This is a genomic window from Achromobacter sp. (assembly GCF_032113835.1).
GTDB lineage: Bacteria > Pseudomonadota > Gammaproteobacteria > Burkholderiales > Burkholderiaceae_B > Achromobacter.
The window spans coordinates 1-53,795 of record NZ_DAMCTG010000030.1; the positions used below are offsets into that span (position 1 = coordinate 1).

At 64.4% G+C, this 53,795-nt stretch carries 55 protein-coding genes and 1 pseudogene; 25 read left to right on the forward strand and 31 right to left on the reverse strand.

Going from position 1 to position 53,795, the window contains the following annotated elements:
• Positions 1 to 494 precede the first annotated feature (494 nt).
• On the reverse strand, positions 495 to 710 hold the full coding sequence (locus RT697_RS12790; RefSeq protein ID WP_313699308.1) for an isoleucyl-tRNA synthetase: 216 nt from the start codon (positions 708 to 710) through the stop codon (positions 495 to 497).
• Between the two features lie 350 nt (positions 711 to 1,060).
• Here RT697_RS12790 and RT697_RS12795 point away from each other — a divergent pair, with 350 nt between their 5' ends.
• A complete protein-coding gene (locus tag RT697_RS12795) occupies positions 1,061 to 1,984 on the forward strand; it encodes a LysR substrate-binding domain-containing protein (RefSeq protein WP_313699383.1) in 924 nt (307 codons plus the stop codon).
• A 54-nt stretch (positions 1,985 to 2,038) separates the two neighbouring features.
• Here RT697_RS12795 and RT697_RS12800 read toward each other — a convergent pair whose 3' ends face one another.
• Complete coding sequence (locus tag RT697_RS12800) at positions 2,039 to 3,556, reverse strand: acetyl-CoA hydrolase/transferase family protein (RefSeq protein ID WP_313699309.1); 1,518 nt, start codon at positions 3,554 to 3,556, stop codon at positions 2,039 to 2,041.
• Between the two features lie 247 nt (positions 3,557 to 3,803).
• On the opposite strand from RT697_RS12800, the gene RT697_RS12805 reads away from it, so the two are divergent.
• Both RT697_RS12805 and RT697_RS12810 read left to right on the forward strand, forming a co-directional pair.
• Positions 3,804 to 4,730, forward strand: a complete 927-nt coding sequence (locus RT697_RS12805; protein ID WP_313699311.1) for a LysR family transcriptional regulator — start codon at positions 3,804 to 3,806, stop codon at positions 4,728 to 4,730.
• 227 nt (positions 4,731 to 4,957) lie between these two features.
• On the forward strand, positions 4,958 to 7,372 hold the full coding sequence (locus RT697_RS12810) for a DUF3772 domain-containing protein (RefSeq protein ID WP_313699312.1): 2,415 nt from the start codon (positions 4,958 to 4,960) through the stop codon (positions 7,370 to 7,372).
• A 22-nt stretch (positions 7,373 to 7,394) separates the two neighbouring features.
• Here the strand turns inward: RT697_RS12810 and RT697_RS12815 are convergent, their stop codons facing one another.
• The 3 genes from RT697_RS12815 to RT697_RS12825 form a co-directional block, all read right to left on the reverse strand.
• A complete protein-coding gene (locus RT697_RS12815) occupies positions 7,395 to 8,087 on the reverse strand; it encodes a hypothetical protein (protein ID WP_313699314.1) in 693 nt (230 codons plus the stop codon).
• 44 nt (positions 8,088 to 8,131) lie between these two features.
• Positions 8,132 to 8,608 carry a hypothetical protein gene (locus RT697_RS12820; RefSeq protein ID WP_312435760.1) on the reverse strand — a complete coding sequence of 159 codons (477 nt, stop codon included), beginning with the start codon at positions 8,606 to 8,608 and terminating at the stop codon, positions 8,132 to 8,134.
• A gap of 337 nt (positions 8,609 to 8,945) precedes the next feature.
• Complete coding sequence (locus RT697_RS12825) at positions 8,946 to 9,419, reverse strand: hypothetical protein (protein ID WP_313699315.1); 474 nt, start codon at positions 9,417 to 9,419, stop codon at positions 8,946 to 8,948.
• Here RT697_RS12825 and RT697_RS12830 point away from each other — a divergent pair.
• Positions 9,418 to 9,708 carry an antibiotic biosynthesis monooxygenase family protein gene (locus RT697_RS12830; protein ID WP_056570634.1) on the forward strand — a complete coding sequence of 97 codons (291 nt, stop codon included), beginning with the start codon at positions 9,418 to 9,420 and terminating at the stop codon, positions 9,706 to 9,708. The two genes, RT697_RS12825 and RT697_RS12830, sit on opposite strands and share 2 nt — an antisense overlap.
• Before the next feature lie 37 nt (positions 9,709 to 9,745).
• On the opposite strand, the gene RT697_RS12835 is transcribed toward RT697_RS12830, so the two are convergent.
• From RT697_RS12835 to RT697_RS12875, 9 genes are all read right to left on the reverse strand, one after another.
• The gene (locus RT697_RS12835; protein WP_312435755.1) at positions 9,746 to 10,102 is read right to left on the reverse strand and encodes a nucleotide pyrophosphohydrolase; all 357 of its coding nucleotides are present in this window, start codon (positions 10,100 to 10,102) and stop codon (positions 9,746 to 9,748) included.
• A gap of 40 nt (positions 10,103 to 10,142) precedes the next feature.
• Entirely contained in the window at positions 10,143 to 10,754 is a 612-nt protein-coding gene (locus RT697_RS12840) for a PolC-type DNA polymerase III (protein WP_409517435.1), read from the reverse strand.
• Positions 10,755 to 10,758: 4 nt separating this feature from the next.
• A complete protein-coding gene (locus RT697_RS12845) occupies positions 10,759 to 10,983 on the reverse strand; it encodes a DUF1653 domain-containing protein (RefSeq protein ID WP_313699316.1) in 225 nt (74 codons plus the stop codon).
• 108 nt (positions 10,984 to 11,091) lie between these two features.
• Positions 11,092 to 12,435, reverse strand: a complete 1,344-nt coding sequence (locus tag RT697_RS12850) for a methyl-accepting chemotaxis protein (RefSeq protein WP_313699318.1) — start codon at positions 12,433 to 12,435, stop codon at positions 11,092 to 11,094.
• 168 nt (positions 12,436 to 12,603) lie between these two features.
• On the reverse strand, positions 12,604 to 13,314 hold the full coding sequence (locus RT697_RS12855; protein WP_313699320.1) for a glutathione S-transferase: 711 nt from the start codon (positions 13,312 to 13,314) through the stop codon (positions 12,604 to 12,606).
• A 140-nt stretch (positions 13,315 to 13,454) separates the two neighbouring features.
• Positions 13,455 to 15,053, reverse strand: a complete 1,599-nt coding sequence (locus RT697_RS12860; protein WP_313699321.1) for a GMC family oxidoreductase N-terminal domain-containing protein — start codon at positions 15,051 to 15,053, stop codon at positions 13,455 to 13,457.
• A 29-nt stretch (positions 15,054 to 15,082) separates the two neighbouring features.
• Complete coding sequence (locus tag RT697_RS12865; protein WP_313699323.1) at positions 15,083 to 15,886, reverse strand: shikimate dehydrogenase; 804 nt, start codon at positions 15,884 to 15,886, stop codon at positions 15,083 to 15,085.
• Between the two features lie 13 nt (positions 15,887 to 15,899).
• Complete coding sequence (locus RT697_RS12870; RefSeq protein ID WP_313699325.1) at positions 15,900 to 16,886, reverse strand: transketolase C-terminal domain-containing protein; 987 nt, start codon at positions 16,884 to 16,886, stop codon at positions 15,900 to 15,902.
• Positions 16,887 to 17,744, reverse strand: coding sequence for a transketolase (locus tag RT697_RS12875; RefSeq protein WP_313699327.1), 858 nt, complete (start codon positions 17,742 to 17,744; stop codon positions 16,887 to 16,889).
• 124 nt (positions 17,745 to 17,868) lie between these two features.
• Here RT697_RS12875 and RT697_RS12880 point away from each other — a divergent pair, with 124 nt between their 5' ends.
• Positions 17,869 to 18,573: a GntR family transcriptional regulator gene (locus RT697_RS12880; RefSeq protein WP_105240088.1), complete on the forward strand. Its 705-nt coding sequence runs from the start codon at positions 17,869 to 17,871 to the stop codon at positions 18,571 to 18,573.
• Positions 18,574 to 18,582: 9 nt separating this feature from the next.
• Entirely contained in the window at positions 18,583 to 19,653 is a 1,071-nt protein-coding gene (locus RT697_RS12885) for a glycerol dehydrogenase (protein ID WP_313699329.1), read from the forward strand.
• A gap of 66 nt (positions 19,654 to 19,719) precedes the next feature.
• Here RT697_RS12885 and RT697_RS12890 read toward each other — a convergent pair whose 3' ends face one another.
• The 3 genes from RT697_RS12890 to RT697_RS12900 are packed head-to-tail and all read right to left on the reverse strand — an operon-like array spanning position 19,720 to position 22,383.
• Positions 19,720 to 20,655 (reverse strand): 3-keto-5-aminohexanoate cleavage protein, encoded by a 936-nt coding sequence (locus RT697_RS12890; RefSeq protein ID WP_105240090.1) that lies wholly within the window; start codon positions 20,653 to 20,655, stop codon positions 19,720 to 19,722.
• Positions 20,648 to 21,601: a 3-hydroxyacyl-CoA dehydrogenase gene (locus RT697_RS12895; protein ID WP_313699330.1), complete on the reverse strand. Its 954-nt coding sequence runs from the start codon at positions 21,599 to 21,601 to the stop codon at positions 20,648 to 20,650. Before RT697_RS12895 ends, RT697_RS12890 begins: the two co-directional genes overlap by 8 nt.
• Positions 21,601 to 22,383 carry an SDR family oxidoreductase gene (locus RT697_RS12900; RefSeq protein WP_313699332.1) on the reverse strand — a complete coding sequence of 261 codons (783 nt, stop codon included), beginning with the start codon at positions 22,381 to 22,383 and terminating at the stop codon, positions 21,601 to 21,603. Before RT697_RS12900 ends, RT697_RS12895 begins: the two co-directional genes overlap by 1 nt.
• A 331-nt stretch (positions 22,384 to 22,714) precedes the next feature.
• Between RT697_RS12900 and RT697_RS12905 the strand changes: the two genes are divergently transcribed.
• The 6 genes from RT697_RS12905 (at position 22,715) to RT697_RS12930 (ending at position 29,195) form a co-directional block, all read left to right on the forward strand.
• Positions 22,715 to 23,914 (forward strand): ABC transporter substrate-binding protein, encoded by a 1,200-nt coding sequence (locus RT697_RS12905; protein WP_313699333.1) that lies wholly within the window; start codon positions 22,715 to 22,717, stop codon positions 23,912 to 23,914.
• Positions 23,915 to 24,047: 133 nt separating this feature from the next.
• Positions 24,048 to 24,914, forward strand: a complete 867-nt coding sequence (locus tag RT697_RS12910) for a branched-chain amino acid ABC transporter permease (RefSeq protein WP_312435725.1) — start codon at positions 24,048 to 24,050, stop codon at positions 24,912 to 24,914.
• A gap of 22 nt (positions 24,915 to 24,936) precedes the next feature.
• Complete coding sequence (locus RT697_RS12915) at positions 24,937 to 26,718, forward strand: branched-chain amino acid ABC transporter ATP-binding protein/permease (RefSeq protein ID WP_313699335.1); 1,782 nt, start codon at positions 24,937 to 24,939, stop codon at positions 26,716 to 26,718.
• Complete coding sequence (locus RT697_RS12920) at positions 26,711 to 27,415, forward strand: ABC transporter ATP-binding protein (RefSeq protein ID WP_056570664.1); 705 nt, start codon at positions 26,711 to 26,713, stop codon at positions 27,413 to 27,415. The genes RT697_RS12915 and RT697_RS12920 overlap by 8 nt, the downstream gene beginning before the upstream one ends.
• A 20-nt stretch (positions 27,416 to 27,435) precedes the next feature.
• Positions 27,436 to 28,431 carry an NAD(P)H-quinone oxidoreductase gene (locus tag RT697_RS12925; protein WP_313699336.1) on the forward strand — a complete coding sequence of 332 codons (996 nt, stop codon included), beginning with the start codon at positions 27,436 to 27,438 and terminating at the stop codon, positions 28,429 to 28,431.
• Positions 28,428 to 29,195 (forward strand): SDR family NAD(P)-dependent oxidoreductase, encoded by a 768-nt coding sequence (locus RT697_RS12930; RefSeq protein WP_313699338.1) that lies wholly within the window; start codon positions 28,428 to 28,430, stop codon positions 29,193 to 29,195. The genes RT697_RS12925 and RT697_RS12930 overlap by 4 nt, the downstream gene beginning before the upstream one ends.
• 73 nt (positions 29,196 to 29,268) lie before the next feature.
• Here the strand turns inward: RT697_RS12930 and RT697_RS12935 are convergent, their stop codons facing one another.
• The gene (locus tag RT697_RS12935; protein ID WP_313699339.1) at positions 29,269 to 29,928 is read right to left on the reverse strand and encodes a thiopurine S-methyltransferase; all 660 of its coding nucleotides are present in this window, start codon (positions 29,926 to 29,928) and stop codon (positions 29,269 to 29,271) included.
• Between the two features lie 150 nt (positions 29,929 to 30,078).
• Between RT697_RS12935 and RT697_RS12940 the strand changes: the two genes are divergently transcribed.
• A complete protein-coding gene (locus tag RT697_RS12940) occupies positions 30,079 to 30,798 on the forward strand; it encodes a tetratricopeptide repeat protein (protein WP_313699341.1) in 720 nt (239 codons plus the stop codon).
• 22 nt (positions 30,799 to 30,820) lie between these two features.
• Positions 30,821 to 31,576 carry a hypothetical protein gene (locus RT697_RS12945; protein WP_313699343.1) on the forward strand — a complete coding sequence of 252 codons (756 nt, stop codon included), beginning with the start codon at positions 30,821 to 30,823 and terminating at the stop codon, positions 31,574 to 31,576.
• 31 nt (positions 31,577 to 31,607) lie between these two features.
• On the opposite strand, the pseudogene RT697_RS12950 reads toward RT697_RS12945, so the two are convergent.
• The 4 genes and pseudogenes from RT697_RS12950 to RT697_RS12965 form a co-directional block, all read right to left on the reverse strand.
• Positions 31,608 to 32,360: pseudogene (locus tag RT697_RS12950) on the reverse strand (YoaK family protein); the annotation flags it as partial.
• Between the two features lie 74 nt (positions 32,361 to 32,434).
• A complete protein-coding gene (locus RT697_RS12955) occupies positions 32,435 to 33,121 on the reverse strand; it encodes a hypothetical protein (protein WP_313699345.1) in 687 nt (228 codons plus the stop codon).
• On the reverse strand, positions 33,118 to 34,347 hold the full coding sequence (locus tag RT697_RS12960; protein ID WP_313699347.1) for an SMI1/KNR4 family protein: 1,230 nt from the start codon (positions 34,345 to 34,347) through the stop codon (positions 33,118 to 33,120). Before RT697_RS12960 ends, RT697_RS12955 begins: the two co-directional genes overlap by 4 nt.
• Positions 34,348 to 34,532: 185 nt before the next feature.
• Positions 34,533 to 35,579 carry an aldo/keto reductase gene (locus RT697_RS12965; protein ID WP_313699349.1) on the reverse strand — a complete coding sequence of 349 codons (1,047 nt, stop codon included), beginning with the start codon at positions 35,577 to 35,579 and terminating at the stop codon, positions 34,533 to 34,535.
• 318 nt (positions 35,580 to 35,897) lie between these two features.
• Between RT697_RS12965 and RT697_RS12970 the strand changes: the two genes are divergently transcribed.
• Positions 35,898 to 36,857 (forward strand): AraC family transcriptional regulator, encoded by a 960-nt coding sequence (locus tag RT697_RS12970; protein WP_313699350.1) that lies wholly within the window; start codon positions 35,898 to 35,900, stop codon positions 36,855 to 36,857.
• 34 nt (positions 36,858 to 36,891) lie between these two features.
• Here the strand turns inward: RT697_RS12970 and RT697_RS12975 are convergent, their stop codons facing one another.
• Complete coding sequence (locus RT697_RS12975; RefSeq protein WP_313699352.1) at positions 36,892 to 37,707, reverse strand: fumarylacetoacetate hydrolase family protein; 816 nt, start codon at positions 37,705 to 37,707, stop codon at positions 36,892 to 36,894.
• A 107-nt stretch (positions 37,708 to 37,814) separates the two neighbouring features.
• On the opposite strand from RT697_RS12975, the gene RT697_RS12980 reads away from it, so the two are divergent.
• Both RT697_RS12980 and ycaC read left to right on the forward strand, forming a co-directional pair.
• On the forward strand, positions 37,815 to 38,786 hold the full coding sequence (locus RT697_RS12980; protein WP_313699354.1) for a LysR substrate-binding domain-containing protein: 972 nt from the start codon (positions 37,815 to 37,817) through the stop codon (positions 38,784 to 38,786).
• A gap of 129 nt (positions 38,787 to 38,915) precedes the next feature.
• Positions 38,916 to 39,542, forward strand: a complete 627-nt coding sequence (gene ycaC / locus RT697_RS12985; RefSeq protein ID WP_056570984.1) for an isochorismate family cysteine hydrolase YcaC — start codon at positions 38,916 to 38,918, stop codon at positions 39,540 to 39,542.
• 81 nt (positions 39,543 to 39,623) lie between these two features.
• On the opposite strand, the gene RT697_RS12990 is transcribed toward ycaC, so the two are convergent.
• A complete protein-coding gene (locus RT697_RS12990) occupies positions 39,624 to 40,775 on the reverse strand; it encodes a sterol desaturase family protein (protein WP_313699355.1) in 1,152 nt (383 codons plus the stop codon).
• Positions 40,776 to 41,028: 253 nt separating this feature from the next.
• On the opposite strand from RT697_RS12990, the gene RT697_RS12995 reads away from it, so the two are divergent.
• Positions 41,029 to 41,271 (forward strand): YdcH family protein, encoded by a 243-nt coding sequence (locus tag RT697_RS12995; RefSeq protein ID WP_105240109.1) that lies wholly within the window; start codon positions 41,029 to 41,031, stop codon positions 41,269 to 41,271.
• 18 nt (positions 41,272 to 41,289) lie between these two features.
• On the opposite strand, the gene RT697_RS13000 is transcribed toward RT697_RS12995, so the two are convergent.
• The 3 genes from RT697_RS13000 to RT697_RS13010 all read right to left on the reverse strand — a co-directional run bounded on the left by RT697_RS13000 (position 41,290) and on the right by RT697_RS13010 (position 44,602).
• Positions 41,290 to 42,282, reverse strand: a complete 993-nt coding sequence (locus RT697_RS13000; RefSeq protein ID WP_313699357.1) for a tripartite tricarboxylate transporter substrate binding protein — start codon at positions 42,280 to 42,282, stop codon at positions 41,290 to 41,292.
• Positions 42,283 to 42,397: 115 nt separating this feature from the next.
• A complete protein-coding gene (locus RT697_RS13005) occupies positions 42,398 to 43,612 on the reverse strand; it encodes a CaiB/BaiF CoA-transferase family protein (RefSeq protein WP_313699359.1) in 1,215 nt (404 codons plus the stop codon).
• 33 nt (positions 43,613 to 43,645) lie between these two features.
• Positions 43,646 to 44,602, reverse strand: coding sequence for a hydroxymethylglutaryl-CoA lyase (locus RT697_RS13010; protein WP_313699361.1), 957 nt, complete (start codon positions 44,600 to 44,602; stop codon positions 43,646 to 43,648).
• Between the two features lie 113 nt (positions 44,603 to 44,715).
• Between RT697_RS13010 and RT697_RS13015 the strand changes: the two genes are divergently transcribed.
• The 3 genes from RT697_RS13015 to RT697_RS13025 all read left to right on the forward strand — a co-directional run bounded on the left by RT697_RS13015 (position 44,716) and on the right by RT697_RS13025 (position 46,816).
• Entirely contained in the window at positions 44,716 to 45,627 is a 912-nt protein-coding gene (locus RT697_RS13015) for a LysR family transcriptional regulator (RefSeq protein ID WP_313699363.1), read from the forward strand.
• A 163-nt stretch (positions 45,628 to 45,790) separates the two neighbouring features.
• Positions 45,791 to 46,393 carry a LysE/ArgO family amino acid transporter gene (locus RT697_RS13020; protein WP_313699365.1) on the forward strand — a complete coding sequence of 201 codons (603 nt, stop codon included), beginning with the start codon at positions 45,791 to 45,793 and terminating at the stop codon, positions 46,391 to 46,393.
• An 81-nt stretch (positions 46,394 to 46,474) separates the two neighbouring features.
• Positions 46,475 to 46,816, forward strand: a complete 342-nt coding sequence (locus RT697_RS13025) for a hypothetical protein (RefSeq protein WP_313699367.1) — start codon at positions 46,475 to 46,477, stop codon at positions 46,814 to 46,816.
• An 86-nt stretch (positions 46,817 to 46,902) separates the two neighbouring features.
• Here RT697_RS13025 and RT697_RS13030 read toward each other — a convergent pair whose 3' ends face one another.
• Positions 46,903 to 47,232, reverse strand: a complete 330-nt coding sequence (locus tag RT697_RS13030; RefSeq protein WP_313699369.1) for a hypothetical protein — start codon at positions 47,230 to 47,232, stop codon at positions 46,903 to 46,905.
• A 202-nt stretch (positions 47,233 to 47,434) separates the two neighbouring features.
• On the opposite strand from RT697_RS13030, the gene RT697_RS13035 reads away from it, so the two are divergent.
• The gene (locus tag RT697_RS13035) at positions 47,435 to 48,343 is read left to right on the forward strand and encodes a DNA/RNA non-specific endonuclease (protein ID WP_313699371.1); all 909 of its coding nucleotides are present in this window, start codon (positions 47,435 to 47,437) and stop codon (positions 48,341 to 48,343) included.
• Positions 48,344 to 48,418: 75 nt separating this feature from the next.
• Here the strand turns inward: RT697_RS13035 and RT697_RS13040 are convergent, their stop codons facing one another.
• Positions 48,419 to 49,501: a flavodoxin family protein gene (locus tag RT697_RS13040; protein WP_313699372.1), complete on the reverse strand. Its 1,083-nt coding sequence runs from the start codon at positions 49,499 to 49,501 to the stop codon at positions 48,419 to 48,421.
• 156 nt (positions 49,502 to 49,657) lie between these two features.
• On the opposite strand from RT697_RS13040, the gene RT697_RS13045 reads away from it, so the two are divergent.
• Entirely contained in the window at positions 49,658 to 49,924 is a 267-nt protein-coding gene (locus RT697_RS13045; protein ID WP_313699374.1) for a hypothetical protein, read from the forward strand.
• 89 nt (positions 49,925 to 50,013) lie between these two features.
• On the opposite strand, the gene RT697_RS13050 is transcribed toward RT697_RS13045, so the two are convergent.
• Together RT697_RS13050 and RT697_RS13055 are read right to left on the reverse strand one after the other, a co-directional pair.
• A complete protein-coding gene (locus RT697_RS13050; RefSeq protein ID WP_313699376.1) occupies positions 50,014 to 50,478 on the reverse strand; it encodes a hypothetical protein in 465 nt (154 codons plus the stop codon).
• Between the two features lie 140 nt (positions 50,479 to 50,618).
• Positions 50,619 to 51,512 carry a LysR family transcriptional regulator gene (locus RT697_RS13055; RefSeq protein WP_313699377.1) on the reverse strand — a complete coding sequence of 298 codons (894 nt, stop codon included), beginning with the start codon at positions 51,510 to 51,512 and terminating at the stop codon, positions 50,619 to 50,621.
• An 83-nt stretch (positions 51,513 to 51,595) separates the two neighbouring features.
• Between RT697_RS13055 and RT697_RS13060 the strand changes: the two genes are divergently transcribed.
• Both RT697_RS13060 and RT697_RS13065 read left to right on the forward strand, forming a co-directional pair.
• Entirely contained in the window at positions 51,596 to 52,546 is a 951-nt protein-coding gene (locus tag RT697_RS13060) for an esterase (protein ID WP_313699379.1), read from the forward strand.
• 32 nt (positions 52,547 to 52,578) lie between these two features.
• Positions 52,579 to 53,559 (forward strand): tripartite tricarboxylate transporter substrate binding protein, encoded by a 981-nt coding sequence (locus tag RT697_RS13065; protein ID WP_313699381.1) that lies wholly within the window; start codon positions 52,579 to 52,581, stop codon positions 53,557 to 53,559.
• Positions 53,560 to 53,795: the final 236 nt, after the last annotated feature.

Below are 53,795 nucleotides of genomic sequence, written 5' to 3' on the forward strand. Positions count from 1 at the left end.
TTTGCTTCGCTTTCTTGCGGCGACCTCTTCAGGTCTCGCCAGGACTTTCGCCCTGCCCTAGCAATTATCGAAACTTCAGGGTAAACCCTAATTTTTCAGTAACTGCCAAGCCCAAAACTATAGCACAATTTTTGCGGATCTTGCAACTGGCTTTTGCCTAATTTGCGCCGATCTTTGCAATAACCGCGGGGCGCTCATTTCTGATTGCTGTTGCGGCAGGTGATGCCGGGTTGCCCCGCTTCGCCTGTTGCACTTGCTTCGCTTCGCGTCTCAAAAACTGTGTGAGCTGCGAAGGAGCGAGACTATAGCACAGAATTTTGCGCTGTCACGTGGGTGTCGCAAATTATTGGTTTAGCCGCCGGGACGATGGGATCTTCCCGCCCGGCGCTACCGGCACGCGCTTTCACAGGACGGGAGACTTCCGTATATAGAGACGATGCGCTAACGCTCTGCTCTATATATAGGAAGGCCTCGCGCGGCGTGGCCAGTTCGGGCTACCAGCGGATGTAATCAACATGGCGAAGACGGGAAAGGTCGCGGCGTACGCTGGCTTCGTTGATCAGCCATTGGGGCGCGCCTACGTCATCGAGCATGTGCGGCTCCATGTCCTGGGCGATATTGCGCATCCGCGCCGCGTTGCGGCGGGTGCGATAGGCGTTCCAAAGGCGGGCGAGGAGGCTGCAGTCAGGCGCTTGCGCCGCTTCCAGCACGGGAACTGGTGCCGTTGGGGCAGGTGCGGTCCCGGCAGGTGCCGTCGGGGCAGATGCGGTCCCGGCAGGTGCGGTCGCGGCAGGTGCGGGCGCGGCGGGTGGAGTCACGCTGCGTGGCGTCCGCGCAAGCGCTGCCGTGGCGGGAAGAGACGGGGTGGGTCCGGCGGCGGACTTAGGATTGCGGGGTGTGCCGACCAGGGGAGACGTGGGCATGAAGGGTTGCGCGGTCATAACGGGCTCCTTGTGTTCCGTTTTGGTAAGCGTAGTCGCCCAAAGAGCCGCTGAAAATCCAATTGTTCTGGCCTCATCGGTAAGCTACGATGACCAAAAATTTTCAACATAGGTCTGCCATGCGGTTGCCGCTCAATACCCTTCCTGCATTTCGCGTTGTCGCGGAACTGCAGAACCTGCGCGCCGCCGCTGAGCGGCTGCATCTGACGCACAGCGCCGTGAGTCAACAGATCAAAGTGCTGGAGGAGCAGATTGGCTTTCCGCTTTTTGAGCGCAGCGGCCGTGGCATCGTGTTGAACTCCGCCGGCGCGGCGTTGCTGTGCAGCGTGCAAGGCGCCATGGCGCTGCTTGATGAAGGGCTGATGGCGGCGAGCGCGGCGGCAAGCGGACGCGAACAGCGGTTGCGGGTGTCGGTGCTGCCATCGTTTGCACAGCGCTGGCTGTTGCCGCGGATGGCGCGCTGGCGCGCCCGGCATCCGGAACTGGCGTTGGAGATCGAGACATCCCAGCAAGTGGTTGACCTTGCGCGGGACGGCTTTCATGCTGCACTTCGGATCGGGCAAGGGCCATGGGCCGGGGTGGAGTCGGAACCGCTATTTGATGTGCCGTTGCCGTTGATCGTGCTGGCTTCGCCCGAGACGATGGCCGCCCTGCCCGACAATTCGCCCGAAACGCTGGCGCGCCAGCCGCTGCTTGGCGAGCGTGAGCTCTGGCAGCACTGGTTTGCGGCCGCCGGGTTTCCGACGTCGGTCACACCAGTGGCTTCGTTCAATGACGCGGGGATGATGCTGCAGGCTGCCGAACAGGGACTGGGCATCACGCTTGGCCGCGAATTGCTGGCGGCGGATGCGCTCTGTGCGGGCCGGCTTGTGCAAGTGTCGCCCGTACGCGTGCATTACGAACTGGGGCAGACCTACCACCTGGTGTATCGGCCGAGCTTGCGGGATTGGGCGCCGCTGTCCGCATTCAAGCAATGGCTGCGCGACGAGCTGGAGATGTCGCGACAGACCTTGGTGACGTCGAAGCCTGTCGACGAGGCCTAGCGGGCAACGCCCAGGCGGACGCCGCGGCGGCGGCAGTCAATCTTCCATGCTGCTTCAGGCGGCCTTGCGCGCCGATGCCGCGACGGGCTGCATCGAGTCGGTTTCATTGAAGCGCTGGTGCCAGGAGAACGCCTCTTCCAGCAGATGCGGCGTCTGGCCGCCACGGGCGCACGCGCGATCAAAATAGTCTTGCAGCGCGTCGCGGTACGACGGATGCACGCAGTTCTGGATGATGGCGCGGGCGCGCTCGCGCGGCGCCAGACCGCGCAGATCCGCCAGACCGCACTCCGTGACCAGCACATCAACGTCGTGCTCCGTGTGATCGACGTGCGACACCATCGGCACCACGCTGGAGATGTCGCCGTTCTTGGCCATCGACTTGGACACGAAGATCGCAAGATGCGCATTGCGGGCGAAGTCGCCGGAGCCGCCGATGCCGTTCATCATGTGCGTGCCGCCGACGTGCGTGGAGTTCACGTTGCCGTAGATGTCGAATTCCAGTGCCGTGTTGATGGCGATGATGCCCAGGCGCCGCACGATTTCAGGCGCATTGCTGATTTCTTGCGGGCGCAGCACGATGCGTTGGCGGTAGTGCTCCATGTTGGCGAGGATCTTCTCGTACACGGGCTTGGAGACGGTGATCGACGACGCCGATGCGAATGCCAGCTTGCCCTGGTCGAGCAATTCAATAGCGCTGTCCTGCAGCACTTCGGAGTACATGACCAGGTTCTCAAAATCAGACGATTCGAACCCATGCAGGACCGCGTTGGCGATGGTGCCGATGCCTGCCTGCAACGGCAGCAACGCGTTGGTCAGGCGGCCGGCGTCTACTTCGCCGCGCAGAAACTGGTTGATATGACCCGCGATCGCGTTGGTCTCGGCATCGGGCGGCAACGCGTTGGAGGGGCTGTCGGGCTCCTGCGTGATGACGATGGCGGCGATCCGGCCGGGATCGACCTCGATGCAGGTCTGACCGATGCGCTGGTCTGCCGACACCAGACCGATGGGCTGGCGGGCGGGACGGTCGCCGGGAATGTAGATGTCGTGCAGGCCCTCGATGGCCGCGGGCACGCTCATATTCAGTTCGACGATGATCTTGTCTGCCTGCTGCACGAACGACGCGGAGTTGCCCACCGACATCGTCGGCACGATTGCGCCGGATTCGGTGATGGCGGCGGCCTCGATGATGGCCACGTTGATGGGACCGAGATGGCCCGCTCGCAGTTGTTCGACCGTCTCGGACAAATGCTGGTCGATGAAGGCGATTTCGCCTTGATTGATCTTGCGGCGCAGGGTCGTGTCGACCTGGAACGGCAGACGCCGAGCCAGCGCATTCGCCTGCGCCAGCATCTTGTCGGTGTCGTGGCCGAGCGATGCGCCCGTGATCAAGGTGATGGCCAGCGGTTCACGTTCCGCGCGGGCCGCCAACGCGGCCGGCACCGATTTACAGTCGCCTGCGCGGGTGAATCCGCTCATTCCGACGGTCATTCCGTCCTGAACCAGTAAAGCGGCCTGTTCGGCTGAAATGATCCTGGCGTGCAGGTCGGCGTTGCGGATCCGGTCGAAAGGCATGGTGTCTCCAAATTCAAAGGCTGGCGGCTTAGGGCCGGGCATGGCGACGGGGGTCTGAAGCGCCCGGACACCGTCTGACGCGGCGTTTCCCGATGTCCCGAGGGCCGTGGATACGGGCGCCGGGACGATTTTTCGGCAGTATAGGAAGCCGGGAGAAAATCTCGTAATGACTTAAAATCATCCGTTCCAGTCGTTTTTTTCATCATTTGGATTTTTCTCGCGCACGGCGCGAAGGGTTAGCGATCCCATGGACGTGCGCGCATTGCGGTATTTCGTGGAAACCGTCAGGCATGCCAGCTTCACGCAGGCGGCCAAGGCGCTGTTCGTCACGCAGTCCACGGTCAGCAAGATGATCCGGCAACTCGAAGAAGAAGCCGGCACGCCGCTTCTGATCCGCGACGGGCACACCGCCCGCCCCACCGATACCGGGCGGGTCATGTACCAGCGCGGCCTGCAGGTGCTGGAGACGATGCGCCAACTGTCGGAAGAAATGCGCCAGACTGCGGAGCTGGGACGCGGGGCTCTCGAGGTCGGCATTCCACCGATGATCAATCTGCTCTTCACGCCGGTCGTCAAGCGATTCCGCGAATTGCATCCCGGCATCCATCTGACGCTGCGCGAAGGTACGGGTCAGGCGGTGGAGAATCTGGTGGCCAGCGGCGAACTGGAGGTTGGCGCCACCATCCTCCCGGTCGCACCCGATGGCGGCCTGGCCGCGCAGGCGTTTGGCAGCTATCCGATCTGGGTAATCGGACCGCCCGACGCGCCGTGGGCCGGAAAGACCTCGCTGCCGCTAAGCGCGCTGCGCGAGGCGCGGCTGCTAATTCCGACCGACGACTTCGCGATCACCCGGCGGCTGCGCCAGGCGTTTGCAGACGCGGGACTGCAGCCCAGCATCGCGGCGCAAAGCGCGCATTGGGATTTTCTAGTGGCGATGGCCTCGGCAGGACTTGGCGTGGCCCTCTTGCCCGAACCGCTGATGCAGCGGATGAAAACGCGGGGCCTCAGCACCGCAAAACTTGCGAAGTCCGGCATTCAGTGGGAAGTCGGCCATATCTGGCTCCAGTCCGGCTATCTGTCGTTTGCCGCTCGCGCATGGCTGCAGGTCTGCGACGCCGTGCTGGGCAAGCCCCGGATTCGGGCTGCACGCACGCCCGAACGCCAGCCGAAGTGAATCCAAACGTTCGGCTGGTAAATATGGGTTGCCAGAGCCGCCACGGCTAGTCGGCCACTGGGTGCCAGCGCCCGGATCCGCCCCCCATTTCACGGCCCGCGAGCGTAGGCTAGACCGCAGGCGGCGGCCGCTGAAAATACAGGGACGCAAGGCGAGTTTTTGTTGCAACGGGCGTGCCGCCGGCTTGCTATGCTGCCGCCTCCAAGCGAGCAACTCGCCCCGAACACATGATCCCGACCACGCACCCTCTTCCCTATCGCGCCAGCCGCGTCCGCACGCCCAATCTGGTGGCGTTGCTTGCTGCGCTGCTGTTGGTGTTCTGCTTCCTGCCCGCCTTTGCTGCGCCGCCCGCCGCCCCCGCCGATACCGAAGCCGTGCTGGGTGCCGCGCGCAAGCAGATCGATGAGATCCGCAAGCGCGTCCCAGACGAAGCGGACGACGCGGTGCTGCTCAAGCAGCGCGGCGAGGCGCTGGACATCCAGTCCAAGGCAGACGCCGCAACCGAGGCGCTGACGCCGCAACTGGCCAGCGTGACCGCCCGCCTGAGCGAATTGGGCACGCCGCCGGACGGCGCGAAGGAAGCGCCGGATGTGGCGGCGCAGCGCGCGCAGCTGGAAAAGAACAGCCGCGCGCTGGACGCGCAGATCAAGCTGGCGCGGCTGCTGTCGGTGGATGCCGGCCAGACGGCCGAACAGATTTCAGCTCAGCGGCGCAAGCAATTTCAGGCGCGCCTGGGCGAACGTCGCGATTCCTTCCTGTCCGGCCAGTTCTGGACCGAATTCCGCCAGGAGTTTCCGCGGGATCTGGAGCGGCTTGAAGCGTTGCGCGACGACCTGTCCACCGCCGTGGGACAGACGCCCAAGTGGGGTTGGTTGCTGCTTGCCGTCGTGGCGGGTCTGGCGATCGCACTGCGCGTCTGGGTTGGCCGGTATCTGCTGCAGCTGACCGCGACCCGAGTGCCGCCCGGCCGGCTGCGTCGTTCGTTCCTGGCCGTGGCCTTGGTGACGCTCTCGGTCGCCACACCCGGCGTGATCGCCTTGCTGATCCAGACCGGCCTCGACTGGCGCTCGCAACTGTCCGACAGCACCGATTCGCTTCTCACCAACCTGGTGGCCACGGTCTGCTTCGGCGGTTTCGTGTCGGGGATGGGCTACGCCCTGCTGTCCACCAATCGTCCGTCCTGGCGCCTGCCGCCGGTGAGCGACATCGTGGCGAACCGGCTGCGCTGGCTTCCCGGCACGCTGGGTGTACTGGTGGTACTGATCTGGCTCGCAGAACGGTTGCCCGTCCTGCTGGACGCCAGCTTGACCACGACCATCACCCTGACTGGCATCGTCGGCGTGCTGAGCATGTCGTTGCTTGCCGCCGTGCTGTTCATCAGCCGCCGCCTGCGCCGCCAGGTGATGCAGGACAGCGAAGCGCCGATTCCGCTGTGGGTCTCGCTGATGCTGGCCGCCATCTGGACGGTCCTGATCGTCAGCTTTGCCAGCCTGCTGCTGGGTTACGTGGCGTTCGGCAGCTTCCTGGTCAAGCAGGTGTTGTGGGTGCTGATCGTGCTGGCGTCAGCCTACCTGGCCTCGACGCTGGTCGAGGACGGTTTCAGCACCTTGCTGGGGACGGCGCATCGCGAAGGCGGCGAAGGCGAAGGGCCCAGCATGCGCGATCAGGCTGCAGTGCTGCTGTCGGGCCTGGGTCGCGTGGCCATCGCGCTGCTGGCCATCATCCTGGTGCTGGCGCCGTTTGGCGAGGCGCCGATGGATCTGGTGCAGCGCTTTGACCAGCTCCGTAAGGGCCTGGCCATCGGCGAGGCGCAGATCCGGCCCGGCGCGGTGCTGCAGGCGTTGATCGTGCTGGCGCTGTCGTTGCTGGGCGTGAAGATGCTCAAGCGCTGGCTGTCCAACCGCTATCTGCCCACCACGGAACTGGATCCGGGCATGCAGCTATCCGCCGCGACGCTGTTCGGGTACGGCGGCTTCGTGCTCGCCGTGGCGTTGTCGCTGTCGGCGGCGGGAATCGGACTGGAACGGGTCGCGTGGATCGCGAGCGCGCTGTCGGTGGGTATCGGTTTCGGTCTTCAGGCGGTCGTGCAGAACTTCGTGTCGGGCCTCATCCTGCTGGCCGAGCGGCCGGTGAAGGTGGGCGACTGGGTGTCGCTGGGCGGCGTCGAAGGCGACATCCTGCGCATCAATGTGCGCGCCACCGAGATCCAGATGGGGGACCGGTCCACGGTGATCGTGCCGAACTCCGAATTCGTGACGAAAACGGTGCGTAACGTGACGCGGTCCAATCCGCTTGGACTGGTGCAGATCAAGCTGCCCATGCCCTTGTCGACGGATGCCGAGCAGGTGCGTGAACTGATGCTGCAGGCGATGGCGGATCACGAGGACGTGCTGGAGTCGCCGGCGCCCAATGTGTTCCTGGACGGGATCGACGCAGGCCATCTGATCTTCAATGCAAGGGGCTATGTGTCGTCGCCGCGGGCAGCGTACGGCGTGCGCAGCGCGCTGTTGTTCACGGTGCTCAAGCGTCTTGACGAGGCCAAGCTCGAAGTGTCGTCCCCGCCGACCATGCTGCTCGCCTCGGCGCCGGAACCCGCGCAGGCGCCTGCGCCCGTCGCGGTCCCGCCGCCCGCCACGCCCTGATTGCCGTCATGCGCGGGCTGCTTCAGCCGGGAGAGTACAGGTCGGCAAACTGTTGCCGCTCCACGCGAGGGTTGCGCAGTGGCGGCGCGGTGAACGCGGCGCTGCGGGCCGACAGCACCGGATAGCCCTGCACCACCGGCGTTGCCGCCGCTTGCGGCAGCGCGGGCGCCGTGCCTGCGGTCTGGACGGGCGTCTGCGGCGCGACCTGAGCCACGGCGCCGCTGTCGAACCGGTGATCCGCCGTCGTCAGCGCGGGATTGGTGCACAGCCCCTGCGCCACCAGCGCCGCCTTGGTGCGATCGTCGGTCTGGCACAGGATGTCGATGGCCGCGGTCTCCAAGCGCCGCGAACGATCCGCGTCCTTGGTCGACGCCGCCGCCTGCATCGTGCGCTCGAAGTTGCGGCGCAGGCTGCATTTCTGGTCCTCGATCGGAATCGCGACGTTCATGCCGAAGCCCACCACGGATCCGCCGCCGCCCGCCGACACCATGCAGCTGTCCGACGAGAACGAGCCGTAGAAGCTCTGGCCGCCGACCGGCGGCGCGCTGCGCAACGTGCTGGTCCCGCTGTTGCTCGAATTCAGTGTGATGCCCTGGTTGTTGCCCGCGTTGGTCGACCCGGACGATGCCGACGTCGTGGAACTGGACGTGCTGGTCTGCGCCCCCGCCGACATGGCGGCGAGCGACAGGGAGATGGCTAGAACTATGGTCTTCATGATGTCCCCTCGCCCGGACGGCCGAAGCCGTCCGGATAATTGGGTCAGCGATTGAACCCAACGACATGGCCCACCGGGCCGATGCCGTGTATCGACCCGAACGCACCGACATTTGCCGCGTGGAACGAGCCGGTCGCCGACGCGCTCGTATCCGTCTTGCCGAACGTTGCGCCGCCGTTGGCGATGCTGTCGCCGACCATGATCGGCGCGTTGCCCGACACATGCCCGTACGACTCGCTATTGGCGTACTGCCGCGTGCTGGTGACGACTTGCGTGCCGTCGCGGCTGAACGACCCGCCGACCTCCGCGATGCCGCCCGTGCTGCCGAACGACGTCTGGCTCGACGAGCCGTAGCCGTTGACCTGGGTGGCCACCACCGAGCTGCCGGTGGAGATGGATGACGCGGTCCCGTTGATGGCGCCGGCGTGGCCGGTTACCGATCCTCCGACCTGACCCGGGCCAGTGGCGTATGCCGATGCGGCGAACAATGACAATGCGGCGACTGCTGCGAGCTTTTTCATTTGAGCTCCTCCTGATCCGTCTGCACGGATGCACAGGTGCCGGAGACCGACCGGCGCGGACCGTTACTACCCAGGAACTGCGCCCTTGCCTTGGCAGGGCGTGGGACTTTCGTATTGGTACGGAATGATTGCGCCGTCCTAGGCAGGTCGGTATCGGTTAAACGAACGACCGGGTCTTTCTGGAGGATGGACTCGCGAATTACACAAACCTGAAAGCGGAGATGCCGGCTGCGCGCGGCCATGCGTACGGATGACGCGATGCGTCCGTCCAGCCCCGCTTGCGGCTGGCTTTCAACTCAAAGGATGGGGCCGGGCGCGTGAGGCTCACGCGTGATATCTAGCGCGCCAGGCGGAGCAGCCAGCCGGTCTCGCGACGCGCCAGCATCAGGTCAACGGCCACCAGCACAAGCAGGAAGCCGCATTCGGCCACGCACAGATTGGCAAGCACCTGATAGCTGCCCAGCAGGACAATGCCGGTGACGCCCGCAAGATATGCGGGCCAGGCGGGCGGCAATCCGGCCGCGATGCCGCGCGGGCGGCGCGACAGGCACAGCCAGGCGACAAGCGGCAAGCCCAGCATCGACAGGGGAATGTATATGGCAATGGCCGACAGCAGCACCGCAACACCGAATTGCGTATGCAGGTACAGAGACATCAAGGCAATGATGCCGACGCCGACATACCAAAGCAGGCGAAGGGAAATGAGACGAGTCAATGTGGCGGCTCGGTGATTCATGAAACGGGCTGGAATCGAGGTTTTCGGCCATACTACTCCCGCCTTGCCCACCCCATTAATCGGAGACCAAGCCATGATTCAGGAGATTGCCAGCATCCATGTCCGCGAAGGACAGGAAGCGCTGTTCGAAGCCGGTGTTACCCAGGCGAAGCCGCTATTTCTGCGCGCCAAGGGCTGCCATGGCATGGAACTGTACCGCAGCATCGAGCAGCCGCAGCGCTACACGCTGGTGGTGGACTGGGAAACGGTCGAAAACCACATGGTCGATTTCCGGGAATCGGCCGATTTCCAGGAGTGGCGCAAGCTGGTCGGCGGCTTTTTCGTTGAACCGCCTCAGGTGCACCACGAGCAGAAAGTGATCTGAACGTCCGGCGCCGGTCCAGCGGCTGCGCGGACCGGCGTCATTCTTCCGGCGGCTCGTTGTATTTGCGCGCGCTGCGCCGGAACGCATCGGCGGGATATTTGTTGGCGTTCTTCACCATCTTGCCGGCAACCGCCTGCGCAATATCGATGCCAAGCTGATCGGCCAGAGCCACCAGATACATCTGCACATCGGCGATCTCGTCGGCGGCGTCCGCAAGCCGGGCGGCGGGCAGATTGCGCGACTCGTCTTCACCCAGCCACTGGAACAGCGAGACCAGCTCACCCGTTTCCCCTGCCAGCGCCATCGCCAGATTCTTGGGCGAATGGAATTGCTGCCATTCGCGTTCAGCCGTGAACTGGCGGACGGCGAGGCGGATTGCTTCCAGGTCTGACATTGGAACTCCCAGGAAATGGCGCCTTGTTGGCGCCCTTTTTTTACGCCGTGGCCAAGCGAGCGCTGGCAGCCAAGGCGACCGCAACGGTCGTGCGCACGTCAGCCAACGCCCGGTGGGTCGGCTGCGAGGCGCCGACGTGCCGCGCCAGGATGTCGAGCTTGTGCGAGGGCAGCTCGGGCCACGCGCGGCGCGCCAGCGCCAACGTGCAGTGCGTGGCATTCGGGAAAGGCAGCCCCGTCTGCTCCGCCGCCGCGCTCAGGAAGCGCCGGTCGAACGAGGCGTTATGGAAGAACACCGGCAGGTCCCCGACGAAACTCAGGAACGACGAGAAAGCCTGTGCAACGGGAATGCCGTCGCGATCGACTTCGGCCTGCGTGATGCCGGTCAGACGGGAAATGAAGGAAGGGACGCGGCCGCACGTGCGCACGACTTGCGTGTATTCGTTCACGACCACCCCGCCCTCGCCCACCCGGACCGCCGCAAATTCAAGAATTTCGCAGCTTGCGGTCGACAGGCCGGTCGTTTCCAGGTCGGCAACGATGAAGGGGCGGCCCAACGCTTCAAGCGCGTGCGTCAAGGCCGCTTGCGCACGCGGCGCGGGACGGGCCGGCGATGCGCTGGCCGCACGCGTGCGCCGATAGAAATACGTCACGCGCTTACTCCGCTGAATGCAGGGCGGCGAACCGGGCCGAACCGTCGGCAAGCTGTCCGAAAAACAGATCGGCCGGGCGCACCCACAGGCCGCGCGCGTGGGGCCAGAGGTGTTCGTACACCACCATGGACTCTTCGGTTTCGGAGTGGCGGGCCGTGCCTATGTAGCGGTACAGGCCGCCCTTGTAATGGCGGTGCGTGGCAAGAGCGAGGGCTTCGGATTCAGTCATGGACATCGGGGGCAAAAGGCGCGGCCCGCGGCGGAAACTGCCCGCGCGGGCCACGGATGATCGGCAATGCCGTCTTTATAGCGCAATCGCGCGCTGGCGCCCTGCTTGCTAGGCGGCGCGCAATCGTCTAGCGGTCTCGACGTGGGTTTCGGTGAGGTCTTCGGTCACACCGGCCAGCTTGTCCGATTGCGCCAGCGACACTTCAACGACCTGGCCCATGATTTCGGTCACGCGGCGCGACGACGCGACGATGCCCTCCATCGTGCCGCCGGCGGACTGGACCTGCACCGCACCGCCTTCGACCTGCGCCACCGACGTCGTGATGAGAGCCTTGATTTCCTTGGCCGCCGCCGCGCTGCTTTGCGCCAGATTGCGGACCTCTGACGCCACGACGGCGAAACCCCTGCCGTGCTCACCGGCGCGCGCGGCCTCGACGGCGGCGTTCAGCGCAAGAATGTTGGTCTGGAATGCGATGCCGTCCATGACCCCGATGATCTCGGAAATGCGGCGCGAGCTACCCGTGATGGCCTCCATGGTGCTCATCACGTCGCGCATCGTGTCGCCGCCCGTTTCGGCGATGCGGCTGGCGTCCTGAGCAAGGCTGTTGGCCTGCCGCGCTCTTTCGGCGTTCTCGGTCAGCCCCTGCACGGCGACCTGAAGCGTTTGCGCCGCGGTAAAGCGCTTGGTGATGTCGGTGGCGAACTTCACTACCTTGAATGGCCGGCCCTGCGCGTCAAAAATGGGGTTGTAGCTGGCTTCGATCCAGACCTGGCGTCCGCCCTTGCCCAAGCGCATGTACTGGCCGGTGTCGTGTTCACCATTGCGCAGCCGGCGCCAGAAATCCTTGTATGCCGTGCTGCGGGCTTCTTCGGGTGCGACAAAGATGCTGTGATGCCGGCCCAGCACCTCGTCGGCGCGATACCCCACCGCACGGAGAAACAGGTCGTTGGCGCGCAGGATGGTGCCGTCGAGTTCGAACTCGATAATCGCCTGGACTTTGGAAATCGCCGCGAGCTGGCCTTCGGAATCGGCCTGGCGATTTTGCTGGTCGGTGATGTCGGTGGCGTACTTGATCACCTTCACCGGCTGTCCGCGCTTGTCAAAGATGGGGTTATAGGACGCCTGAAGCCAGACGTCCGAACCATCCTTGCGAATCCGCCGATACCGGCCGGAATCATGCGCACCCTGGCCCAGCCTTTCCCAGAAGGCTGCGTATTGCGGCGACCCGCGTTCATCGGGATCGATGAACATGCGGTGATGCCGCCCCTGGATCTCATCGAGCGAATAGCCCATGGTGTCCAGGAAATTCTGATTGGCCATCAGGATGTGGCCTTGTAAATCAAATTCAATGACCGCCTGGGATTTGTGAATGGCGTCTATTTGTCCCAGCAGGTCGGTTTTATCGGTACTGCGATATCCACGGATAAAGCGGCCAAGAGTATGCCAAAGCATGGAGACCTCCAGGGTGTGTTTGCCGGCGTGCCTGGTACACGTATTTTCTGATGTATCTAATGGAAACTACTTAATCCCAGAAATTATCACGGCACGATCTATTTTTCGGTGTCCCTTTTAAAAAGATTCCAAAGCGTCGCCGCAATGCACATTCGGGTAATTCCGGGTTCAAGCCGCGTCCAACTCGCGATACTGCCGAAATATGCCTTCGCCGAACGGCAGGCGGCGGCCGCTCGAGAAATAAGCTTGCAGCTCGGGCAGCGCCGTCACCCGCTCGTGCAGGGCAAACACATTCGGATAATGCGCGGCCACCGTGGCCATGCGTTTTGGAAACGCATACAGCAGGCCATCGACCAAGTGATACAGGGACAAATCGACATAGGTCCATTTTGGGCCGCCCGCCAGCCAGGCCTGCGAGCCATCCAGCAACCGCTCAAAGTACCCGAGAAACTTCGGAATACGCTCTTCGCGAAAAACCTTGGCGCGGCGGGCGGCTTCCTCTTTCTGGTCTTCGTAATAATCGCTGGCGGAAATGGGGTGATGGGTGTCGTGCGCTTCGGCCACCATGTCGGCAATGGTGAGTTGCAATTGGTTTACCCATAACCGGTCTTCAAGCGATTCGGGAGCAAGGCCATGCTTTTCGCCCAGGAAAAGCAGGATATTGGCCGTCTGTCCCAACGTCATTTTTCCGGCCACCAGATAAGGCGGCGCAAAAGGCGGGTGTTTGCGGGCCGATTGCATGTCATCGATCAACGCGCTTTCGTCGGCGCCCGGATCGCGGGCGCGTTCCCGGTACGGAATGCCGCCCGCCTCCAGCGCCAGGCGCACGAATTCTCCCCGCCCGGGGATGCCATCCCAATACCAAAGGTCGTAGGTCATACGGTCTCCTTTCAGTTGGCGCAGCCGAACCTGCAGTCTGCAGCCGGAACCGCACGTTAGCAAGGCGCATGCCGGGGGCCTTGAAGCGAAAAAAAGCGCGATAGCTGGTCGCCACCGCGCTTTGTTCGCTGATGCGCGACCTACGCCTGCGCCGCGTCCTCCAGAATCATTTCCGCTCCGCGTTCGGCCACCATCATGACGGCGGCCTGCGTGTTGCCGGAAACCATCTTCGGCATGACCGAGGCATCCACCACGCGCAGGCCCGTCAGCCCGTTGACACGCAGCCGCACGTCCGTGACGGCCGCGGCGTCCGTACCCATGCGGCACGTGCCGATGGGGTGATAGATGGTCTGGCCGTTGCGCCGCGCGAAATCCAGCCATTCGTCATCGCTGTCCACCTGCACACCGGGGCTGACCTCTGCCTCTACGTAGCGTTGCAAAGCGGGCCGGCCGACGATGCGACGGGCCACCTGCATCCCGCCAACCAGACTGTCGCGGTCGACCTGCGCGGACAGGAAGTTGGGCCGGATGGCTGGGCCGGCCAGCGGATCGGCCGACTTGATATGGATGGACCCGACGGACTCTGGGCGTAACTGCGCCACCCCGATCGTCATACCCGGATGCCGGTCCAGAATGCGTTCGGCGGCGTTGGCGTAGCTGGCATGCACGAAGAAGAACTGCACGTCGGGCGTGGGCAAGCCGGGCGCACTCTTCACGAAGCCGTGAACCAATCCCGTGCCCAGCGTCAGAATGCCTTTGCGGCTCATGTAGTAGCGCGCCACCTGTTGCGCCAGCCGCCAGCCGCGCGACATTTCATTCAAGGTCACGGTGTTCTTGACGCGCCAGTTCATCCGCGTGGCGAAGTGGTCGATGTAGTTTTCGCCCACCGCTGGCTGCGCGTGCACCACGCCGATGCCGTGCGAGGCCAGCAAGGCCGGATTGCCCACGCCGGACAATTCCAGCAATTGCGGAGACTGCACCGCGCCCAGGCAGACCAGCGTTTCGCGATGCGCACGCACCGTGTGCTCCTGCCCGTTCTTGCGGTAGACCACGCCCACGCAGCGCTTGCCTTCGAAGACCAGACGCGTGACATGGGCGCCGCATTCCACGGTGAGGTTACGCCGTCCGGCCGCCGGTTTCAGGTAGCCGTCCACGACGCTCCAGCGCCGGCCCCGGTGCTGGAGGACCTGGTAATAGCCCACGCCTTCCTGGTCGCCACTGTTGTAATCCGGATTGAAAGGCTGGCCGTCCTCACGGGCGGCCTGCAGGAAGGCGTCCGACACGGGAAAGCGCTCGGAGACCTCTTCGAGATGCATCGGGCCGTCCGTGCCGCGGGTCTCGCCCCCCGGTGCGTAGTTCTCGATCTTGCGATAGATGCGCTCGGCCACGTCGCTACCCCAGCCAGCAGCGCCGGCGGTCACCCAGCCGTCGTAATCCTGAGGCTGGCCGCGCACGTAGATCATGCCGTTGATCAGCGTGGATCCACCCAACCCCTTGCCGCGCGGCACGGCGATGACCCGGCCATGGACGTTGTCTTCGGGTTCGGTGGCAAAGCGCCAGTTGTATTGCGGGTCGACCAGCAGCTTGGAAAAGCCTGCCGGAATCGGAATCCACATGCTGCGCGCCTCGTGGCCGGCCTCAAGCAGCAGTACGCGATACCTGCCGTCCGCGGTAAGGCGGTTGGCCAGGATGCAGCCGGCCGTTCCGCCGCCCGCAATGATGAAATCGTAGTCGCCCATCGTTGTCTACCGAGTGTGTGCAGCGCCGCCTAGCCGGCGGACGCCACGCCCAGCGTTTCCACCATCAGTTCGATCTGGCAGGCCAGCATCGGCGCCCCGTAATGAATCTTGCAACCGCGCGCCTGCGCCGCCACGAGCAGCGCCGTGTCCTTGGGCTGCATGATGACTTCGCAAACCAGTTGGTCCGGCGTCAGGCGGCTGGCATCCAGCGGCAGCGGATCGCCTTCTTTCATGCCCAGCGACGTGCCATTGACGACCAGGTCATGGCCGGACGGGTCGGCATTGCCCACTGTGATCAGCGCGTCCGGATGCAGCGACAGGATGCGTGCCTTGAGGTCTTCGGCCTTGGAGGGCGTGCGGTTGGCGATGGTCAGGCGCGAGACACCGGCCTGCACGAGCGCGAAGCCGATTGCGTTGGCCGCGCCGCCAGCGCCAGCCAGGTACACGCTCTTGCCCTCGGGTGCGACGCCGCAACTACGCAGGCCACGCACGAACCCCTCGCCGTCCAGCATGTGCGCCACCAGACGCCCGTCAGGCTCGCGCCGCAGCACATTGGCCGCGCCGATCTTGCGCGCGACGGGCGTGGCGTCATCGGCCAGTTCCAGAATGGCGGTCTTGTGCGGCACCGTGACGATCACGCCGCCCAGGTTTTCCAGGCGGCGCAGGCCTTCGACCACGGCCGCCAGGTTGTCGGGCCGCGCGTGAAACGGCACGCAGACGCCGTCGAAACCGATCTTGGCGAAGTGTTCGTTCATGCGCTGCGGCGTCTTCACATGGTGAATCGGGTCGGCCAGAATGCCGAACAGGCGCGTGTTGCCGCTGATTTCCTTCATGGGTGTCTCCGGATCAAGGCTGGATGAATTCGCGCGCGACGCCGGCAATGCCTTCGGCGTCGAGCTTGTAATGGGCGTACAGGGTGGTGGGCGGCGCAATGAGGCTGTATTCGTCGTAGATGCCATGACGGCGCAGGCGTGTGCCGGTGCCTGCGTCGGCCAGCACCTCGGCCACCGCCGACCCCAGGCCGCCCAGCACATTGTGCTCTTCGACCGTCATCATCAGACGCGACTGCCCGGCAGCCTTGAGGATGGCGCCGCGATCCAGCGGCTTGATCGTCGGCATGTCGATCACCCCTACCGACAGGCCCTCTTCGCGCAACTGGCGGGCGGCGGCCAGCGCGCCGTGCAGCGTGATGCCGCAGGCGATCAGCGTCAGGTCGCTGCCGACTTCGTGGACGATGGCACGGCCGAACTCGAACGGCGTGTTGTCTTCGTAGACCTGCGGATCGCGCCCGCGGCCGATGCGGAAATAGATGGGTTCGGGCCAGTCCGCAGACGCCTTGATCGCCGCGGCAAGTTGCGGACCGTCGGCGGGGGAGACCACCGTCAGACCCGCCAGCGCGCGCATGGTGGAGATGTCTTCGGTGGCGTGGTGCGAGGTGCCGTAGAAACCCAGGCTGATGCCGGTGTGATGGCCGATCAGGCGAACCGGCAGACGCGTGTAGGCGACGTCCATCCGGATCTGTTCGCAGCACAGCAGCCCGAGGAACGACGCGAAGGTCGCGACGAACGGCATCATGCCGGTCGTCGCAAGCCCGGCGGCTGCCGACACCATGTTCTGCTCAGAGATGCCGAACTGCACGTAGCGGTCGGGATAGGCCTCGGCGAAACGGTTCAAGCCATTCGAATACTGAAGGTCCGCCGATCCGGCGACGACCGGATGACCGGCCTTCACCAGCTCGATCAATCCGTCGGAAAGATAGGACAGCCCGGGGTTCACCGCATTGAGGGCGCGGTACTGCCAGGAATCGGGAGAGATTACTTGTGCCTGTGCCATTCAGATCTCGCGGGAGAGGATTTCTTCGACAGCGCTTTGCGCATCTTGCGGGGCCAGGTAGCCCAGGTGCCAGCCCGGTTCGGTTTCCATGTAGGACACACCCTTGCCCTTGATGGTCCGGGCGATCACGCACGCGGGCTTGGCGCGCGCCTCGTCGGCGCGCAGGCGGCGCAACAGCGCAGTCAGCTCGGCAAGGTTGTGGCCATCGACTTCGTGGACCTCCCAGCCAAACGCCAGCCACTTATCATTCAGCGACTCCACCCCCATGACGTCGTCGACCTTGCCGTCGAGCTGATAGCCGTTGCGGTCAACAATGGCGATGAGGCGGGACAGGCGATTGTGCGCGGCGAAGAGCGCCGCTTCCCACACCTGACCTTCCTGCATTTCGCCGTCGCCCAGCATGACGAACACGTTGAAGTCACGCTTGGTCATGCGGCCACCAACCGCCATGCCCACGCCGTTGGACAGGGCATGGCCGATGGAACCGGAACTGAAGTCCACGCCCGGCACCTTGCTCATGTCGGGGTGATCGCCGAGCGGGCTGCCCAAGCGCGTGTAGCCGTCCAGCAATGCGTGATCGATGAAGCCCAGGTCGGCCAGCACCGGAAACAACCCGACCGCCGCGTGGCCCTTGCCCATAAGGAAGCGATCGCGATCCGGCCACTGCGGTTCGCCCCGGCGCAGACGCATCACGTCGTAATAGAGCGCCGCGAAGATCTCCGCGCACGAGAACACCGAGCTGTAGTGACCGACCTTTGCGATTTCTATAAGGCGGATCGTCTCCAACCTGATGTGGCGGGCCTTTTCCCGCAGCATCGCGATTTCCCCTGCGGTAGGGGCCTCCTGATCCTTGCGCATCGCGCCTCCTCTTGTTGTATGGATATATGATATATAATATACCCATTGCGCTCGAATTGGCTACGCCGGGCTAGAATCGCTCCTGGATTCACCCGCACCCTCCATACAGCAAGCCAGAAACGCCATGCCCAGCCTCAAACCGGTCAAAAAAGAAAACCTTTCCGTCAGGGTCTACAACGAAATCCGTAATGCCCTCATCAATGGGCAGTACGAACCTGGCGAGCGCCTGATCATTGGTGAGCTGGCGCAGGAAATGGGGGTGTCGATCACGCCGGTGCGCGAGGCCATCTTCCGTCTCATCAGCGAGCAAGGACTGGAAATGCAAGCGGCCACGGCGGTTTACGTGCCGTACGTCAATTCGGAAAAGCTGCGGGAGATCCAGCAGATCCGCTTCCACCTTGAAGGCATGGGCGCCGCCGAGGCCGCGCAAAACATCACGCGCAAGCAGCTCGACAACCTGATCGCGCTGCAGCGCGATTTCATCTCGTGCACGTCCACCGATCCCAAGCGCGCCAGCTACCTGAATCGCAAGTTCCATTTCGCCATCCTGGAAGCCAGCAACAAGCCCATCCTGCGCAACACCGTGGAGTCGTTCTGGGTCATCACCGGCCCCATCCTCAAGGTGTTCCACGTCAAGACGGCGGGGCTGGACTACTCCGAAAACGAGCATCGCCACGAGGCCGTCATCGAGGCTCTGGAAGCGCGTGATTCGGAAGCGGCGCGCAGCGCCATCCAGGCTGATCTGGTCTGGGGCGGAAAGATCATGATCGACTGGCTGGTCGAACGGGAAAAAGAACTCGACTACCGCCCCCCCGGGGCTCGCAAATAGGGAGACGCCATGCTGAAGATTTTCGGAGCGCCCAGCCGCTACATCCAGGGGTCGGGCGCCCTGGACGCGCTGGGACAATACGCGGCGCTGTTTGGAAAGCGCGCCGCGCTGGTCATCGACAGCTATGTCCATGGCGTGTTGGGTCCGAGAATCGAGGCGTTGTGCGCTCAGCATGGCGTGGCGCTTGCGCCGCTGATCGTAGAAGGCGACCTGACGCCGGCAGTCATCGACGGATTGCGCGCGCAAGCAGCGCCGGCAAACATCGACATGGTGATTGCGGTGGGCGGGGGCAAGTCGCTGGATGCCGGCAAGGCCGTGGCCAAGTCGTCGCACTGCCACCTGATCACGGTGCCCACAGTCGCATCCAACGACGCGCCCACCAGCAAGAATTACGTGCTTTACGATGCGCATCACAACCTCCTGGCCGTCGAGCACATGCTGTTCAATCCGACCATCGTGCTGGTCGACACCGCCATCATCGCGACCGCGCCGGTGCATTTCTTCCGGGCCGGACTAGGCGACGCGATCTCCAAGAAATTTGAAGCCGAGCAGTGCCAGCGCAATGGCGGCAAGAACATGTACGACGCGGCGCCGCTGCTCACGGCACAGCTCATCGCCGACGGCTGCCTGCGCACGCTGCTGGCGGACGGCGCGGATGCCGTGGCCGTTGCAGGAACCGGCCAGCCCACGCCCGCCTTCGAGCGCGTGGTGGAAGCGATGATTCTCATGAGCGGTTTGGGATTTGAAAGCGGTGGCCTGTCCATTGCCCACGCCTTGACGCGCGGGCTGCCAAAGATCGACGGTATCGCCACGGCGCTGCACGGCCTGCAGGTGGCGGTGGGTTTGCTGGTGCAGCTAGACCTTGAGAACCGCAATGACGGCATGCTGGCGGATCTGAAGCAGTGGTATGCCCAGGTCGGGTTGCCGGTCACGCTGCGCGAACTTAGCGCGGCCGGCGAGCCGTCCGACGCGCAGCTGTCGCTGGCGGCGGACCTCAGCCTGAAGGCGCGCCATGCCGCCAACTTCGACCGCACGCTGGATGTGACCACGCTGGCGGCCGCGTTGCGCCGTCACGCCTGACCCCAACTGCTGCCAGCAAGGGCTGGCGGGTTTGATGCCCGCCGGCTGCCCTCCCCGCCTGCGCCATCAGAACGCGACGTTGTCCTTGCCTTTCAATCCCAGCTTGGCCCGCGCTTCATCCGGCGTGGCGACCTCCAGGTTCAGCGCCTCGAGGATGCCGCGGATGCGCTCCACCTGCACGCGATTGGATTCGGCCAGTTGCCCCGGTCCGATCCACAGCGAGTCTTCAAGGCCCACCCGCACGTTCGACCCCATGGCCGCGCCGATGGTTGCCAGCGGCATCTGGTTGCGGCCGGCGCCCAGGATGGACCATTCGTAGTCTTTGCCAAAGAGACGGTCCGCCGTGCGCTTCATGTGCATCAGGTCTTCGGGGTGCGGTCCGATGCCGCCCAGGATGCCGAACACCGATTGGATAAAGGGCGGCGACTTGACCAGGCCGCGGTCCACGAAATGGGCCAGGTTGTAGAGGTGGCTGATGTCGTAGCACTCGAACTCGAAGCGCGTGCCGTTGGCGTTGCCCAGCGTCAGGATGGACTCGATGTCCTGATACGTGTTGCGAAAGATGAGCGAGCGGCTGTTTTCCAGATGTTCGCGCTCCCAGTCGTGCTTGAACTCGGAGAAGCGGTCCAGCATCGGAAACAGGCCGAAGTTCATGGATCCCATGTTTAACGACGCCAGCTCCGGCTGGAACGTGGTGGCCGGCCGCATGCGCTCTTCCACCGTCATGTGCGGACTGCCGCCGGTGGTGATGTTGATGATGGCGTCGGTCTCGCGCTTGATGCGCTCAAGGAAAGGCTTGAACAGCGCCGGATCCTGCGAAGGTTTGCCCGTCTGCGGATCGCGCGCGTGCAGGTGCAGGACGGCGGCGCCGGCCTTTGCCGCGCCGATCGCCGCCTCGGCGATCTCGTCGGCCGTGACCGGCAGGTGCGGCGACATGCTGGGCGTGTGGATGGCGCCCGTCACGGCGCAAGTGATGACGACTTTCTGTTTGGGCTTAGCCATTGTTGTCTCCGTGTTGTTTGTGACGCATGAGGCGCATCAGCTTTTCATCGCGCCAGAAACGGCGCGCGGCAAGTTCTTCCGCAGGCAGCAGGGCGCGCCGCTCATCGGATAGCGCATCGACCAGCGCGCCTTCCCAGGCCACGCAGTCGCCCTGGCTTGCGCCGATGGACTGATAGAGCCCGCCGTAGCGGCGGCAGTAATCTGCGAGGCCGCCCGGCGCATTCAGGTCGATGGTTTCAAAGGGACCCATGAAGGACCACCGCAGGCCCAGCCCGTCCTTGACCGTGGTGTCGATGTCTTCGGCGCTGGCGATGCCCTGGCTCGCCAGCCGGAAGGCTTCCTGCAGCAGCGCGCCTTGCAGGCGGTTCAGGATGAAGCCTTCGATTTCGCGCCGCACCAGCACGGGCTTCTGGCCGATGCCGGTCATCACGTCGCGCGCGCCGGACAGCGCTTCGGGACTGGTCCAGGGCGCCGGGCACAGCTCGACCACCGGGATCAGGTACGGCGGATTGACCGGATGCGCCACGAGGCAACGGTGCCTGCCGGCAAGATGCTCGGTGAACTGGCTGGCCGGAATGCTGGACGTGGAGCTGCCGATGATGGCATGCGGTTCGGCCAGCGCGTCCAGTTCAGAAAAAAGCGCGCGCTTGATCTGCACATCTTCCGGGGAGTTTTCCTGGATATAGCTGGCGCCCTGCAAGGCCTCTTGCAAAGTGGCCGACACCTGCACGCGGTCGACGATGGCGTCCGCATCGTCGAGCAAGCCCTGCGTTTCCAGCACGCGAAGCTGTTGCAGGATGAGCGCGCGCGCTTCGGCGAGCATGGCGGCGTTGACGTCATGAAGCCGCACTTCCCAGCCCATGCGCGCAAAGACGATGGCCCACCCCTGCCCGATCAGTCCCGTTCCAATAATGGCGGCGTGCCGCGGCATGTTGTCCGCGTCCATCAGTAGAGCTTCTGCGTGAAGCCGTCCACGACGATGGCCTGGCCGGTCACGCTGCGCGCCGCTTCGCTGGCATTGAAAAGGACCATGTTGGCGATATCGCGCGCGGTGACCATGCGGCCGAGCACGGCCTGGTTTTCGTACTGCGCCGCAATCTCTTCGACCGGCCGTCCCAGCGTATCGGCCTTGGCGGCGATGACGGCGCGGATGCGCGGGCCTTCAACCGCGCCGGGCAGGATGGCGTTGACGCGAATGCCATGGCCGCCCAGTTCGATCGCAAGCGACTTGGTGAACCCGATCACCGCCCACTTGGAGGCGGAATACACCGACCGGCCCGCAAAACCAAGATGCCCAGCCGCCGAAGACAGGTTGATCATCACGCCGGCCTTCGATTCCTTGAGTAGCGGAATGGCCTGACGCGCGCACAGGAACTGGCCCGTGATGTTGACGGCGAGCGTGCGATCCCAGTCAGCCTTGGAAAGCGTTTCCACGAAACCCGTGGGACCGGCAACGCCCGCGTTGTTGATCAGGATATCCAGGCCGCCGAGCGTTTGGCGGACGGCGGCAAAAAGCTGCTCCACGCCGGCTTCGTCGGAAACGTCCGCTCGCGCGACCTGCACGCCGGGCAGTTCCGCAGGCAAGGCTGCCAGCCGTTCCTCGTTGACGTCGCACACGAACACGGTGGCGCCCGCGTGGTGAAAGACCTTGGCCATTTCCAGGCCAAGTCCGTCGGCGCCGGCGGTGATGAGCACTTTCTTGCCGGTGAAATCCACTTCCTCGAACATGCGTCTGTCTCCTAGGATCGTTCTTATAAGTGCGCGTCATCATATACGATATATGATAAAACCGGCTATCCTGTGATCCGTCACGCAGGCGCCGCTTCATCCAAAAAGCGTCGTTCGCCTGACGGAATTATGTGTGGTTTTTTCTCGTATATCGGCCGCTAAGGCTTTATTCATGCGGTTTCAGGGAATTCCCTGATTCGGCATGGAGCGACCGCCACTAGAATCCAAGGCGAGGGTTTCTCGCCCCGCCGGCACATATATCATATATAGCAAAAGACGGACGGAACTCAGTATCCAGTCCGCATTCCATACCGACAAAGGAGCGTAGACAGTGTTCAAGTTCAACAAAATTGTTTTGGCGCTGGGTGTGTGCGGCGCGCTGGCAAGCGGCACCGCAGCGGCCGACATGAAGGTGGGCGCCCTCTTCCCGTTCAGCGGCGCGCTCGCGCTGCTTGGACAGGAAAGCTATCGCGGTCTGGAATTGGCCGTTAACGAGATCAACGCCGCCGGGGGGATCAACGGCGAGAAGATCGAAATCATCAAGGCCGACGCCGTCGACCCGACCCAGGCGGTGTCCGAGACCAAGCGCCTGATCTCTGCCAACGTGGTTGGCGTGTTCGGCAGCTACGCGTCCGGCATTTCGTACGCGGCCTCGCCTGTGACGGAGCTGGCTGGCGTGCCCTATTTCGAACTGGGCGCCACCGCGCACAAGATCACCACGCGCAACTACAAGTACCTGTTCCGCAGCAATCCCAACACCGCGCTGTACGGCGTGTCGGTGGTGAACGCGTTGCATGACACCATCGCGCCGGGCATGGGCCTGAACCCGAAGGACATCAAGATCGGCATCATCCACGAAGACGGGCCGTATGGCACCGACGTGGCCGCCACCGAAAAGAAGCGCGCGCAGGAGCTTGGCTACAACGTGGTCGAAGTCCTGCCCTACTCGGCCAAGACCGTCGACCTGTCCTCGCTGATCCTGCGCTTGAAGGGCGCGAAGGCCGATGTGGTGTTGCAGACGGCCTATCAGAACGACGCCATCCTGTTCTTCAGCCAGGCACGCGCGGCAAGCTTCAAGCCCAAGGTCGTGATCGGCGCGGGCGGCGGCTATTCGCTGGCCGACACCGCCAAGGCCGTGGGCGCCGACATGAACGGCGTGTTCGACCTGGACTTCCCGCAATCGTCCATCAATCCGGCCGGCGCGCCGGGCCTGGACAAGTTCCTCGAAGCCTACAAGGCCACCTACAAGAGCGATCCGCAATCCGGCCACAGCCTGACCAACTACGTCGGCGCCAAGGCCTTCTTTGAAGCCATCGGCAACGCCAAGTCCACGGACAAGGACAAGATCCGCGCCGCCGTGCTGGCCTACAAGAAACCTGCCGGCCAGACAGCCAACGGCTGGGGCTTCGACTTCGGCGAAGACGGGCAGAACAACGCCTCGACCTTCTACGTGATGCAGTGGCAGGACGGCAAGCTCGTCACCATTGGTCCGGAAAACCTCGCACTCGGCAAGCCCATCTTCAAGAAATAAAGCGCGATGCCAGCGGCCGGGCGCCGGGGCCTTGCGCCCCGGTGCGCGTCCGGTCTTACCCGGGGCCTGAGCGCCCCGTCCCTGGACGCTGCGGGACAGGGACGGGGCGCTTCCCGCACTTAGAGGTTGCACAATGGAATTATTCATTCAACTGGTCATCAACGGCCTGTTGCTGGGCGGCGCATACACGATCATCAGCCTGGGGCTGACGCTCATCTTCGGTGTCGTGCGCGTCGTGAACTTCGCGCATGGCGAGTTCCTGATGATCGGCATGTACATGGTCTATCTGATCGCGGCGCAGTTTGGCGTCCACCCCTACGCGGGTCTGATTCCGGTGGCCGTCATTCTGTTCGCGCTGGGCGCGCTGACGCAGAAGGGCATCATCCAGCCGCTGCTTCATGCTGATCAACACATCCAGATCTTCGCCACGGTGGGCGTGTCCACCATCCTGCTGAACCTGGCGCTTGTGATCTTCGGCGCAAACGTCTATCGCGCGCCGGTCGAACTGGGCACCAACGCCATCGAATTCGGTCCGTTCTCGATGGTTACGGGCCAGCTCGTCACGTTCGTCATCGGCCTGACGCTGGCCGTGCTGCTGCACCTGTTCATGCATCGCACCTACCTGGGCCGCGCGCTGCGGGCCGTGGCGCAGCACCGCTACGCCGCCACGCTGATGGGCGTGAACGTCAACAACGTCTACGCCATCGCCTTCGGGCTGGGCACGGCCTTCGTCGGCATCGCCGCGGGGTTGCTGGCGCCGCAGTATCCGGTGTTCCCCACGGTGGGCACCTACTTCGTGCTGACCGCGTTCGTGATCGTGGTGCTGGGCGGCCTGGGCAGCCTGTATGGCGCCGTCGCCGGCTCGATGATCATCGGCATCGTCGACACGCTGGCGGGTTTCTACATCGCGCCCGACCTGAAGGAGGTCGTCTATTTCGGGATCTTCCTCTTGATCCTTGTCCTGAAGCCGAACGGTCTGTTCGGTGTCGGTACAGAGTGACCAGAACAACAAGGAGCAAGACGTGTTTCCCGACTTTCGACACCCCAAAGCCTACGTCAGCCTCATCCTGCTGATCACGATGTTCCTCGTGCCCGTCGTCATGGGCACGCCCTTCTGGACCAACCTCTTCGTTCTGCTGTTCGTGTTTTCGGCGCTGTCCGTCGCGTGGAACATCGTGGGCGGCTATGCCGGCCAGTTGTCCCTCGGCCACGCGGTGTTCTACGGCATCGGCGGCTACACGGCCACGCTGTTGACGCAGAACTTCGGCATCTCGCCGTGGATCGGCATGTTCGCAGGTGCAGCCATTTCCGCGGCCGTGGCCATCCTGATCAGCTATCCCACGCTGCGCCTGCGCGGCCCCTTCTTTGCGCTGGCGACCATCGCCATCCTGGAAGTGGTGCGCCTCCTGGTCATCCACGAGGAAAGCTGGACAGGCGGCTCAAGCGGCATCAGCCTGCCCTTGAACATCGGCTGGGCGTGGATCGTGTTCCGCGAGAAGATCAACTACGTCATCATCGCGTTCGGCCTGTTCGTGATGGTGACCTGGGTCTCGTGGTACATCCGCAAGTCGCGCATCGGGCATTACCTGATCGCGATCCGCGAACGCGAGGATGCCGCGCTGGCCGTGGGCATCCACACCGTGCGCGTGAAGATCATTGCGGCTGTGGTCTCGGCCGTGCTGACCAGCATCATCGGCACGTTCCACATCACCTACCTGACCTTCGTCGATCCCAGCTCCGCGTTCTCGCTGGAGCTGTCCATCCAGGTCGCGATGTTTGCGCTGATCGGCGGGTTGGGCACGGTGTCTGGCCCGATCGCGGGCACCTTCCTGGTGCTGCCGATCGCGGAACTGGCGCGTGGCTGGCTCAGCAGCGTCGGCAACGGCATGCACGGCCTGATCTACGGCCTGATCCTGGTTGCTGTGGTGCTGACCATTCCGCGCGGTCTGGCGGGCGCCTTCGGCCCGTTCATCGAGCGCATGCTGGCGCGCCTGCCCTACCTGGGCACGCCGCCGGCCAAGCTCAAATTGGCCGATGAGATCCGCATGCGCAATGCCACCCGCAGCGAGCAGCCCGTCCTGAAGGCGGAGGGCTTGTTCAAGAGCTTCGGCGGCCTGCGCGCCACCAACGACGTATCGCTGACGCTGAACGAGCACGAGATCCTGGGCATGATCGGGCCAAACGGCGCGGGCAAGACCACGGTGTTCAACCTGCTGTCGGGATTTCTGTCGCCCGACAAGGGCGACATCACGATGCGCGACGCGCAAGGCAACTGGGTAACGTGCAAGACGCCCGACGCCTTCGCGCACAAGGGCCTGGGCCGCACGTTCCAGATCGCCAAGCCGTTCACGGGACTGACGGTGCTGGAAAACATCATGCTGGGCGCCTTCATCCACACCTCGGACCGCGACGAAGCCGAGCAGATCGCGCTGAAGGTGGCCGAGCAGACCGATCTGGTGAAGTACCTGAACACCGAGGCGCGCAGCCTGACCGTGGGCGGCATGAAGCGTCTGGAAGTGGCGCGTGCGCTGGCGATCAAGCCGCGCATCCTGCTGCTGGATGAAGTGATGGCGGGCCTGAACCCCACGGACATCGAGAAATCCATCCAGATGATCCGGCGCATCCGCGATTCGGGTGTTTCTGTGCTGCTGATCGAACACATGATGCAGGCCACGATGGCGCTGTCCGACCGCATCATCGTCCTGAACGAAGGCGGCGTACTGGTCAGCGGCGCGCCGAAGGACGTGGTCGAGAACCCGGCCGTCATCGAAGCCTATCTGGGCAAGGAGTATCAGGATGCTTAAGGTGTCGAATCTGACGTCGGGCTATGGCAAGAGCCAGGTGCTCAACGGCCTGAATTTCGAGGTGAACGCGGGCGAGATCGTCACGCTGATCGGCGCCAACGGCGCGGGCAAGACGACCACGCTCAAGACGCTGTGCGGCGTGATCGCCGCCACGCAGGGCAAAGTGGAATTCGAAGGCCAGGACCTGACGAACCGCGAACCCTACGACATCGTGGATGCCGGGATCACCATGATTCCCGAAGGCCGCCAGCTCTTTCCGCACTTCACCGTGCGGGACAACCTGCTTATGGGCTCGTACAAGCGCGCGGCGCGGCCGATTGTCGAGCGCAAGCTGGACGAGGTGCTGCGCATTTTCCCGCGCGTGAAAGAACGGTTGAGCCAGTACGCCGGATCGCTGTCGGGCGGCGAGCAGCAGATGGTGGCGATTGCGCGCGGCATGATGGCGGATCCCAAGCTGCTGGTGTTCGACGAACCGTCGCTGGGGTTGTCCCCGCTGCTGGTGCAGCAGATGTTCGACATCATCCGCGACGTCACCTCGCACGGCGTGACGGTGCTGCTGGTGGAGCAGAACGTGTTCCGCACGCTGCGTCTGGCGGATCGCGGCTATGTGCTGGAAAACGGCGCGATCGTGCGCACGGGCACGGGCGCGGAACTGCTCAGCGACCCTCACGTCAAGAAGGCCTATCTGGGCCACTGAAATTCAAGGACGAACGTCTCATGTCTTTACGCTGCACATTCATCGACCACGGCAAGGGCGGCGCGCCCGACTGCATGCGCATCGCCGAACGCGACATGGAAGCGCCCACGGGCCGTCAGGTGCTGATCGAAGTGGCCTACGCGGGCGTCAACCGCCCGGACGTGCTGCAACGCTCGGGGTCCTATCCCCCGCCCCCGGGCGCCTCGCCCTATCTGGGCCTGGAAGTCTCGGGCACGATCGTGGCGGCCGGTCCCGAGGTGCAAGGCTTGAAGGCCGGCGACCCGGTCTGCGCGCTGACGCCGGGCGGCGGCTATGCCCAGTATTGCCTGGCCGACGAGCGCCATTGCCTGCCGGTGCCGCGCGGTCTGGATCTGCTGACCGCCGCTGCCATTCCCGAAAACTACTTCACCGTCTGGACCAACGTGTTCGACCGCGCGCGCCTGGCCGCGGGCGAAAAGTTTCTCGTCCACGGTGGCTCCAGCGGTATCGGCTTGACGGCGATCCAGCTTGCGCGCGCATTCGGCGCGGAAGTCTGGACCACCGTCGGCAACGCAGAGAAAGCGGTCGCCTGCCTGAAGGCCGGCGCGCATCATGCCGTGCAGTACCGCGACGCGGACTTCGAGGCCGCCGTGCGCGAAGGCACGGGCAAGGCCGGCGTCGACGTGATCCTGGACATGGTGGGCGGCGCCTACATCAACAAGAACCTGCGGTTGCTGGCCCTGAACGGGCGGCTGGTGCAGATTGCCTTCCTGGAGGGCAGCAAGGCTGAGATCGACGCGCTGCCCATCATGACCAAGCGCCTGCAATTCACCGGGTCCACGCTGCGCCCGCGGTCCGACGAGGACAAGGGCGCCATCGCGCAATCGCTGGCGCAGAAGGTGCTGCCGCTCATGGAGCAGGGAAAGTGCCTGCCCCTGATCCACGAGGTCTTCCCGCTGGCCGAGGCCGCGCGGGCTCACGCGCTGATGGAAAGCAGCAAGCACATCGGCAAGATCATGCTGCAGGTGCGGCCATGAGCGCGCGCTTTGGCGACCAGACCATCATCGTCACGGGCGCGGTCGGCGGCATCGGCTCGGCGATCGTCGAGGCGTTCCTGGCCGAAGGCGGCCGCGTGGGTCTCGTCGACTTCAACGCGCAGGCCGGGCAGGCCGTTGAGAAGGAGCTCCAGAAGCGCGGTCATAGCGTGTGCTTCGTGCCCACCGATGTCGCGCATTTTGAGCAGTGCCAGGCGGCCTATGACCGCATCACGCGCGAGCTGGGCGCCGCGACCATTCTGGTCAACAACGTCGGCATCTCGCCCAAGACGAACGGCCGCGCGCTGAAGGTCTGGGAGATGCCGCCGGCGGAGTGGAACAACGTCGTCTCGGTGAACTTGAACAGCGTGTTCTACATGACGCATCTGGCGACGCCCCACATGGTGCAGGCGCGGCAGGGGCGCGTCATCAACATGTCGTCGGTGGCCGGCAGGGCCTACTGCGATATCGTGGCGGCACATTATGCGGCCACCAAAGCGGGGCTGATCGGGCTGACGCGGCACTGGGCCGCGGAGCTCGGCGAGCATCAGGTGACCGTGAATGCGCTGGCGCCAGGCCGGATCAGCACACCGCTCTTGAAAAGCGTGCCGCAGGAGATCAACGACGCGGTGGCGGCCGTGACCGCGTTGCGGCGTCTAGGCACGCCCGAGGAAGTGGCGGACGCGTGCCTGTTCTTCGCGTCAGACCAGGCCAGGTTCGTGACTGGACAAGTGCTGGACGTGGCGGGTGGCTGGTTGATGACCTAGCGCGTAAACGTTCACGCAAAAAAGAGCCCATTCGATTGAACGGGCTTTTTCATGGGAGGGTTAAGGCAGAGCGTCAGGCCTGCACGCCCAAACGGTAAACCACGGTGTCCAGGCGGCTGACGCCCGCGGACTGGAACTTGGGTTCCTTGTCGAGGATGTCGCGGCGGTCGATGATGACGGCGGGCGACACGCCCGAGAAGATTGCCTGCACCTCGCTGTCGACCACGGAAAACGGCGGGCCGGCCATCTCTTCCTGCGGATAGTCCAGGGTGATGAGCAGGCCGCGATAGGACGGAGACAACTGCCCGTAGACGTGGCGAACGTAGCTTGCCCGCATCGCGTCCGGCAGCGCGACGAGCGCCGCGCGGTCATACACGCCCACGCAATGCGACAGCACCTGCGCATCCATCTTGAAGATGTCTCCGCAGACGATCTCGATGTTGCCGGCCACGTAATGCGTGCCGTATGCGGAGTCATGCTTGACTGGCCGCAATTCGTTTTCCGCGAAGAACTGCTCCACCGCAAGCTGCGAGAGCTCTGCGCCCAGCACCTGATGGCCCTGCGCGGCCAGCCACACCATGTCCAGCGACTTGCCGCAAAGCGGGACCAGCACTTTGCCGCCCTTGGGGACGTCAAGCGTTGGCCAATACTTCTGCAATAGCGGCGTGATCCGAGTCTGATGAAAATGCGTGCGCCCTTCGCGCCACCGTTCCAGCCAGAATTCCGCGTCCATGACTTGTCTGCTCCTCCTATGAGTATGTGTATGCGCGCTCGGGCATTGTAGTGCTGGTCTGAAAAGTCGGGCGTGGCCATCCCGCAAGCCCTTCGCCGTCGATGGTTCCGGTATCGTATGGGCCCCACATGACGTCAAGCGGCCCTTCTCATGCTTGCAGCCCTTCGCATTCGTCTTTTCTCGTCGTTGCTTCTCGCCAGCGTTCTGGCGGGCCAGCCGGCCCATGCCCAGGACGCGTCGCAGCTGGATGACGCCTACCTCGCGGAGCTGCGAGCCGAAAACGACGCGCTGCGTGCACGCATCCAGCAGTGGCCCCCTGCCCTGCAGGCGCAGAACGCGCAGGTTTCCGCGGCGCTGCGGACCGGCAATCGCCAGGAGGCGCAGCGCATCGCCGAAGACATGGCGCGGCAGGACCCCGCCAACGCCGACGTCAGGTTGTTCCTGGGAAAGCTGCAAGGTCAGCAAGGCAACATGGCGGCGGCGCTTGCGCTGTTCGAACAGTCCATCGCCTTGAATCCCGACAACAAATGGGCCTATGTCAACAAGGCGGGCGCGCAGGCCGAGCGCGCGGACCTGCACAACGCGCTGGCGACCACGCAGGCGCTGACCGCAAGATTTCCTGGCTGGAGCATCGGCTACAACCTGCAGGCGTCGATGCTCGACGCGTTGAACCGCCCGGACGAAGCGCTGGACGCGTTTGAGAAGGCGGTGCGCGCCAAGCCGGCCAGCGCACTGATTCTGACGAATCTTGGCAACCTGCAGCGCAGGCTTGGGCGTGTGGCGGACGCCCGCAAGTCCTATGAAGCCGCGCTACGTCTGCAGCCAGGCTACGCACTTACCGAAACCCAGTTGGCAAGCCTGCCCCAATAGGGCCAATGCGCCCGGAGACCCCATGAACCGTCGTCCCCTGCTGCTGATGCTGGGCAGCCTGATTGCCGCGCCACTGCGCGCCCTGGCTTCCCCCGCCCGCGATTCCATCGTTCGCCAGGTCTATGCGGCCCCGGACTCAAGCCTGGCCTATACCCCTCAGCATGCGGCCCTGATGCGCCTGCTGCGCGTGCAATGGATCCCGGTCGAATCCGGCGCGCCCGGCATCGATTTCGAGCAACCGCTGCTCGGCGGCGCCGATACGCTTACCACGGCTCGCGGCGCGCTGAAGACAACCGACGATGCACTGGCCATTCGGCGGCTCGCCGAAGTCTGCCGCCTGGTCCCGCGCTATGTGCAATCCATCGGCAGGCTGCAACCCGGCCGATATGCCGTGCCGGCCGAAATGCGCGAAGCCTTCGACTTTCCGGAAAGCGGCGTGGACGCGCAGGGCATCTTCAACCTGCGCAACGAGCACCTTGTCCTGCTGCGCGCGGCGGTCTGGCGCGAAGTGGATGAAGAGGCGCTGGGCGCGGTATTGCGCGAGGGGGACCGCTTCTGGCCCATGCCTTACACCGACGGCAAGCGTCCGTATGGGGACGCCAGCTATTACCAGATCGACATCGGCCAATTGCTGGGCGAACCCTATCCGCTGGACGCCAAGGGGTACGCCATCACAGACCCGGCCAAGGACGCCCGCCTCGAACGCCTGCACTATGAAACGCTGGCGGCGCTGCAGGTCTTCCTGAGCCATTCCGCTGCGGTCAAATCAAAGCGGTAGAGAGGGGCCGGCTAGGCGCGGCCGGCTAGGCGCGGTGCATGAAGCTGCGGATGTCGTCCAGGATCGGCACCGCGGCCAGCAGCATCAGCAATAGCGCCAATGGCCAGGTCGATCCAAAACCGAAATTGAAAAACGAATACGCGCCCGTCACGCCGCCCACGAAGAACAAGGTCACCATCAGGCTCAGCACGATAAGCTTGCCGCGGTCGGCCAGCACCCGCGGCATCGCCTGCGGGTCGCCCTTTGCGACGTTCCAGTAGAACAGCTTGCCGAGCTCGATGCCGATGTCGGTCACCATGCCCGTCACATGCGTGGTGCGGATTTCGGACCGGGACACCTTGGTGATCATCGCGTTCTGCAGGCCCATGATGTAGCAGAGCAGCATCACCGTGCCGGGCACGTAGAACCAGCGCAGCGTCTCCAGGTTGGAGCCCAGCAGGCCGAAGATCAGCAGCAGCACGGCCTCGAGCAGCAGCGGCAGCGCGTATTCGCTGGCCAGCCGGGACCTGCGTCCGAAGTTGATCAGAAAGGCCGAGCTGGCTGCCCCCGCCATGAACGACACCAGCGCCGCCAGCCCTTGCAGCACTACGATCACCCCGCCGAGCGCCATGTGGTCGGCCATCATGGACACGATGCCGGACATGTGGGAGGTGTACTGCTGGACCGCCAGAAATCCGCCCGCATTGACGGCGCCGGCGGTGAAGGTCAGCAGATAGGCAAGATGTCGATTGGCTTGCGGGCTGCGGCTGACAGCGGTCAGCCGGCGCAGATACGGGATGGTCACGCCTGTCCTTTCAAAACAAGAACGTGTTCACTGCGATTCGGAATGCCATTCTAGTCGCGGCGGCGGCGCGCCGATCAAGGCCTTGAAACCGGATAGTAAACACCGCCGAGCGCGCCGTTCAGGCCGCAATACGGCCGGCTGGCTGCGTCGGCGGCCCCGGCCGGCGGGTTTTCGGACAGCACGAGGCCGTATCCCTTGCGCGACAACGTCAGCGTCCAGCCCTCGGCGTCTACGGTCTCGACGACCACCGCATTGTTCTTGACCGCGCCCGCGCCGCGCACGTCGCACACCCAGCGGCCATTTTCCGGATGCGCAGCGGAGCCGTCGAATGCCAGGCTGCCATCCGGCTGCCGTTTGATCGAAATGCCACCGGCAAGGTTTTCCCAATCGCCTTCAAAGCCTTGACGGCGCTTGAGCACCAGCGACGACAGAAAGGCGTCGCGATACTTCAACCGGTCCGCCAGCTCCTTTTGCGGCGGATCGCTGCCGGGCGGCGACGCGTAGGCCTCGTCCCGCACCTTGACGAACCAGCGCTGGTCTTCCGACAGGGCCTTGCCCGTCGCCGGGTCGAAGGTCATTCTGGCCTTGCCGAAGTGTCGTGCAATGCTGGCATCCTGCTCGGCCAACCCGCCATCGGCGCAGATCGCCTTCTCGACAGCCGTCCGGGCCCTGGCGCAATCGAACGATGGCTTGCCGGCGGCCCAAGCCGCCGGACTGCACAGCACGATCGACAGCGCGAACCCGGCGGCAAGACGATTCACAGGGCAAACTCCCGCAGATTCGCGACCCGCGCCGCCAGGCCGTCCGCGCCCAGATAGTGGCCCAGCTTGCCGGCGCGCACGCGCTTGAGGTCTTCCTGGTAGCGGGTGGCCATCGAATCGCGGACCTGCGCGTACGCCTCGGCAATGCCTTCGCCGCAGGCTTGGGCAACGAGACGCGCGGCGTCGGGCGATCCGCACGCGACGCAGCGCGCGACGCCCAGCGCGTCGGCTTCGGCGCCGCGCGCCAGCAATGCGGCGACCAGTGCGGCGGGCGGCTCGCGGTCGAAGCGATGAATGGCGGTGGGGCTGACCGGCGCGCCCGCATCCAACAGCGCCTGCGCCGCCGCGTGCGCGTGCTGCATCAAGGCCACGTCCAGCGCCTGGGCGCTGCCTCGCAGCGGCGCATCCAGGCGCACGCCCTGCGCCGACAGACGTCGCACGAGGGCGGCGTCGTCGTTCGACAACGCGTGCTGCAAGGCCAGCGCGGCCAGGCCAGGCTTGGCGGCCAGTGTGCCGTCCTCGAGCGGGCCCCGCCAGTCCACCAGTGCCTGCCGGTAGAAGATGGCCACGCGGTCCGCCAGCGACTGCGGCATGCCGTGATCCGACACGCGCTCATCCAGATACTCCAACACGCGCAAGCCCGTGCTGTCCTCGTCTTCCTCGGGATCGGTTTCCAGGCACAGCGCGGCAAACGCGGCATGCAGGTCCGGCGCGATGGTCGCGATGCCGTCCTGCTGCAAGGCGTGCGTCCAGCCGGGCAGGCCCTGTTTCCACGCGACTATGCTGCCCGCGCGCGGCCCCGGTTCCATGGCGACGTAGATGCGGTCGCAGTATTCGAAGCCGCCTATCGGCAGATAGCGCAGCTTTCCATTCCACGTCGCACCGTCCTCGGCGGCGGCTTCCTCGGCGCACTCCTGCTCGTGCTCGATCCAGCCTTGCAGGTCCCGGTACTGGTCGCTGCCGTCGTAGAACAGCTCGGACCAGCTCAGGGCCTCTTCGTTGCCGTCCATCTGTGCGCGCAGGTCGTAGGCCAGTTCGCCCCCTGCGGTAAGCCGCCACAGGTCGAGCAACGCCGGCGGCAGCGGCCCCTCGCATAGGGCTTCGATCTCGGCAATGCGGGCGTCGGACATCGGAGGCTGCACATCGATCAGAAGGCGGTCGGCAAACACCGCGATGCCGTGCTCACGCAACGCCAGCAGTTCGTCAGACGTGAAAAACTCGCTCATGTTGAAACTTCAAGGGTGGAGACCGGTGCGATTTTACTAGCCGGGGGTGAAGAATCACCGCGCTAAGATGGCCGACCGCCGTTGGCGTACGGAGTTTGCCCTTGGCCTTCCACACGAGAATGCATGACGCCTGGCTGGTGCGGACCGGCGCTGGCGCGCCGGTCCCCCCATGAACGCCGTTCGCGTCAGACCGCGCCGGCGTCGCGCAATTGCTGGCGCCGGTATTCGCCTTGGCGCACGTGCATCCAGCCCGGGTATTCCGGCGGCAGCGCGCTGACCTTGTCCAACGCAGCCAGTTCGTCCTGCGTCAACCGGATATCCGTGGCGGCCAGATTGTCCTCCAGTTGATCCACGCGCTTGGCGCCGATGATGACGCTGGTGACGACCTGCTGGTGCAGCAGCCAGGCCAGCGCCACCTGCGCCACCGACACGCCGCGCGCGTCTGCGATCTGCCGCAGCGCATCGATGCTGTCGTAGGCACGGTCCCGGTTCACCGGCGGGAAATCGAACGCCACACGGCGGCTGCCCGCCTCGGCCTCGCCATCGCGGCTGTACTTGCCGCTGAGCAGGCCGCCGGCCAGCGGGCTCCACACCATCAGCCCGACGCCCTCGCTCTGCAGCATGGGAACCAGTTCGCGCTCCAGATCGCGGCCGGCGATGGTGTAGTAGGCCTGCAGCGACTCAAAGCGCGCCAACCCCAGGCGTTCCGCAATGCCAAGCGCCTTCATGATCTGCCACGCGGCCCAGTTCGACACGCCGATGTAGCGCACGTGGCCATGCTGCACCAGCGTGTCCAGCGCCCGCAGGGTTTCCTCGACCGGCGTGGCGGGGTCGAAGCCATGGATCTGATACAGGTCGATGTGGTCAAGCTGCAAGCGGGACAGGCTCTTCTTGACGCCATCCAGGATGTGCACGCGCGAATTGCCGCGGGCATTGACGCCGGCGCCCGTCTGCCCGAAGACCTTCGTCGCGATCACGACGTCTTCACGCGGGATCTTCAGGTCGCGCAAGGCTTGGCCCGTGATGATTTCCGAGCGGCCTTCGGAGTACACGTCCGCCGTGTCGATGAAATTGACGCCCGCCTCCAGTGCGCGTCCCACCAGCCGGTTGGCGTCTTCCTGCTGCAGGCTGCCGATCTTGCTCCAGAGCTCGCCTTCGCCGCCGAAGGTCATGGTGCCCAGGCAAAGCTCCGAGACAAACAGGCCCGTGCTGCCGAATTTCTTGTATCGCATGTGTGCTCCTTCAGGGGCTGGCGGGCGCGCCGGTTTCCGAAGTGGAAAGCCGCTGCGGCAGCCTGCCGGGGTGCGGACAGTATGCGTCCGGCAGGCCACGCGCACGCTGCTCGATCCTGCCCTTTTTTTGCCTGATTCTCCGGCGCGGCGCACGAACCAGAGCGACACGTCGTTTTCTCCGGAATTCCTGCCTAATCCTCCATTCCCCTGCGCCGGCCAACGCGAACCGCGCAAGATGGCAATACACTGGCGAACACCCAATCCTCCGCCGCCGTCGCCCATCAGGTTTACAGGCGGCGCGCCCCCGGGAGCCCCTCGATGTCCCTGATTCCTGCCCGATCCCTCGCGCCCGCCAGCGCCGCCCAAGACGCCGCCTGCGAACTGGCGCGGTCCGAGCTGCTCTGCACGCTGGAGCGCATGACCGGCAACCTGGAAGGGGCGCTGGATACTCCCATCGAAGGCCTGTACCTCCACCGGCTGTCCCAGCCTTCGGGCGCCAAACCGGGCCTGCAGAAGGCGGCGCTGGCGGTCATCGCGCAGGGGTCGAAGCGCATTTTCATCGGCGACGAGACCTACGAATACGATCCCTTCCACTTCCTGATCTCGTCAGTGGATCTGCCCGTGGTGGCCAAGGTGTCGGTCGCCAGTCCGACGCTGCCCTATCTGGGCTTGCGGCTGGATCTGACCCCCGAAGAGATCACCGCGCTGATCAGCGACGCGAACTTGCCTCCCCTGGTTCCGGCCGAAGCCTCACGTGCGCTTTGCATCAATCCGCTGGGCAGCACGCTGCTGGACGTGGTGCTGCGCCTGCTGCGGCTGCTGGACACGCCGCGGGACATTCCGATCCTGGCGCCCATGATCAAGCGCGAATTGCTGTACCGTCTGCTGATGAACGGCCAGGGCGTCGTGCTGCGCCAGACGGTGCTGCAGGACAGCCAGCTCAACCGCGTGGCCAAGGCGATCCGCATCCTGCGCGACAACTTCGCCCAGCCGTTGCGGGTGGAAGAGATTGCGCGCGACGTCCACATGAGTGTGTCGTCGCTGCACCATCATTTCAAGCAGGCCACGGCCATGAGTCCGCTGCAGTATCAGAAGCACCTGCGGCTGCAGGAGGCGCGGCGGCTGATGTTGACGGACGATGCCGGCGTGGCGCTGGCCGCGCATGCCGTGGGCTACGAGAGTTCATCGCAGTTCAGCCGCGAGTACAGCCGTCTGTTCGGCGCGCCGCCGCTGCGCGACAAGCAGCGCTGGAAGGACGAGACGGCGCTGGCCGCCTGAGGACAGTGCAATACGCCGGCCTTGGCGGGTATTTCTACGCTTCGAAGACGATCCGCATTCCGGGCAGGCCAAGCCCGTCAAGCTCGGTGTGCCAAGTCTCGCCGGCATGCACGGGGTAGGCACGCGTCAGCGTGCCGGTGGTGACCAGCTCCCCGGCCTGGATCGCGTCGGTTGCCGCACGGTCCGCCACCACTTCAATCAGATGCGCCAGCGCCGCCACCGGGTTTCCCAGCACATTCGCGCCGCAACCGGTCTCGCGCAGCTCGCCATTGCAGGACAATGCCACCTGGAAGCGCTGCAACCGGTCGGTCACGTCTGACCCGAGTTCCGCAGGTTCAGCACGCGCGCCAATGAACAGCGCGGCGTGCAGCGCGTTGTCCGCCACCGTATCGGCCGCCTGGAACTGCCACGCCGGAAAATGCGATTGGACCAGCTCGAACCCGTGCGCGATCCAGTCCACGCAGGCCAGAATCTTCGTCAGGTCGCGCGTTTGCGGCGGTGCGGTGTGAAAGTGCAGCACGATTTCGGGCTCGATGCGCGGCTCGGCATATGGCGCGAGCCGGCAGCGGACCTCGCCGCTGTCGTCCTGCAACAGGGTGTGCGCGTAGACGCGCCCCCAGACCGGAAAGTCCACGCCCAGCGCCGCCCACATCGTGGGATTGGTGAAGCCGATCTTTCGTCCGACAGGCTGCGCGCCTTGCGCCACGCGCATCTCGTGGACTTTGGCCGCCACGTCGTAGGCCTGTGCCAGACTGAAGCCAGGGTGCCTTGCCGTCAACGGCGCAATGGACGCGGCGTGGTCCTGCGCCGCCTTCATTTCCCGCGCAAGCGCGAGCGGATCGATGGACATGGACTCTCCTCCCTTCTTCTTGTGGGTAATGCCGACTTTATAGGGAATCGGCGCCGCGCGCCGGTAATATGCTCGGCCGGCCCACCGACAACCCACGAGGACTCTGCATGCACGACCTGAATGACCTTTATTACTTCGTCGAGGTCGTCAAACACGGCGGTTTCGCGCCGGCCGGCCGAGCGCTGGGCATCCCGAAGTCGCGCCTCAGCCGCCGCATCGCCCTGCTGGAAGAACGCCTTGGCGTGCGTCTGATCCAGCGCTCCACTCGCACGTTCGCGGTGACCGAACTGGGCCAGGAATACTACGACCAATGCCTGGCGATGCTGGCGGGCGCCGAAGCCGCGCAGGATGTCATCGACCGCACGCACGCCGAACCGCAAGGCACCATCCGCATCGCCGCACCGCCCGCGCTCATCTACTACTTCCTAGGCGACGTGGTGGCGCGCTTCATGGAACAGTGCCCCAAGGTGAACGTCTACCTGAAAAGCTTCAGCCGCCCCGTGGACGTGCTGCGCGAAGGCTTCGACCTGGCGGTGCGCGTGCGCTTCGGCCCCATCGAAAGCAGCGACCTGGTCATGAAAAACCTGGGCTTGAGCTGCCAGAGCCTGGTCGCCAGCCCCGCGCTGGCTCGCACACTGCCCGATCCCGCCGACCTGCAGCACATCAGCCGGCAGCCGACGATGGCGCTCGGGACCGAGCAGCGGGAATGCCAATGGCGCCTGATGGGTCCGGACAACGCGCGCCTCGCGGTGCCTTTCATGCCCCGGCTCGTCACGGACGACATGCTGGCGCTGAAGCAGGCCGCGCTGCGGGGCGTGGGCGTCGTCGCCCTACCGCTCCTGATGATCCGCGAGGAGCTTGACGCAGGCACGCTGGTGCCCGTGGGCGCGCCCTGGCAACCCGAGCCCGGCAGCGTGCATGCCGTGTTTCCGTCGCGCCGGGGCCTGCTGCCCGCCGTGCGGGAACTGTTGGACTTCATGGGAGAGGCGTATCGTGAAAACGCGCGCTGCGAAGCCGCAACCCAGACGCGCCACGGTATCCCTACCCTGCAACCCGTCCACACGCTGTCCGATAAATAGAACGCTGAGGTTTGAAATACCCGTCTACCGGCGCGATCGTCCTGAAATTATTATTCTTCCTACGCACTCAGCGTTGCACAAAACACCGCGCAACACCGCGCACAACCTGAATAGACCAAGGAATCATCCATGACCCGCCCTTACGTTAAGCTCGACAAGTCCCAAGCCGCCGTTCTGCTGGTGGATCACCAAGCCGGCCTCCTGTCCCTGGTGCGCGACTTCCAACCCGACCAATTCAAGAACAACGTGCTGGCCCTGGCTGACCTGGCCGAATACTTCAAGCTCCCGACCATCCTGACGACCAGTTTCGAAGACGGCCCCAACGGCCCGCTGGTCCAGGAACTGAAGGACAAGTTCCCCGACGCTCCCTACATCGCCCGCCCCGGCAACATCAACGCCTGGGACAACGAAGACTTCGTCAAGGCCGTCAAGGCCACCGGCAAGAAGCAACTGATCATCGCCGGCGTCGTCACCGAAGTCTGCGTCGCCTTCCCCGTGTTGTCGGCTATCGAAGAAGGTTTTGACGTGTTCGTCGTGACCGATGCCTCGGGCACCTTCAACGAAGTGACGCGTGACGCCGCATGGCGCCGCATGGAACAGGCCGGCGCGCAACTGATGTCGTGGTTCGGCGTGGCATGCGAACTGCACCGCGACTGGCGCAACGACGTGGAAGGCCTGGGCACCCTGTTCGCCAACCACATCCCCGACTACCGCAACCTGATGGCCTCGTATTCGGCCTTCAAGGCGGCCAAGTAAGGTTGCCGCGCGGCCGGCTTGCCGGCCAGACCACGCTGAGACAGCGGTGAAAAAAGGCCCTGGCTACTGCCAGGGCCTTTGTCATCTCCGCTTGCGGGAGAAGGGATACGCCTGCTGCGCCAGGAATGTCCCCGGCATGTCGTTGTCCAGGATCCCGTAGTTCTGCGGCAACCGGTTGCCTGCGCCGCGCACCGCGGTGCCGAACAGATAGTCGATGAAGGAAAAGTGCGCCGCGTAGTTCTTGTCGATCGCCTCGGTGTCGGACGAGTGATGCCAGTGATGGAAGTCCGGCGTCACGATGATGTAGCGCAGCCAACCCCACGGCAGCTTTACGTTGGAATGAATCAGCACCGCCTGGAACCCCACGATGATGATGTAGGCGTCGAGCACCGCCTTCGAGAAGCCCAGCACGAACAGCACGCCCAGCACGGCCACGCGCGTGATCAGCAGTTCAACGATGTGCAGACGGGAGCCTGCCAGCCAATCCAGCGTGCGCGTGCTGTGATGCACCGCGTGGAAGCGCCACATGAACGGCACCTCGTGATAAATGCGGTGCGCGGCGTATTGCGCCAGGTCGGCAACCAAAACCGCCACGAACAGCTCCAGCAGATACGGCATAGACTGGATGGCCTGTTGCAGCGGCTCGTATGCAGCCCATGAAAACAGACGGTGAATGAAGAAGTTGATGCACAGCAGCACCGCTCCGACCGACAGGTGGTTGAACAGGAAGTGCTTCATGTCCACCTGCCACTCGCCGCGGAACACGGGCTGGCCGGGGTACAGCGGCGTCAGTTTTTCAAAGATGATGAAGACGGTACTGGACGCCAGCAGATCCAGGATGAACCAATCCAATCCCAGATACGGATGGCCGCCGGTGTTGGTGGCGTTGACCGCGACCTGGCTGCCGCCTGCGGCCACCGCGCAGCAGACCAGCACGAACGCGGAGATATTGAGCCAGCGCTGCCGCCCCAGCACGGTGTTGGCCAGCGCTATCGAGCCCGACACCAGCAGCGCACCGAACAGCAGCGTGCGCATGGCTTCCACCGAATAGAAGCTGCGCAACTCGGGCGTGGTTAGGTAAGCGGGGAAGTGAAACGCCAGCACGCCAAGCACTGACAGAATGGCCAAGAACAGCGCAATCACGCCGCTCATCATTCCCGTGCCGGGATGGATCCGGCCGTCCTGCTTGAAGAGATCCATCACTCTGCGATAGACCGGTGCGCGCTTGTTCATTGGGGATCTGGGACAGTCCAAGGGGAAGCGAGTGTATCGCCGGGGACAGATCATTCTGTAAAGAAACGTGAACGCGCACGACAGAATGGCTCATTTCTTGACGCCCTTGCGCAGGGTCAACGGCGGCCAGCGGCGGTTTGGTCCACAAGGTTGACAAGGCGATGGCGTTGGCGTGTCATGACCTTTGACGCTGATGATCGCGTCGTGCCAGGCGCATCGTCGGTCCCGTCAACCGGTTCCTCAAGAGGCCTTTATGTTCCCTGAATACCGCGAGCTGATTACCCAACTTAAGTCCGAAAACGCTCACTTTTCGGCGCTGTTCCAGCGGCATAACGATCTGGACCAGGAAATCCAGAACATGGAGGACGGCATCAAGCCGTCCTCGAGCGCCGCGATCGAGGTGCTTAAAAAAGAAAAACTGCACCTCAAAGACAAGCTCTACGGCCTGCTACGCGCGGCCGACCAGAACGGCCACGGCAAAAGCAACGGCAGCTGACCTGCCGCTCGGCGCGACCTACATCAGTTCCAGGCCCGCGCCCTTGACGACGGAGGCGTACTTTGTCATTTCCGAACGGAAGTACGCCACCGTCTTCTCTGGCGGCATCAGGACGATACGGTTGTTCTGCGTCGCCATCGCCTGCTTCACCTCCGGCGAATTGAACGCGCGCCCCAGCGCGTCATAGATGCGGCGCACGTCCGCCTCCGGCAGCTTTGCCGGACCAACCGCCGCGAACCACCCGCCGATCTCGTAGTCCGCCATCCCCTGCTCGCGCAGCGTCGGCAGGTCGGGCAACGCCGCCATGCGCTCGCCGCCACAGGCCCCCAGCGCCTTGAGCGCGCCGCTCTTGATCTGCGGCAGCACGGACGGCAGCGACAGCACGCCAAAGTCCACCTGCCCGCCGATCAGATCCGCCATCATCGGTCCCACACCCTTGTACGGGATGTGCCGCGCCTTTACGTCCGCTTGCTGCACGTACATTTCCGCGGCCAGGTGCAGGATCGTGCCGTTACCCGACGACGCGTAGTTGTAGCGGCCAGGCTGGCTTTTCAAGAGCGCGGTCAGCCCCTTGATGTCGTTCGCGGCAATCTTCTGCGGATTGGCGACCAATAGGAATGGCGTCATGCCCACCATGCTGATCGGCGTGATGTCGGCCAGCGGATCGAACGGCAGGCTCTTGTAGACGCTCGGGAAGATGACATGGTTGTTCGACACCATGCTGAGCGTGAAGCCATCGGGCGCCGATCGCACCAGCGCCGAGGTGCCCACGATGCCGCCCGCGCCCGGCTGGTTTTCGACCACGACGGTATGGCCCAGCGCGGTGGACAGCGCCGGCCCCGCCGCACGCGTGATCGTGTCCACGCCGGATCCCACGCCCACCGGCAAAATGAATTTCACCGGCCGGTCCGACTGCGCCCACGTCACGCCGGGCACGCCCAGCACGGCGGCGCCCAGCGCACCCAGAACCTGGCGGCGGCTCCAGCGCCCCCCCGCTCCTTGATTGCTCATGTCTGTCTCCTGATGGTTTTTGTATCGGCCGACTTGCGCGGCCGTTTACTGCAACGGCTTCAATCACTGCTCTGGCGCGGCGCGGCATGCTGCCCGCCTTGCACGCGCCCTTGCCTCACGCAGCGGCGCCCTGCTCGCGCAACGCTTCGATCTGTCCGGCGTCGTAGCCCAGCGCTTGCAGGAGTTCGTTGGTATCCGCCCCCAGCACAGGCGGATCGCGCCTCACCCCAAGCCGCTGCCCGTCCATCATCAGCGGAAACAGCGCAGCGCCGGCGGTCTGCCCAGCCCGCTCGCCGTCGGGCAGCCGGATCTCGGCCAGCCCGCCGGTGGCGCGCAGATGCGGATCGTCGTACAGCTCCTCCGGCTTGACGATGGGGGCGAACGGCAGGCCGATGCGTTCGAATACGGCTGCCAGCTCGGCGGCGCGGTAATTCGCCAGCCGCTTGCGCAGATCCGCCAGCAGCGTGGGCCGCAACAGCACCCGGTCGTTGTTCGTGGCCATCGCCGGGTCGTTCTTCAGGTCGTCGAATCCGAAGGTATCGCAGAACGTCACCCACTGCGCGTCGCTCACCGCCGCCAGGAAAATCTGCTCGCCGTCCTTGACCGTGAAGACGTCGTAAAGCGCCCAGGCCGACACCCGCTCGGGCATCGGCGCAGACGGCTGGCCCGTGATCGCGTACTGCAGCATGTGCTGGCCCACGAGAAACACGTTGTTCTCGAACAGCGCCGACTGCACCTCCTGGCCGCGCCCGGTGATGCCGCGCTGGATCAGCGCCGCCATCGCGCCGATGGCGCCGAACATGCCGCCCATGATGTCATTCACGCTGGTGCCGGCGCGAACCGGATCGCCCGGCCGCCCGGTCATGTAGGCCAGCCCGCCCATCATCTGCACGACCTCATCCAGGGCCGTGCGCATGGCGTAAGGGCCCGGCAGAAAGCCCTTGTGGCTGACGTAGATGAGGCGCGGATTCGCTTTGGACAGCGAGGCATAGTCAAGGCCGAACTTCGCCATCGTGCCGGGACGGAAGTTTTCCGCCACCACGTCGGCGCTGGCGGCCAGCTTGCGCGCCACCTCCGCGCCCGCCGGGCTCTGGATGTCCAGCGCAATGCTCTTCTTGTTGCGGTTGAACATGGGGAAAAATCCCGCGCCCACGCCCAGCAGATGACGCGTGCGGTCGCCGCGCACGGGTTCGACCTTGATGACTTCGGCGCCCAGATCGGCCAGGACCATCCCGCAGGTGGGTCCCATGACCATGTGGGTGAACTCCACGACGCGCAGGCCGGCCAGCGGCAAGGGACGGGAGGATGGGGGAACGGCGGCGTTTTGCATGAAAGGCTCGATGTCGATGCGTGATGCGCGCGCTCAGGCCGGCTGGCCGCTGCGTGCAGGATAGGTCTTGGGCAGGCCGGCGCGCCACAGCGCGCCGTGCAGCGGCTGGTCCGGCAGCCAGCCGGCGGCGGCTTCGCGCAAGGCCAGCAGGCGGGGCAGGTCGACGCCGGTCTCGATGCCCATGCTCTGCAACATGAACACCAGATCCTCGGTGCTGACGTTGCCGCTGGCGCCCGGCGCGTGCGGGCAGCCGCCGATGCCGGCCAGGCAGGCGTCAAAGCGGGCAACCCCGGTATCCAATGCGGCCAGCACATTCGCCAGCCCCAGCCCCCGCGTGTCGTGAAAGTGCGCGCAGCACAAACGATCGCCCGCGATGCGCCTTGCCGCTTCAAACAGGCGTCCCACCGAGGCCGGATCGGCGTATCCCACCGTATCGGCCAGACTGACGCGGTCGGCCCCGGCATCCAGCAGCGCCTGCATGAGCCGCAGCACTTCGTCCTGCCGCACGTCGCCCTGCAAAGTGCAGCCAAAGGCCGTACCGACGCCGCCCTCGATCAGCATCGACGAGCCCGCCGCGTCGCGCGCCGCGCGCATCTGGCCGACCATCGCCACCACCTCGCCCGGCGTCTTGCGCAGGTTCGCCAGGCTGTGCGCATGACTGGCCGACAGCGGGACCAGCATCAGATGAGCGCCGCTGGCCAGCGCCAGTTCAGCGCCCTTCAAATTCGGGACCAGCACAGACACCGACAGGCCGGCAAGCTGCGTGGCATGCGCGATCAGTTCTGCCGTGTCGGCCAACTGCGGCAGCAAGCGGGCGGGCACGAACGAGCCCACTTCGATCTCGCGCTGGCCCGCCGCATAGGCCGCGTCGATCCAGTCGAGTTTGGTCTGCGTGGGCATCACCACCGAAAGGCTCTGCAGGCCATCGCGCAGCCCCACTTCACGGACCGTGACGGCCGACGGGCGACAGGGGGATTCTTGAATGGGCATGGCAACAGGGCGATGGAAACAGAAATCCCAGTTTAGATATTCTTGATTCGCTAACAAGCGGTATTTTGGAACGATTAAAATTCCGTTTCGGAACATCAAACAGGATGACCGCCATGCGCGACCTCGACATCACCACCTTGCGGCTCTTCATCTCCGTCTGCGAGACCGGCAACATTGCCCGCGCCGGCCAGCGCGCCAATATCGTGGGGTCGGCCATCAGCAAGCGGCTCGCACAGCTTGAGGACACCGTGGGGGCCAAGCTCCTTACGCGCAAGCGCCGGGGCGTCGAGCCCACCGAAGCCGGCGAAACGCTGCTGGAGCACGCGCGCGCCATCCTCGCCAGCTCCGAGCGTATCGAACGCGACATGTCCGCCTACGCCAGCGGTGTGAAGGGGCAAGTGCGGATTCTGGCCACAGCGTCGGTCCTGGCCGAATCCCTGGCCGAGGACATCGCTGCCTTTCTTAAAGCCGAGGCCCATCGCAACATCCGGGTCGACATGGAGGAGCGCGTCAGCCACGAAGTCGTGCGCGGCGTGCGGGAGGGCATTGCCAGCCTTGGCATTTGCTGGGATGCGGCCGACTTTCATGGACTGGAACAGCGTCCCTACCGCGGCGACCGCCTGGCCATCGTCACCGCGCCGGACCATCCGCTCGCCGACAGCGAAGCCGTCTTTTTTGAAGACGCACTGGAATACGAGCATGTGAGCATGCCGGCCGCCGGCGCCGTGCTGCGCATGTTGCAGACGGCAGCCAACGACAGCGGCAAGACGCTGCGGCACCGCGTCACGGTCAGCAACTTCGATTCGGCCTTTCGCGTCGTACTGGCGGGACTTGCCATCAGCGTGGCGCCCATCGAGGTCGCCACGCCCTATGCGATGGCGCACGGGCTGCGGGTGCTGCCGCTGAAGGACGCCTGGAGCCGGCGGCGCTTTGCCATCTGCATGCGCAGCGAATCGGCGCTGCCTGCGGCGGCCGCGTTGCTGCTGGATCACCTGGTGGCGGCCGGCGCGAACGGCGAGTCGTGAACTGGCGTTGGCTGGGGCGAGGCTTCGAGATGCGCACGGATCGTGCATCGGGCAAGTTGATCCTGATTAGCCGTACTAATCAAAGATTAGGATATTTAGTTTTTCTAATTCCGCGGCCAGCGCTAGTCTGAGCGCCCCTAATGACCTTGCCAGACGTTGCAGCATGTCCACCGCCTTCATCCCCGGATTTCTCCTCGGCCTCAGTCTCATCGTCGCCATCGGCGCACAAAACGCCTTTGTGCTGCGGCAGGGCTTGCGCAAGGAGCATGTCTTCCTGATCTGCCTGACTTGCGCGCTGTCCGACGCCATCCTGATCGCGGTGGGCGTGGCGGGCTTTGGCGTGGCGGTCGGCCTGCTGCCGTGGCTGGAACCCGCCATGCGCTACGGCGGGGCGCTGTTTCTCTTTGTCTACGCGGCGCGCAGCCTGCATTCGGCGTTTCGCAAGCAGCACGACCACCTGTCGCCTTCGTCACGTCAGGCGAATGGGCCATATGCCGCCCTGGCGACCTGCCTGGCGCTCACCTGGTTGAACCCGCACGTGTACCTGGACACCGTCGTCCTGCTGGGCTCCATCTCCAGCCAGTACGAAGGCCGCAAGCTGGCCTTTGCCGCGGGTGCGATCTGCGCGTCGTTCTGCTTTTTCTTCGCACTGGGATATGGCGCCCGGCTCCTGCGGCCCGTCTTCGCCAATGCCACCGCGTGGCGTGTGCTGGATGCCTGCGTCGGCGTCCTTATGATCGTGATCGGCGTCCAGCTGGTGAGGTAATCCTCATCCATATGGCGGACGGCGAAGGCGGCGGCGCGCTGCTACGCTGCCCTACCCGTCCTCCTTAAAGGATCGTCCGCCATGAGAACCGCAGTTGGCGCCGCCTGCGCATTGGCCATCCTGCTGTGCAGCGGTCCGGCCTTCGGCCAGTATGTGGTGCGAACCCAGGATATGAGCGGCAAATGGAGCGTGCCCAACCCGCAGTACGAAGGCGTGCCCGAGCTGTTCCGGGCAAGCTCCGGCGCCAAGCGCGCCTGCCTGGACCGCGGACCGCCCAGCAACCTGTACCGCGCGACCAAGGTTATCGACCTGCGGACCGGCGAAGAGGTGCTGGTGGTGGACTGCATCCCGATTCGCAACGAGCAGCGCCAGCGATCGGAGCAGATTCGGGCGAATGCGTTGAAGGCGGCGCCGGCGCAGTGACCACTCGTTCTTGAACCGTGTCGCCGTCCGTGAAGGCGCGCCGCCAGGGTTCCAGGCCTAAGCCACGCGTCTTTGCAACGAGCGCCCTATCGCTTCTTTTGCGCGCCGTCCCGCTCGCCAGCGGACGCATTAATGTAGTCCTTGACCGTGCCGTCTTTGTTGTAGGTCACCGTCAATGTGCGCTGGTCCTGCATGGCGCCGTACTCGCTGTTGTTGAAGTAGAACCATGACGCGGTGCGCAGGCCTTGCGAGTTGACCTGCTGCGTGCGAGGCGGGCCAAAGTCGCGGACCATCTCATCGAACGTCGTGACGTTGATCTGGATGGCTTGCACCTTGGCCTGCGTGATCATGTCTCCCGGCGCGGGAGCAGCGCAGCCCGCCACGATGGCGGCCACGAAAAGCACGGACGATCTCATTGAACTTCCCCAGTCCTATCAGCCGGCATGCGCGGCCGTTGTGTTTGTGAATTCCGAACGAGCATAAGAATACCCTGCCCGCCGCCGCGCACAGGGTGAGCGTGCGCCGCAATGGCCGGTCAGCGCCTGTCATGTTGCGGTCATCTACAATGCCGCCAGTTGCCGAGCGCGAAGTGGCGCCGGCCCGCAACAAACAGGCAGCATGACCCGCGCGAAGAAATCAGCACCCCGAAAGAAAGCTCCGGCCAGCAAAAGCCGGGCCGCCAGCCCCGGCCGCATCTACCGATTCCTGCGAACGTTCACGCTCACGTCGCTGGCCGCTTTCGGCGCGGCCACCTATGCGTTGAACCCGCAGTGGCGCGCCCACTTCTCCATCGACGACATCCTTGCGCGCGTCGGTTGGCCGAGCCAGGAAAAGTTCGCACCCGCGGCTGTACCCGCCGGCGGCATGGCGCACACGCGCTTTTCCGATTGCCCGCAATTCTTCCCGCAGCAACGCCCGCCCGTCGTGCCCGCCAGCCAGACGCTGCGAGAACTATGCTTTTCAAACTTCGCCATCCTGCACAACGGCCAGACCAAGACGCCGGTGTTCGTGGCCGAGCGCCTGAACCGCAAGCTCCTGACGCAGGCGCAGGGCATGGAGCGGTCTGACAAGTTCTATGCCGAGGCACGCGTGCCGCGCGCCGAACGCGCCGAACTGACGGACTACAAGGGGTCCGGCTACTCGCGCGGCCACATGGCGCCGGCGGGTGACATGTCCACGCACGAAGCGATGGCGCAGAGCTTTTCGCTGGCCAACATGGTGCCGCAAGACCAGCGTCACAACGGGGGTCCGTGGAGCCAGATCGAACAGGACACGCGGAAATACGTGATGCGCGCGTCAGGCGACGTATACGTGTTCACCGGGCCTTTCTACGGCGACAAGCCCAAGGAGATTGGGACCGGCGTTGCCGTGCCGAGTCATCTGTTCAAGGTCGTGTTTGATGCGTCCACAGGGCGCTCGTGGGTGCATTGGCAGGCCAACAGCGCGAGCACCAAGGCGGGCGCGCCGATCAGCTATGAAGAGTTTGCGCGCCGCACGGGGATGCAATTGCTGCCGGCAGGGAATTGAACGCCCATCTGGCGTTGACCGCCCGGCGTCGATGTTGGTGTTGGTTTGGTGTCGAACGGATATCGCCCGCGGCGCTTACTTCGGCCGCGGCGACGGCAACCCTTGATCCACGGCGGGCCACTCCCCCGCCCGCAGGCGCGGCAGGCATATGATCATTGCCTTCGCCACATTGCGCACCTCTTCCTGCACGGCAGTGTCCTCGTCCAGCTCCGAGTGACTCGTGGCATACGGCTCGTAGTAGCCAATGTAGCGATCCAGCTTCGACGACGCCCCCGCGTCCACCAGCCCCATCCATTCGAGCCAATCGCACAGCGCGCGCCGATGCCCCTCGATGCCCGCCACGTCGCCGTGCACCACCACACCATACGCGCGGCCGGCCAAGTGCTTCGGAAACGGCCACCCGTCCATCTCGATCTGCTTGGCCTTCATCGCGTCTTTGCCTGACGTCGTCGTCGGATCGGGATTGCCGCCGTCCGCACAGACGAGCCGGTCGATCATCAGCTTCAGGACGCTCGGCGACTGATACCAATAGGTCGGCGCGAGCAGGATCACGCCATGCGCCGAGACCCACTGCTCGTAGATGTCGTTCATCGCATCGTTGTCCTGCCCGAGCGAATGGTTGGGATAGCAACTACAGGGCCAATGGCAAAGCGGCATCGCGGTGGACACGCAGCCTTTGCAGGGGTGGATGAGGTATTGGTATTCCGACGTGAGCCGGCTGAGATCCAGCATGTCCGCCTGCACGCCGGCCGATTCCAGTTCGTCGCGAATGAGTTCAGACAGCCGCCAGGTCTTTGCGACCTCGCCAGGACAGGTCCCGTCATTGCGCGCCGCGCAGTTGACCACCAGGACGCGCGAGCGCGTTTCCGGATCGCGCTGCACCAACGCCGCGCGCGCGAGGCGATCGTGGGCATCCTTCCATTCCACAGATAAGTCGTAATCGGGATCTGCGTAACCTGATCCCGCCTTGACAGTGTCGGGCGCCTTGCGTCCGTTCTCGTAGGCATCCCAGGCGATTGCTTCAAGCCTTTCCAAGGCTTCGGTTTCAGACTTGAACGCCGGGTCGTAGAAGCGGCGCATGAAGCGCAGGCGGAATGTGTCGCGGGGCAGCTTGCCGGAATATTGTCCTGATCGGACTTCGAGCTTCGGATTGGCCATTGCAGTGACTCCGCGAAGATGAACTCTGCCAGGCAGCAACTCTCATTCCCGCCTGCTTGCTGCATGGCTTGCACCCGGCTGATGACTGCGCGGGCGCGTCACACCTTTCAAGCGCGCATCGAGTGCAGTAGGATGAACCGACCGACTGGAGGAATTATGCAAACAGCAAAGTGGGACTTTCAGATCGCGCAGCCGGAGCAGGACGGCGATGAATGGCGCATCGGCTACACGCTGATCTCGCCGATAGCCGGCGTGCCGTCCGAACGCATTGCCATCGACGAGCGGTTTCATTCCGCCCACGGCGCCATTGCCGAGGCGACCCGCCTCGCGCAGATTCATGTTGCCGACTTGAACGGTGAAGCGCCGACGTTCGAACGTCCGAGCGATTCCGAGGTGCCATTTGACAAGGACCAGCGGTTTTAGACAGTCCCGCGCAAGCGGACAAACGCAGCCACGCGATCATTCCCCGCGTGGCTGCAAATCGCTACGAATGTGCGTTCTACAACGGCTCTTTAGCGAGCGGGAGTCGGCGCGCTGCTGGCCGGCGCAGCCGGATTCGCCGGGGTGGCGGGCACCTGGATCTCTTTCTTGCGCAACACCCCACCGCCCTGCACGCTGCCCTGTACATTCGTCGGCGAGGTCATCTTCGCCACGCAGGTCGCCCGCTGCGATTCGGGCAGACGGTTGCAGCGCGCCAGCTCGTTCTGCCGCAACTGCTCGGGGCTCTCGGCACTCAGGTTCTGACGATCACGCTCTTGCCGCGCTGCGGCCGCTTCGCGCAGGCACGTCTCGAGCGGTTGGCCGGAAGCACCACTCTTGCAGGTCGCGACATCCTGCTGATGCTGCGCTTGCGAGGTAGCGCTGGTGTCGGCGGCGTGCGCCGCGCCCATGGCCCACGTGAGACCCGCCAGGCAAACGATCGCGGACACTCTTTTCAGAGGCACTTGAACAGCATTCATCTTGTGAACAGTATTCATGGTCAGCTCCTCAAAAAGGGAAATGCGCCCGGCGACACGCCGGACGGAACCTCCCGGCAATATATCTAACACGCAGGAGTCGTGGGTCGCGACGAACGAAGTAACGTGATGTGTCACCCGCCGAATTCGATAGGCGTGTTTCAACGCGCCAGGTAGGCGCGTACGAGTTCCATCAGATACTGGCCTTGGGGCGTCGGCGTACTGTCACGCCGGCGCACGATGTACACATCCCGCGTGATGTCGGGATCCAGCACCGGAATCGACTTCAGGCCATAACCATGCGCTTCGAACAACGCCGGCATGATGGTCACGAAATTGCCCGACTGCACAAGCCCGATCATGGTGGCCAGCTGATCCACCTCGATGGTCCATGGCAACTCCAGCCCGCGAGCGTTCAGGACGCTGTCGATCTGCAAACGGGTGGAACTGACCGGATTCAGCCCAACTACCGGCAGGCCAGGCAACTTTTTCCACGACATCTTGCGACCGCGTGGCGCCAGGGCAGAACGCTCGGCATACACCAGGTTGAAGCCATAGGTGGCGATGCGCTCGGCCTCCAGGGTGGGGCCGAATGACACCGGCGTGGTGATGCCGAATTCCACCTCACGATCCTCGACCAGTGCCGTCGTGACGGTGGCGTTGCCGTCGCGGATGGAAAGATACACCTGCGGATGCCGTGCATAGAATTCGGGCAGCACATTCGGCAGCACCGAATAGCCTACCGAGGCCACCGTGCTCACCATCAGCGTGCCTTCGTGCCCCCGCGCGCGGCGGGCTGCCTCGGTCAGGCTGGCATCCATCTGGGTGACGATAGGCAAAACGCGCTCATAAAGCGCGCGGCCCAGCGACGTCAGCACCACTGTGCGCGTCGTACGTTCGAACAAGCGCCCGCCAATTTCCGATTCCAGCTTCGCGATGCGCCGGCTCAAGGCCGAAGTCGTGACGCACAGCAGCGCGGCGGCCGACGTGTATTGCCCCATGCGCGCAACGCAGCAGAACGCGCGGACATCTTCAAGATCGTAATTGATTCGCATGGATCAATAATCGTTGAAATTTTTTCGATAGACGTAACTATACGCGCTGCCTGAACATGCGGGCATCACTTCGACGAGCCATCATGAATCCACAAGGCAAGGGCATTTTCCTGAAATCGATGAGCAGCTTCTTCGTGGGCGGTGCGACCGCCGTGCTTGAAGGCCTGCCCGTCGAATATCGCAGCATGGTCCTGAATGGATCGCCGCGCGAGGTCAACCCGAACGGAGAGCAGGTCTATGGGCAGATGTATGTCCAGGAATACCGTCTGGCACAGCCCCGGCATCCGGATCCGGTGCTGCTGTGGCATGGCGGGGGCATGACCGGCTGCACATGGGAAACGACTCCTGATGGCCGCAACGGCTGGCTGTGGAAATTCCTGGATGCCGGTTACGACGTGCTGGTCAGCGATGCGGTCGAAAGGGGCCGGTCCTCATGGGCACGCTTTCCGCAGGTGTATCGCGAAGCGCCCGTCTTTCGCACAAAGCGCGAGGCCTGGACGACGTTTCGCATTGGACCCGTCTACGACCCGGACCCGGCGCGGCGAGAGGCCTATGCAGAGCAACAGTTTCCCACCGAGGCGTTCGACGCGTTCGCCAATCAATGGGTGCCGCGCTGGCCAGGCCACGAGTCCATGATCCTGGCGGCATACGAAGCGTTGATCGACAGGGTGGGGCATTGCCAGATCGTCGCCCACAGCCAGGGTGCGGGCTTTGCCGCCGAAATTGCGCGCCGCCGTCCAAACTCGGTGCGCCGGGTGGTGGGCGTGGAGCCTGGCGGAATGCCGCAAGCGGCGCCGATTGAGGCGCTACCGCCGCATCTTGTTGTGTGGGGCGACTTCATCGAAGCGTCGGGCTCGCACTGGGTCGGCTACCGCCAACAAGCCGAACGTTATCTGGATTCCATTCGGGGGTGCGCCGACGTAGCGGTGCTGGACCTGCCCGCCAGCGGTGTTGCCGGCAATTCGCATCTGCCGATGATGGACCGCAATAGCGACGAGGTGTTCCAACGCGTCCTGAAGTGGCTGCAAAGCTGAAGAAACACGAACGAAAACAACAGGAGACAACCATGAACATTCGAACCCTTTCCAGCGCGGCGCTGCTGGGAGCCCTTGTGTTGGGAGGAACGAGCGCGGCGCATGCGCAGGCCTACCCCGCCCATCCCATCAAGCTAATCGTGGGATACGCGCCGGCAGGCTCGGTCGACACGTTCGCTCGCATCATCGCCCCCGAGCTGGGCCGCGAGCTGGGCCAGACCGTCGTCATCGAAAATGTCGCGGGAGCCGGAGGCATCATCGGCGTCACTCGCGCCGTCAACGCCAAGCCCGACGGATACACGGTGCTGATGGGCATCGTGTCCGATGTCGTGATCGCGCCCATCCTGCAATCGTCGGCGAAATACACCTACCGTGATTTGGCCGCCGTCGCACCGCTGGGCACGAGCGGCGTCGGTGTGGTGGCGAACCCGAACCTGGGAGTGAAATCGTTCGGCGACCTGATTGCACGCGCCAAGGCAAACCCGGGCAAGCTGACCTACGGCGCCACGGGCGTCGGCTCCCTGCCCGCTATCGCAATGGAGAGCTTCAAGCTCACCACTGGTACGGACATTACTTTCATTCCCTATGCGAGCGCCTCAAAAATCGCGACCGATGTCATCGGCGGAAATGTGGATATCGCGGTGTCTGGGCTGCCGGCCCTGCTTGAACTGATCAAAAGCGGGCGTGTGACGGGCGTGGGCGTCATGAGCCGCGATCGCGACATCGGCAACCCGGACTTGGCGTCGGCGGGTGAAACACCGGAACTCAAGGGGATGGACTATTACTTCTGGACGGGAATTTTCGCGCCGTCGAATACGCCGGAACCTATCGTCCAGACATTGAACGCCGCGTTCAGCCGTGTCATGGCCAAGCCGGATATCCAGGCACGGTTCAAGGAATTGGGCGTCAAGGTCAGCCCGCCCACCTCGCCCCCCGCGTTTGGGCAGTTCGTGGCGAGCAGCGATGCCCAATGGCAAAAGCTGATTGAAGAAGCGAAGATCCCGCGTCAGTAGGATGAGGGGGCGGAGCGCGCGCGTACACGCCTACGCTCAAACGCCCGAAGCCTGATCTCGATTCGGACGGACCAACAAAATGGCCCCAACCTCTGTGAGTTTGGGGCCATTTGCATGGTGGTCCATATTTTGGGCCACCTGTCGTCTTTCTGGCACTGCGGAGATCCGGAGACCCGCATGAATATTGGTCGGGGCGGTGGGATTCGAACTCACGACCCTCTGCTCCCAAAGCAGAT

Bases quoted from the DNA above. Each gene is read 5' to 3' on its own strand.
- RT697_RS12930 (WP_313699338.1), top strand. From the start codon at position 28,428: ATGAGCGCGCGCTTTGGCGACCAGACCATCATCGTCACGGGCGCGGTC.
- RT697_RS13050 (WP_313699376.1), bottom strand. From the start codon at position 50,478: ATGAATACTGTTCACAAGATGAATGCTGTTCAAGTGCCTCTGAAAAGA.
- RT697_RS13060 (WP_313699379.1), top strand. From the start codon at position 51,596: ATGAATCCACAAGGCAAGGGCATTTTCCTGAAATCGATGAGCAGCTTC.
- RT697_RS12835 (WP_312435755.1), bottom strand. From the start codon at position 10,102: ATGTCAGACCTGGAAGCAATCCGCCTCGCCGTCCGCCAGTTCACGGCT.
- RT697_RS12875 (WP_313699327.1), bottom strand. From the start codon at position 17,744: ATGCGCAAGGATCAGGAGGCCCCTACCGCAGGGGAAATCGCGATGCTG.
- RT697_RS13055 (WP_313699377.1), bottom strand. From the start codon at position 51,512: ATGCGAATCAATTACGATCTTGAAGATGTCCGCGCGTTCTGCTGCGTT.
- RT697_RS12975 (WP_313699352.1), bottom strand. From the start codon at position 37,707: ATGTCCATCGATCCGCTCGCGCTTGCGCGGGAAATGAAGGCGGCGCAG.
- RT697_RS12965 (WP_313699349.1), bottom strand. From the start codon at position 35,579: ATGCGATACAAGAAATTCGGCAGCACGGGCCTGTTTGTCTCGGAGCTT.
- RT697_RS13040 (WP_313699372.1), bottom strand. From the start codon at position 49,501: ATGGCCAATCCGAAGCTCGAAGTCCGATCAGGACAATATTCCGGCAAG.
- RT697_RS12870 (WP_313699325.1), bottom strand. From the start codon at position 16,886: ATGGCACAGGCACAAGTAATCTCTCCCGATTCCTGGCAGTACCGCGCC.
- RT697_RS13015 (WP_313699363.1), top strand. From the start codon at position 44,716: ATGCGCGACCTCGACATCACCACCTTGCGGCTCTTCATCTCCGTCTGC.
- RT697_RS12805 (WP_313699311.1), top strand. From the start codon at position 3,804: ATGGACGTGCGCGCATTGCGGTATTTCGTGGAAACCGTCAGGCATGCC.
- RT697_RS12860 (WP_313699321.1), bottom strand. From the start codon at position 15,053: ATGGGCGACTACGATTTCATCATTGCGGGCGGCGGAACGGCCGGCTGC.
- RT697_RS12795 (WP_313699383.1), top strand. From the start codon at position 1,061: ATGCGGTTGCCGCTCAATACCCTTCCTGCATTTCGCGTTGTCGCGGAA.
- RT697_RS12945 (WP_313699343.1), top strand. From the start codon at position 30,821: ATGAACCGTCGTCCCCTGCTGCTGATGCTGGGCAGCCTGATTGCCGCG.
- RT697_RS12995 (WP_105240109.1), top strand. From the start codon at position 41,029: ATGTTCCCTGAATACCGCGAGCTGATTACCCAACTTAAGTCCGAAAAC.
- RT697_RS12980 (WP_313699354.1), top strand. From the start codon at position 37,815: ATGCACGACCTGAATGACCTTTATTACTTCGTCGAGGTCGTCAAACAC.
- RT697_RS12865 (WP_313699323.1), bottom strand. From the start codon at position 15,886: ATGAAGGAAATCAGCGGCAACACGCGCCTGTTCGGCATTCTGGCCGAC.
- RT697_RS13030 (WP_313699369.1), bottom strand. From the start codon at position 47,232: ATGAGATCGTCCGTGCTTTTCGTGGCCGCCATCGTGGCGGGCTGCGCT.
- RT697_RS12895 (WP_313699330.1), bottom strand. From the start codon at position 21,601: ATGGACGCGGACAACATGCCGCGGCACGCCGCCATTATTGGAACGGGA.
- RT697_RS12855 (WP_313699320.1), bottom strand. From the start codon at position 13,314: ATGACCTACGACCTTTGGTATTGGGATGGCATCCCCGGGCGGGGAGAA.
- RT697_RS12845 (WP_313699316.1), bottom strand. From the start codon at position 10,983: ATGACTGAATCCGAAGCCCTCGCTCTTGCCACGCACCGCCATTACAAG.
- RT697_RS12900 (WP_313699332.1), bottom strand. From the start codon at position 22,383: ATGTTCGAGGAAGTGGATTTCACCGGCAAGAAAGTGCTCATCACCGCC.
- RT697_RS12910 (WP_312435725.1), top strand. From the start codon at position 24,048: ATGGAATTATTCATTCAACTGGTCATCAACGGCCTGTTGCTGGGCGGC.
- RT697_RS12970 (WP_313699350.1), top strand. From the start codon at position 35,898: ATGTCCCTGATTCCTGCCCGATCCCTCGCGCCCGCCAGCGCCGCCCAA.
- RT697_RS12800 (WP_313699309.1), bottom strand. From the start codon at position 3,556: ATGCCTTTCGACCGGATCCGCAACGCCGACCTGCACGCCAGGATCATT.
- RT697_RS12820 (WP_312435760.1), bottom strand. From the start codon at position 8,608: ATGAAAAAGCTCGCAGCAGTCGCCGCATTGTCATTGTTCGCCGCATCG.
- RT697_RS12925 (WP_313699336.1), top strand. From the start codon at position 27,436: ATGTCTTTACGCTGCACATTCATCGACCACGGCAAGGGCGGCGCGCCC.
- RT697_RS12885 (WP_313699329.1), top strand. From the start codon at position 18,583: ATGCTGAAGATTTTCGGAGCGCCCAGCCGCTACATCCAGGGGTCGGGC.
- RT697_RS13020 (WP_313699365.1), top strand. From the start codon at position 45,791: ATGTCCACCGCCTTCATCCCCGGATTTCTCCTCGGCCTCAGTCTCATC.
- RT697_RS13025 (WP_313699367.1), top strand. From the start codon at position 46,475: ATGAGAACCGCAGTTGGCGCCGCCTGCGCATTGGCCATCCTGCTGTGC.
- RT697_RS12880 (WP_105240088.1), top strand. From the start codon at position 17,869: ATGCCCAGCCTCAAACCGGTCAAAAAAGAAAACCTTTCCGTCAGGGTC.
- RT697_RS12815 (WP_313699314.1), bottom strand. From the start codon at position 8,087: ATGAAGACCATAGTTCTAGCCATCTCCCTGTCGCTCGCCGCCATGTCG.
- ycaC (WP_056570984.1), top strand. From the start codon at position 38,916: ATGACCCGCCCTTACGTTAAGCTCGACAAGTCCCAAGCCGCCGTTCTG.
- RT697_RS12825 (WP_313699315.1), bottom strand. From the start codon at position 9,419: ATGGCTTGGTCTCCGATTAATGGGGTGGGCAAGGCGGGAGTAGTATGG.
- RT697_RS12920 (WP_056570664.1), top strand. From the start codon at position 26,711: ATGCTTAAGGTGTCGAATCTGACGTCGGGCTATGGCAAGAGCCAGGTG.
- RT697_RS13045 (WP_313699374.1), top strand. From the start codon at position 49,658: ATGCAAACAGCAAAGTGGGACTTTCAGATCGCGCAGCCGGAGCAGGAC.
- RT697_RS13005 (WP_313699359.1), bottom strand. From the start codon at position 43,612: ATGCAAAACGCCGCCGTTCCCCCATCCTCCCGTCCCTTGCCGCTGGCC.
- RT697_RS12890 (WP_105240090.1), bottom strand. From the start codon at position 20,655: ATGGCTAAGCCCAAACAGAAAGTCGTCATCACTTGCGCCGTGACGGGC.
- RT697_RS13065 (WP_313699381.1), top strand. From the start codon at position 52,579: ATGAACATTCGAACCCTTTCCAGCGCGGCGCTGCTGGGAGCCCTTGTG.
- RT697_RS12935 (WP_313699339.1), bottom strand. From the start codon at position 29,928: ATGGACGCGGAATTCTGGCTGGAACGGTGGCGCGAAGGGCGCACGCAT.
- RT697_RS13000 (WP_313699357.1), bottom strand. From the start codon at position 42,282: ATGAGCAATCAAGGAGCGGGGGGGCGCTGGAGCCGCCGCCAGGTTCTG.
- RT697_RS12850 (WP_313699318.1), bottom strand. From the start codon at position 12,435: ATGCTTTGGCATACTCTTGGCCGCTTTATCCGTGGATATCGCAGTACC.
- RT697_RS12960 (WP_313699347.1), bottom strand. From the start codon at position 34,347: ATGAGCGAGTTTTTCACGTCTGACGAACTGCTGGCGTTGCGTGAGCAC.
- RT697_RS12940 (WP_313699341.1), top strand. From the start codon at position 30,079: ATGCTTGCAGCCCTTCGCATTCGTCTTTTCTCGTCGTTGCTTCTCGCC.
- RT697_RS12990 (WP_313699355.1), bottom strand. From the start codon at position 40,775: ATGAACAAGCGCGCACCGGTCTATCGCAGAGTGATGGATCTCTTCAAG.
- RT697_RS13010 (WP_313699361.1), bottom strand. From the start codon at position 44,602: ATGCCCATTCAAGAATCCCCCTGTCGCCCGTCGGCCGTCACGGTCCGT.
- RT697_RS12830 (WP_056570634.1), top strand. From the start codon at position 9,418: ATGATTCAGGAGATTGCCAGCATCCATGTCCGCGAAGGACAGGAAGCG.
- RT697_RS12810 (WP_313699312.1), top strand. From the start codon at position 4,958: ATGATCCCGACCACGCACCCTCTTCCCTATCGCGCCAGCCGCGTCCGC.
- RT697_RS13035 (WP_313699371.1), top strand. From the start codon at position 47,435: ATGACCCGCGCGAAGAAATCAGCACCCCGAAAGAAAGCTCCGGCCAGC.